This is a genomic window from Laspinema sp. D2d, assembly GCF_025370755.1.
Lineage (GTDB): Bacteria > Cyanobacteriota > Cyanobacteriia > Cyanobacteriales > Laspinemataceae > Laspinema.
In genome coordinates this window covers 1-57,671 of the sequence record NZ_JAMXFC010000003.1, presented here as the reverse complement: position 1 = coordinate 57,671, position 57,671 = coordinate 1, and the positions used below count along the sequence as shown (strand labels likewise).

Here is a 57,671-nt window from a genome sequence, read left to right as displayed (position 1 = left end):
CTTTGGCACTAATTCCCTGGGTCAAGATATCCTCGCCCGAATGTTATCCGGAGGGAGAATCTCCATCGCAGTAGGTATCGCTGCCATGTTAATAGCGATTACTGTCGGGGTATTCATCGGTGCAGTTGCCGGATATTATGGGGGTATCATTGATGCTTTACTCATGCGTCTGACGGACTTATTTTTAGCGCTGCCGCAGTTACCGTTACTACTGTTAGTCGTTTACTTGTTTCGTGACCCCATTCGGGCAGTTGCTGGACCAGAATTGGGGATTTTTATCCTGGTTGTTCTAGTGATTGGTTCCCTCACTTGGATGTCTGTAGCGAGACTGGTTCGGGCCGGATTTTTAACCGTTAAACAATTAGAATTTGTCAGTGCAGCGCGTGCCTTGGGTGCATCGCCTCGGCGGATTATTTGGATTCATATTTTACCGAATATTATTGGTCCGGTAATTGTTGCCGCCACCCTGGCGATCGGCAATGCTATTATTACCGAATCCACCCTCAGTTTCTTTGGATTAGGATTTCCCCCCGATGTTCCCACCTGGGGACGAATGCTTTATGATGCCCGAGATTACTTACAAACCTCACCCCATCAAGCCATTTTTCCAGGACTAGCAATTTTTATCACCGTCAGCAGCATTAATTATATCGGCGACGGATTACGCGACGCCCTTGATCCTCAAAGTAATTCTATTTAGTCCTCATTTTCATCGAACACTGGGGGCCATAAATCAGAAATTTGTAATTCCCATCCCGGAAGCAATTCAGGAAGGGTTAGGGTTTCACTGTCGGTAAAAACGATGGGGGTTTGATTGGGGCGATAGAGGGTAACGGTTAATTCATCGGGGTCGATTAAAATCCCCACTTTTACCCCTTGTTCGAGAAACATTTGAATTTTTTCTCGGAGTTTAGTAATACGATCGCTTTGAGATTTGATTTCTACCACTAAATCCGGCACAACTTCGCTAAAATACCGGACAGTCCGAGGCATTCGCGATCGCGAGACATAAGAGACATCCGGGGCCGTTAAATCAGCATTCGGCAGAATGAACCCCCCGCTAGAGTCAAAGACTAACCCCAGGCGACGAGGCGTTACCCAGTTACCCAATAATCGACTCAACTGTGCACCAATATAGCTGGAGACAATATCTGATGGACCCATGACAATCAGGTTTCCCTCGCGTAATTCTATCTGGTAATCATTGGAATCATTGTCAAGTTTAGATTGCAGTTTTTTTAAGTGGTCGATAGTCAAAGACATAAGTTTTTATAGGTAGAGTTGATTTAAAATGATTATACTTCAATTCTTGATGCTTTTGCACAGAGTTTAAAAACTAGTGCAGATGTGCAAAAGAAGATAATCAGCTATAATGAGATGAAGAGGTAGAGGGACCCCTATCAGGACCCTCGCCTCACGCTTCTATCTGGACGTAATCAATCATGCCTACTCCAAAAGCTAAAGTCTGTACCGTATCGGACAGGCAGCATCAGTTACTAGAACAAATATCACGCAAGGCAACTAATCCCCATCGGTTAGTAGAAAGAGCCAAGTTAGTCTTGTTGGCTGCTGATGGAATCAATAATACCGAAATCTCCAATCGGTTGGAAATGAACCGGAATCAAGTGCGGATGTGGCGCTCCCGATGGGCTGATGCCTCAGCTACTCTAGCGTCCGCCGAAACCTCCGCAACTAACGATAAAAAATTAATTCAACTGATTGTAGATATTTTAAGTGATCAACCTCGTTCCGGTAAGCCCGCCACATTTACGGTAGATAATATTGTCCAAATTGTGGCAGTGGCCTGTGAACATCCCTCACAAAGTCAGCGGCCAATCAATGAATGGACTCACCAAGAATTGGCATCCGAAGTCGTTAAAAGAGGAATAGTCAAAGAAATTTCCCGCTATAGTGTGGGTCGTTTTTTAAAAGGAGGCTGATCTTCAACCGCACCGCTCTCAATACTGGCTAAATACAGCCCCTAAAGATAGAGGAGTATTTCAAGAACAGGTAAGGAATATTTGTAAACTACACCAGGAAGCATCGGAATTGGCCGAAAACGGTGTGCATTTGATTAGTACCGATGAAATGACGGGAATTCAAGCATTAGAAAGAGCTTACCCGACTAAATCGATGATTCCTGGAGAAGTAAAACGGATAGAGTTCGAGTACATCCGACATGGAACTCTAAGTTTAATAGCCAATTGGGATATCTTTAAGGGACAAGTTATAGAACCCTCTATTGGTCGGACTCGTACTGAAATAGATTTTGCCAACCATATCACTAAGACAATTGATACGGATCCCGAAGCCGGGTGGATTTTTATGGTTGACCAACTCAATACTCATATGAGTGAATCTCTGGTTAAGTTAGTAGCCTCTCGTTGTCAGATAGATATCGACTTAGGTGTTAAAGGGAAAAAAGGAATTCTGAAATCGATGAAAACTCGCAGAGCTTTTTTAAGCGACCCAACCCATCGCATTCGTTTTGTGTATTTGCCCAAACACACCTCCTGGTTAAACCAGATTGAATGTTGGTTCAGTATCTTGACCCGTCGCCTTTTAAAACGAGGTGAATTCACTTCTATCTATGACTTATCTGAACAAATCCTTAAGTTTATCGATTACTTCAACCGAACGAGCGCCAAACCATTTTTATGGAAATTTCAAGGGTTCAAGGAGCTTAATTAGACTGGCTACTTATTTTTACGCATCTGCACTAGGTTTTTACACAACCCGAGTCTTAGTGCGAGTCAAAATCTGGAAGATATAAATCCGGGTACAGGGTGGATTTCACCACCCTGTGAGTTGAAGTGAGACAGTTTACGGTGTAGTCCGGGCGGGTTGATTGATCGTGGTGGGTTCGTAGAGATATTCAAACCAATTTCCATCCGGGTCCTTGCCATAAAATGAGGCAGTGCCATCGCGGTGATCATGGATTTCACGGACATCGGCCCCTTCTGCTTTGAGGCGATCGTAGGCGGACTGAATTTCAGCCCGATCGCTGAAGACGAAGCCAAAATGGGGTCCCGCGTGTTTGTAGCTAGGACTCAGCAGGGCCAATCCATCCTCTCCCGCTTTTAAATAAGCCCAATCGGGGTCCTTCCAAACCACAGTCATCCCTAAGTTGTGGTAAAATTGCACTGCGCGATCGAGGTCAGTAACCCTAATGGCAATATGTCCAATCCGTTTCAGCTTCATCATTCTTTAAGTTTTATAAACTTTCTCTCTATATTCTTATTCTAAAGTTCTTCAAGGCCTAAAGTGGCGATCGCCAGGATAAAACCGTAATCTCCCCTATCCTCCCCATCTCCCCCATCCTCCCCATCTCCCCCATCTCCCCCATCCTGAATTTAAAAACTCAATACCAACTCTCGGTCAGTTTGCCTGTAAATTTGATAGTCTAGCATAAATAGTTTTGGGAACGGATAGAAGCAGTGGACATTCAAATTGGGCGTGGCAAAACAGCTCGCAGGGCATACGGAATTGATGAAATTGCCTTAGTCCCGGGTACGAGAACGCTAGATCCTTCTTTAGCGGATACGCGATGGACCCTTGGCGGGATTGAGAGAGAAATTCCGATCATCGCCAGTGCGATGGATGGAGTCGTCGATGTCCGCATGGCAGTTTTGCTTTCTCAATTGGGAGCGATGGGTGTCCTCAATTTGGAAGGCATCCAAACCCGGTATGAAGATCCCGAACCGATTCTCGATCGCATTGCATCCGTCGGCAAAGAAGAGTTTGTCGGATTGATGCAGGAACTCTATGCTAAACCGATTCAGCCAGAGTTAATCGAGAAACGTATTCATCAAATTAAGAGCCAAGGCGGGATCGCCGCAGTCAGTGCCACTCCGGCAGGGGCCGCTCAGTATGGCGCAACGGTTGCTAAAGCTGGAGCAGATTTATTTTTCGTACAGGGAACCGTAGTTTCTACGGATCACTTATCTCCCGAGTCCATCACCCCTCTGGACTTGGCGAAGTTTTGTCAAGAAATGCCCATTCCGGTGATTTTGGGAAATTGTGTCACCTACGAGGTGAGTCTGAAGTTAATGAAAGCCGGTGCTGCCGCGATTATGGTGGGGATTGGACCCGGTGCCGCTTGTACCTCTCGCGGGGTTTTGGGCATTGGGGTTCCCCAGGCAACGGCAGTGGCGGATTGTGCTGCCGCCCGGGATAATTTTTACCGAGAAACGGGCAAATACGTTTCTATCATCGCCGATGGCGGATTGGTGACGGGGGGAGATATCTGTAAATGTATTGCCTGTGGTGCGGATGGGGTGATGATTGGCTCTCCCTTCGCTCGGGCTAACGAGGCTCCTGGACGGGGCTATCACTGGGGGATGGCGACTCCTTCTCCAGTGCTGCCTCGGGGGACGCGGATTCGGGTCGGCAGTACCGGGAGTTTAGAACAAATTCTCCGGGGTCCAGCGGGTCTGGATGATGGGACTCATAACCTCCTTGGGGCGCTGAAAACCAGTATGGGGACGTTAGGCGCTAAGGACATGAAGGAAATGCAACAGGTGGAAGTGGCGATCGCTCCTTCTTTGCTGACCGAAGGAAAAGTCTATCAAAAAGCACAACAACTCGGAATGGGTAAGTAAATTTACTTCCCTTTGTGGTGATGTAAATCTTTGCACAATTTTTACACCACCACTGCATTCTGTAGTTTACAATAGAATATAGCGGAGACGCATGTTTCCGTTCACTCCTCACACCACACTCCGCCCGGACTTCTGTTCGGGCGGTTTTTTATTAGGGATGACTTGTTTAAATGCGAAAATAGACTAAACTAAAATCTGCATCCAGACCAATCGTCCTAAACTAAATCGACTCACTTATGAGATTTAGCCCCGTGCTACCCTCTTGCCAGGAAGTCTGACCACAGGCGATCGGTTCTGGGATGGTAAAATTACTCGTTGAGAAACCCTATAGAAAAGGAATCAAGGGCAATGTCAGCAGCCGCACAAGTTACAGACTCTACTTTTAAGCAAGAAGTGCTTGATAGCGAGGTTCCAGTTCTCGTCGATTTTTGGGCACCCTGGTGCGGACCTTGCCGGATGGTAGCCCCTGTTGTCGATGAAATCGCCCAGCAGTACGACGGTCAGGTTAAAGTCGTTAAAGTCAATACCGACGAAAACCCGAACGTAGCAAGCCAATACGGAATCAGAAGTATTCCTACTTTAATGATTTTCAAAGGCGGCCAACGGGTGGATATGGTAGTTGGGGCCGTGCCGAAGACGACTTTGGCTAATACCCTAGAAAAATATATAGCAAAGTAATCGACTCACCATCGAGACTCCCTTAGTAACCGGATTATCTGGAGATTTCATAACGAAATGTTGGAAATTGAGAATTAAGAATTTAGAATGCTAAACATTAAACTCTTTAATTGTTCGCGCCTAATTCTTAATTTTCTTTAGACTTCACTCAAACTGAATTCATCCAGATTAACTTTGCGATCGCTGGACTCTGTGGGGTCCAAACTCTCTCCCGCCCTAGGTTGAACTCGGGCGGGTTTATCGTTTCTGCCCTCGGTCACTGGGTTTAGGGTATTCCAACCAATAAAATCTTCTCGGAGAGATCCCCCCAACCCCCCAAAAGAGAACGCCAATCGGCTTGAATAATTCGGCATTACTTCTAATGCCCCACTTTATTTATGGAAATCCCTTAGATGGACAGAACCTTGCCTAGTCCGGGGGTATAGTAGCGATTAAAAACCCACTTTTTCAACACAAATCCTGAGAATTCGGAACAAAGCCAGGGCCAAAACCCGGTTTTCAGGTCCTGGGGACCTAATTCGGGTGCGGGAAAAATCTCTACCCTCATGGGTTTTTCTGTCACTGGGGATCGCTTTTAGCTAGAATCAAGGTGCAGCCTTTCTGATATTTATGGCTTCCCTTTACTCTTCTGACTCTCTCGATCGCCTCCAGGCCCAGATTAATGAACTCATTGATGAGTTGCCCAATCTCAAGTTTAGAAAATGGATTGAGCGATCGCTCTCCACTCTCGTTCGCCTGACGGGTGAAGACATTGAACGCCTAGACTGGAAGATTCTCAGTGCGGCTTTACTCGATATGGAAGCCGCCTTTCAAGCCTTTCATCCCCATCGCCATACCCGCAAAATTACGATTTTTGGGTCAGCGCGCATCCAACCGGAGACCCCAGAATACCAGATTGCTGAAGCCTTTGGCCGTGCAGTCGTTGAGCAAGGATTTATGGTGATGACGGGTGCCGGGGGTGGCATTATGGAAGCGGGCAATAAAGGAGCCACGAAAGCCAACTCCTTTGGGTTAAACATTCAACTGCCTTTTGAGCAGGAAGCAAACCCTTATATTGACCCGGCAAATTTAGTCGAATTCAAATACTTCTTTACCCGCAAGTTATTTTTCCTCAAGGAAAGTGATGCGATCGCCCTATTTCCTGGGGGATTCGGGACTCAAGATGAAGCCTTTGAATGCGTCACCTTGGGACAAACGGGGCGCTTTGGTCCCTGTCCCGTAGTCCTGATTGACTGTCCCGGTGGTGACTACTGGAAAGACTGGGATGCCTATATTCGTAAGCACCTCCTGCATCGGGGTTTAATCAGTCCCCATGATTGCAGTATTTACACGATTACCGATAATGTTGAAGTCGCCTGTGAAGTCGTTCGCAATTTCTATCGGGTTTATCATTCCAGTCGCTATGTGGGCGATCGCTTCGTGATTCGCCTCAAAACCGAACTTTCTGATGAGGCGATCGCCCAACTTAATGAAGAGTTTAGCGATATCCTCGTCCGAGGCATCATTGAAAAAAGCCACGGATTACCGGAAGAAACCGGAGACGAAACCTTTGAACTTCCCCGCTTGATTTTCTTCTTTAACCGCCGCGATGCCGGACGAATGTACCAACTCATTGAGCGAATTAACACCCTTGGCGACTCCGATTCTGTAGAATCAGCTCATCCTGAGCGCAAATAAGGCCCAAAGATGAGAAAATAATCCCCAGAGTCGTTTATAAAACTTTACAAGAACATGACTGAAATTCAGTTTTCCCGAGGCATCAAGGAAGAGGTGATCCCCGATGTGCGCCTGACTCGCTCTAAAGATGGCAAACAGGGGACCGCGACCTTTTACTTTAAAAATCCGGCCATTCTGGACAAGGACAGCACCGATGAGATTACCGGGATGTACTTGCTCGATGAAGAAGGAGAAATCACTTGCCGGGATGTCAAGGGTAAATTCGTGAACGGACAAGCGGACGGCATCGAAGCTACTCATGTGATGAAATCCCAAGCGGATTGGGATCGGTTTATGCGGTTTATGGAACGCTATGCCAAGGAGAATGGTTTAGGGTTTAGCAAGGCGTAACCCTTGCACAAGGGGTTCAACTCAGGCGCGATCGCGTTCAAATTCTATGACAAACATCCCTCATCCCGACTCTCAAACCCTGGCTGTCCATTGCGCTATTGTTACCATTAGTGACACGCGCACCCCAGAAACGGACCGCAGCGGCCAATTGATTCAAGAGTTATTACTCCAGAACGCTCATGCGGTGATGGATTATACGATTCTTCCCGATGAACCGGCGCAGATTCAGGCTCATCTGATTGCCTTGGGTCAGCGTCCGGAGTTGGAGGCGGTGATTTTTAATGGGGGAACCGGGATCGCGCCTAGGGATACGACTTATGATGCGATCGCACGTTTGCTAGAGAAGACTTTACCCGGTTTTGGGGAAATCTTTCGCGCCTTAAGCTATCAAGAAATTGGGTCGCGGGCGATCGCCTCACGGGCGATCGCTGGCCTTTATCAATCTAAGTTAATTTTCTCCATCCCCGGTTCCACCGCAGCGGTCAAATTGGCCCTACAACAGCTCATTTTACCTGAATTAATTCACCTCACTCAACAGGTAAAATCTGGGGGACATTGAGTCGCTCACGTTCTATCTCTCTCCAAATGCCTAATCGGCCAAACATCCCCTGATTAAGAAGGTCCTTTACCCCGGCCAAAAATCCCCAGTTTGTATGGGCATGAACCGTGAATTCAATGATTTTAGAGCATAAAGAATAAAAATTGTCAACCCCTTAAAGGTATTTTTTACAGTTCCATCTCCCCCGGGCAAACACCCCAGCCGATAGAGTGGAACCGGAATAAATGTAGGTCATTATAACCATAACGGGACAGACTGAGGACTTTTGCCGTTCTCAATCAACCCAGGACTGGCTCTGAAAGTGAGCAAGGGCTAACCGGGCGATCGCCACCCGGTCATCCATTCCAGACCGTTTGTCGGCCTGATTGTGGGCTAATCTGCCTAAATGCAGTTAACCTAGCCCCTTTCTGACCGGAGTTGATCCCCGCCCTCCCTAGTCTACAGCGGACTCATGGAAAGCCTTGCAGGCTGAACTTCCCGTATTTTATATCATTACCGCCATCTTTTATACAGAAGTTGAGAGCTTATTCTCCGTAGTTTTACGGAAAACCCGTATAATTACTGATAAGAAAATCATCTAAATCTGGGCAAGCTCAAACTTAATAATATTTAACAGGAGAAAAAAATGGTAGCCATCAACGGCACAGATGCCAACAACGGAATAGAAACCTTACCCACTCAGTCCGCAATTTTACCAGGACCCGAGGGCAATGATACCATTCTGGGCAGTCCAGTGGATGATGTGATTCAGGGTGATCTAGGGTCAAACTACATCCAAGGGAATGAGGGTAACGATTTCCTGTATGCTGGACCCGATGATGATACCCTGTTTGGCGGCGCTGGTAATGATGTGTTGGTGGGCCAAGCTGGAAATAACCTCCTGTATGGTAATGAAGGAAATGACTTCTTTTATGGGATTGCCGGGAATAATATCCTCTTCGGAAATCAGGGTAACGACTGGGTAGTCGGGGGAGAGAACGAGGATATCCTCTATGGCGGACAAGAGGATGATACGGTTTTTGGAGGCGATGGCAATGACCTCCTCTATGGCGACAAAGGGAATGACGTCCTGTTTGGCAACGCAGGGAACGATACCCTCTATGCCGGGGAAGGAAGTAACCTATTATACGGGAATCAGGGCAATGATTTATTAGTAGGCAATGGGGAAGAGGATATCCTCTATGGCGGACAAGAGGATGATACGGTTTTTGGAGGCGAGGGAAATGACCTCCTTTATGGCGACAAAGGGAATGACGTCCTGTTTGGTAACCCAGGAAACGATACCCTCTATGGTGGAGAGGGTAATGATCAGCTCTTTGCGGATGAAGGGAACAACTGGTTAAATGGCAATGCCGGGAATGATATTTTATATGGAGGAGAGGAAGATGATACCTTGTATGCGGATCAAGGAAATAACTTTCTCTCCGGGAGTGGGGGAAATGATCTCCTCGTTGCGGGTTTCGGAATTGATACATTAATCGGAGGAGAAGGCGGCGATCGCTTCGTCCTGGAACGGGGGAGGGGAAGTTTTACCCGGACTGAAGCCAATTTAATCGTTGATTTTACCTTGGGCGAAGATGAAATCGAACTGATCAATGAACTGCGGTTTGAGAATTTGAATTTTATACAAGAAGGGGACTCAAATTCTGTCCAAACCGTCATCCAAGATAAACGGACGGGGGAATATTTAGCGATTTTGCAGGGGGTGAGAAAAGCAGACATAGAACTGACTCGCAGCGCTTTTATTGAACCACCTCCGCCTCCAGATAGTGAGCCTGTACTGTTTTTTCCCCCGAGTAATCCCATTCCCCCTGCACCTCGTGAACTCTTTGTGGCGAATGCCAGCACTCCTGTCGGTGCGATCGCCCTGATTTCGACTGAGGAAAATTCCAGTAATACGGAGTATTCCCTGTTAGATGTTATTGATAGTGAGGGAGAGTCCGTTGCGGGTCTCTTTGAACTTGATCCAGAAACTGGAGAGATTTTACTCAAGGACCCCGAAAAGTTGAGCGATAGCAATTATTTCGAGATTGAAATTGCGATCGCGGACCCCGAAACGGATACAGAAACCTTGGAGGTTTACCAGGTTTATACCTCAATTCAAACGGCGATCGCTGAAGCAAATGAGGGAGATACCCTGGTTGTGAGTAGCGGAACCTACGCCGAACTCTTGGAAATCGATAAAGGCTTAACCCTTAAAGGGTTTCATGCTGGTGTAGCCGGAAACGACAGCACTCGCGGGACTGATGAGACAATGATTTCCACTGAAACAGGGGGAACCAGTATTAGAATTCTCGCCAGTGATGTTACCCTAGATGGCATTGAAACCAATGGCGATATTCTGGCTGTCCAACCGGAGGATGGGACGGCGCTTGAAAATCTGGTCATTCAGAATGTGCGAATTTTTGATGCCCTTGATGGGATAAATTTAGAGGATGCAGCCACAGCAACAGTAGAGAATAATTTGATTCAAGACAGTGGCGGGATTGTCTTGGGACTGTTTGAGTCAAATATGAGTGCGACGGTTCGCAATAATACCCTGGAGTCGGTGAATTTTGGCATCTTGGGGTCTTTGGCTGAGTCTACAGTGGAAGACAATCAAGTGAGATTAGGGGAGAATGGCAATTTATCCAATTTACCCAGCGGCTCAGATCCGGATGGGATTGGGATTAAACTGGGTTCTAATTCAGAGAATGTCACCTTGGCAAATAATGCGATCGAGAATGCAGCCGTTGGGATAGTCGTTGAACCGGAGGTGACGAATGCGTTTCTGGAGAACAACAGCTTTAGTAATACCCCCGAGGAACTACGGGTGATGGCCTCGAATAATCCAGCCATAGCCGTGGTGGATAATCCCGCTCAGATTAATATTATTACAGGTTCTAGCGGTCCTGAGAAATTGGAAGGCACCGATGGAAATGACCTGTTGTTTCCCGGAGATGGAGTGGATACCTTGACAGGTGGAAAGGGTCAAGATGTCGTGGTCTATGCTACCGTGAATTCCCCGGGAACGGCTAGCGATCGCATAACAGATTTTAGCTTTGGACCCGATGGAGATGCGATCGCCTTTACCGAGAAGCTGACAGGTGTATCCGGGGGAACCCCAGTTACCCTCTCTAAGGCATCGGAGATAGAAGGGACTGAGACGGTGATTGTAGATATTCAGGCCAATATTTTAGCCCTCACGAGCAGTAATGCGCGGATTGGCTATGCAACCGATACGGGAAAACTGTATATCGATGATGATGGAGATTTTACCTCCGGCGCGATCGCCCGCCTCGACTTGGGAATCGGCACTTTAACCGCAGATAATCTCATGTTTTTAGATTGATGGATTGAAGCACAAACAGAAAGAGGGACGCATCCGATTGGCATCCCTCTTATCCCGATTACAACATTAAAAACCGGGTTTCTGAACCAGATCTGGGGTGATTCCCCAGGAATTTTGGTCAGACACCCGGTTTCTTGTTCGCGTTGCGCGTCTTGTTTGGGTAGAGAATTCCAGAAAAAGACAGGTTACTGAATCGCTAACGGTTTGGGTTGGACTTGTGCCAGCAACGAAGCAACCGCCCGAGCATAGCAGGGGTCATCGGAGGTTCCCCGGAGTTGGGGATTAGCGGCTAGACGGCGTTTATCCTCATTGCTCATGTCGATCGCGATATCCGGCGTGATGCCAAGCTGAGAGATATCAGTACCATTGGGAGTGTAGTAATGGGCGATCGTCACCGTTAATCCCGATCCATCAGATAGGGAATGGACCGACTGTACCAAGGCTTTGCCAAAGGTGGAAGTGCCAATAATCGTGGCGCGGCGGTTATCTTTGAGGGCACCGGATAAGATTTCGCTGGCACTAGCGGAGTTTTTATCCACTAAAACCGCCAAAGGTTGCTGGGCGATCGCCGAACGATTGGCGCGAAAATCTTGACTGCCGCCATTGCGATCGACCGTGCGGACAATTTCCCCACTATCTAACCACATCCGAGCGATATCAATACTCGCGTACAATAAACCACCGGGATTGCCTCGCAAATCCAGGACAAACGCATCAACCCCGCGATTACTTAGTTCCTCGATCGCATGACGCATTTGTTCCGCCGCATGGGAACTAAACTCAGATAACTGGATATAGCCCACATCAGTTCCGCCTTCAGCGCGGATATGATATTGAACCGCTTGCAGTTCAATCCGCGCGCGTTTTAAGATGACATCAAATTCCCCTTGAGTTGAGCGATAGACCCGCAAGCTCACTTCTGTCCCTTCTTTTCCCCGAATCAATTGAGCCGCCTCTTCGACTTTCATCCCTTGGGTGGAGCGATCGTCAATCTGCAAAATTTGGTCCCCCGATTGCAGTCCCGCTTTCTTCGCCGGGGAATTTTCGATCGGTTCAACCACCGTGATTTTTTGGGTGTCCGCATTGAGCTCTAAACGCATCCCCACCCCAGACATTTCCCCCGAGGTTTGAGTAGTCAACTCTTCAAACTGTTCTGGGTCTAAAAATCGCGTGTAGGGGTCGTTTAATTTAGCTAAAGCAACCCGTACTGCGGCGTAAGCTTGTTCCGGCGAGGAATATTCCTGACTTAACAACTCCGTGCGCGTTGCTTCCCAATTCACCTGATTAAATGAGCCATCCACATAGTCCCGATTCACGATTTGCCAGACTTCATCCACAATCGCTTTAGGACTATTTTGAAGCTGTGCGCGCACCGCCCGAGAGCCAAGAGGAGTTAATAAGGTCAGAGCAGCCGTGGTGGCAAAAGCCCCACCAAATAGGGCAATTTGCAGCAAGGAGTGACGTTTTGAGTATTGATTCATGTAAGTTGGGGGATTAGGGGTTTAACAAATAGAGTCAATCTGTTAGAGAATTTAATCCAGAGAACCAACGGGTGTAAATTGATTCTTTAGACTCTCAAATTTTTCCAGTTGCGGGACTGATAGTCGAGCCTGTTGAGTCGTCGTTAATTTTCCAAATCAGGGTATATTTTTCCAAGGAAGAGCATTAGTTGGTTCCAAACCTTAACCCAGAAGGGGTCTAGTGTGGGTCACTTCAGACCGAGCTCGAATTCCTCAACCGTGATCCTGAGCAAGACAAGGGCTACTACTCTCTCATAGCAGCGGCAAAAATTTCCCGGGCTTGCAACATCTGCTTCCGTCTGTCTTGGAGAAGTTTCTGGCCTGTTAACCCGTACCTTGAGAAAATGGGGTGCCAATGGAGTAACCGTCCTTAGTCCCCTGAATAGCAGTGACTTCACGAAAACGGAAACGGTTTCCGGATGAGTAAAGCAGTGAGCGTCCCTGAAATCGCCGAATGGATGTTGACACACGGATGATTTAATTGAGGTTGTCTCTAGTGTAGCTAAAATATTTCCCAAGCGCAGTATGTTCCGATGCAATATTTTTTAAGTTAATCTGTAGATATTGAAATTCTGTAACTCCAGGATCCGGGTTAAACGCTTTGGGGCAAATACCCCTAGCAGACAAAGCGAACTTCGGTTGAGAATCAGGAGGACAATCCGGGAGATGGAGGCAGTCCGAAGGAGACCCAGGGACTGGGACCACTGGCCGGGGTGACCTCTCAAGTCACCAGAATTAAGATCAGCAGGAGGGTGTAGTGGAATCTAAAGTACAAACCGTTACCTCGCGAGGGTGGGGAGAATGGGCGACTGTGGCGATCGCCATTGTCGCCCTCGCTGGAGCCATCATCATGCAGCAGATGGGTCTAGGAAACCCTCGCCTAGCCCAAACTGACCCCAGACAAGCCGAACAACAAGAAGCCCTCCAAGTCCAAATGCTGAGGCGATCGCCTACTCTGGGTTTCGATAATATGATCGCCAACTATGCCTTCCTCAAATGGGTGCAGTATTTTGGGGATGAGGAGATTCGAGACCAAATTGGCTACGCCTTAAATCAAGAATACTTCGACGTCATTACCCGCCTTGACCCCCGCTTTGCCGAAATGTATCCGTTTATCTCCACTGCCGTTTCCTTCGCCCAAGGAGAACCGGAACTGGGGATCGAATATATGGACCGGGGTCTAGCAGTTTTGTCCCCAGAAATCAATCCGAAAGCCTTTCTGGTGTGGCGCTTCAAAGGACTGGATCAACTCCTGTTACTTGGAGATATTCCCGGCAGCATTGAATCCCATGAAAGGGCAGCACAATGGGCACGCGGGACAGAGTACGACGATTATGCAGACCTCTATCAAAGTGCAGCCGACTTCCTCAGAACTGAACCTGATAGTACCGGGGTGCGCCTGTGGGCCTGGAATGAAGTCTATCAAAATAGTATCAATGAATCGGTTAAACAACGAGCCGAACAAGAAATCCTTAAATTGGGGGCCTCGAAGCAAATTAACGAGGAGGGTCAAGTTATTTTTGTGCTACCCGAGACTCCGTAGGCGATCGCCATGAAGCAAAAATCCCGTTCCCAACCCCATCCCCCTCCGTTACAGAATCGACGCCGCAGGAAAATCAAGAAAATTGTCACGGGAGTTATTTTTATTTGTTTCCTCATCCTCGGCATCCTCGGCGGATTGGCAACGGTTCAGATTACCCGGTTACAATCGGCTACATCCGGCCCCATTGATGCGATTTTAGTCCTGGGTGGTAGCATCAAACGAGAAATGTACGTTACCCAATTCGCCAAACAAAATCCGGACCTTCCCATTGTGATTTCCCAAGGTTCTGCCTCCCCTTGTGTGCAGTTAATTTTTGAGCGCGATCGCGCTCCGAATCAGAATGTTTGGTTAGAACGATGCGCTTATTCTACCTTTACCAACTTTACTTTTAGTGGTGAACTTTTGAAGCAGTGGAATGTCAAGAAAGTCAAAGTCATCACCTCCGAAACCCATCTGCCTCGCGCCAAGTGGTTGGCACAAATTCTCTTAGGTGCAAAAGGAATTGCAGTCGAAATAGAAACCGTACAAGAAGAAGGTATCCCCGGTAATCAAGAGTTTTGGCTAAAAACCGCATTAGATGTCACCCGCAGTTTAATTTGGGTCATCATTGAACCCTTCTATTCCACCGACTGTCAGAAAGTGGAACGCCTAAGTGAAATTGATATCACCCAATGGCAACCCGAGGATTATCAATGTGAACATCAAGGTCAGTTAGATTGATAGAGGGGATGGGGGGGATAGGGGAGATAGGGGAGATGGGGGGGATGGGGGGGATGGGGGAGATAGGGGGGATGGGGGAGATAGGGGGGATGGGGAGGATAGGGGGGATAGCTTTGGTATAAGGGTTCTGTCGTGATACGCACCATGAGCGGCTCTGCCACCTGTAAGAACACTCGTGACGAAAGCTAAATCTAAGTCACAAGAACTCTCCCCCATCCTCCCCATCCTCCCCATCTCCCCCATCCTCCCCATCTCCCTTACTAAGTGCGATCGCTTGGAGGGTAGACAGGGGAACTTGATAAAAATAGTTGCGCCGAAACTGTTCCTCCTCAACGGCGGCAGAAAAGCGATCGCTAACGCCTAGAGGATGGATTAAGGGTCCGGGGATAACCTGCAAACTCTCTCCCATTATCTTGACTTGAAAACCTGCGGCGATTAAGGTTTGGAGGCCAATTTCTAAGGTGCGATCGCTAATGGAGAGTTTAGAACATAGTTGTTCCCGGGTTGCTCGTTGTCCGGTTCGGCTCAGATATTTAGCTACCCCTACCAACTGGTGCCAAACTTGCAGGGAAGAAATAGGTTGTGGCGGGGGATAGGCGATCGCCAGGGTCTTTTGAGTCTGGATTGCCAAGTCTAACCATTGGTGTAACTCCTCCCAACTACTGGGACAGGTTTCTAGCACAATGGAGGTCGTGCGATCGAAATTCATCCCCTCAGAATTGCCTAACTCGGTTTTCCCCTCTTCCTCCATTTGGCTGAAGTCGCGACGAAAATCCAGAATCGGTAATCCCCCTTCCGGTGATGTGAACACAGTTCCCGCTTTTCGGGGTCGGACTGCAATTAATCGCACTTCATAGCGCTCTTTATAACTATTATAGTCCAGTTCGACCACGGCATCACAAGGAACATTCGGTAATTCCTCTTTATAATGTCCCCACCACAGGCCGGGAAACCCTGTTTCGCTGGAGTCATCCCAAATCTGAAACTCAGTTTTAATATATTCTATTTTACGACCCTTTTTATCCTGGACTTTAGCATTCCAAATATTTTTAAATTGACAATTTTCAATCAACAGCAACGGAACAGAATTCCCCATTCCGCAGGGTTCTAATATTTTTAACTCTCGGAATAGATTTTGACCTAGTTCTGCTACTGTACAGCGTAAATCAGCTTGGATAACGGGCATTCCCAAGCCTCCCACTGCCCCCATTTTTTCCTTCAGGAGTCGGTTAATCGCTTCCGTAAAAAGAGGAACATTTTGGACGGGTAAACTTAAGCCAGCCGCAAAGGGATGACCGCCGAAACGGTGCAATAAATGCTCTTGTTCTTTGACTAATTCATACAAGTCAATATTTTTAACAGAACGTGCTGACCCTCGGGCAAGGGGAAAGGAGGGATTCGAGGTTGAATCGCTGAAAAGCGGGATTTTATCGGGGTTTTCAGCCTCCGAATTGCTGGAATCGGTACTGAGTAAAATGGTAGGACGGGCGTATTCTTGGGCGACTTTACCCGCCACCAAACCCAGGACTCCCGCAGGCCATTGGGGGTCTTGTAAGACAATCACGCCGGTGGTAGACAGGTCCAGACGAGCCAGTTTTTGTTGCACCTGTTTATCTACATCTTTTTGGATAGCTTGACGTCGAGAATTAGCGAGTTCCGTGTCCTGGGCGAGTTTTTGGGCGCGACGCCGATCGCGAGTGGTGAGTAACTCCACACAGAAAGAAGCATCCCCATGAATCCGACTGACGGCATTAATGCGTGGACCAATCCCAAAGGAGACATCCGTGGGGCGATCGCCACTGCGTTTACACAAATCTAACAACTCTCCGACTCCGGGTCGGCGTCGTTCTGCCGGGGATTTCTGCCACTCCTGATGCAGGCGTTTGAGTCCCATTTGGGCTAGATATCGGCAATCTCCACTCAGTTGTACCAAGTCAGCAATTAAGCCAATCGCGACTAAATCTAATAATGCCTCTAACGGTTCTTGCGGAACGTCTGGCAATGTGCTATACAGGGCTTCTACCACTTTGTAAGCCACGGCAACCCCCGAAAGATGGGCCAGGGGATGGGTTGCCGGGAGAGAACGGGGATTGATAATTGCCGCTACTCCGGGGCGATTCGGAGGTAAAGTATGGTGATCGGTGACAATGATATCAATGCCTAACTGATGAGCATACTCGATTTCATCCAAATTGGTACTGCCGGTATCACAGGTGACGATTAAGGTTGTTCCTGCAGCGGCTAAATCGTCAATTCCCGACCGATTCAGACCGTGAGATTGGGTTAGGCGGTTGGGAATGCAGTAGGTGAGTTGGGTGGTGGGGGTGAAAAATTGGCCCAGTCCATCCCATAAAACACTGGTGGCGGTGATTCCATCGGCATCAAAGTCTCCCCAGATGGCGACCTTTTCCCCCTGTTTCCGGGCCCGTTGCAGGCGATCGACACAAGCGGACATTTCCTCACCAAAGTCAAATGAACTGGCGGGTTGATAGTCTTGGGGATTTAAAAACCGGGTCAGTTCCTCTGGGTCCTGAATTCCCCGTTGCCACAGCAATGCTGCCGCATATTGACCCGATAAACCCGATGCGTTGGAGTTGAGATACTGTCGAACTTGTTCCAGGAACCACTCCGGAGGGAGTACAGGTTGTTGCAGATGCCAGGTGACGGGTTGCTCGTTCATATCCTCCCCTTTGACTTCTTTTAATTTATTATCTCATGGGTCTCTTTCATTTGGGTTAGCGATCGCAGGTTATCTTAAAATCTATCCTCAAAACTATTGAGGAATTGCCAATTTTCCCCATTTTTCTGGAACCAAAATAGAATGATATGGCACTGAGTACCAACACATAAATCCTCCAAAATAAGTCGAATTTTTGATTTATTAAGTATTAGTTAATTAATCCACAATTTAATCGATAAAATGCAGCAAACCCTCAATTCTAAATACGCAACTCAAGGGCTAATCGGTCTAGCTGGGGTATTACCCATAATTCCTGTCGCCCTCCTCGTAAACCGCCTAGACTCCCCAACTAACCCCAAACTCAACATCACGATTGTAATCCTTTTCCACTCCGCCCCTCAAAAACCCTGATCGCCTCACTCTGTCAACACTCAGGAGGCGATCGGGGTTTAATTTTTGCCAACCCCTGCATAATCCCGCTACCTCTTCCCTAGTAAAGGAAATAGAAACCTTGAAAACCGGGCTTAACCCCCCTGTATCTTGGGTTTCACGCCCTTTATATCCCCTAAACCCCATGAACCAATTTTCCTGCCTCCTGGGAATTCCCTCTGAACCCGTCCATCTGACCCCTGAAAACAAGACCCCCTCTCTTGACCTCTCTTCATTAAAACTTTACAAAACCTACCCAATTTGTGAAGTTTTGATGAACTTAGCGAAAACCGTAACGGGCAAATCCATCACGGTATTCGTTTTATGCTTCCATAGAAGAATAATAAAAAGTCTATGGCAATTTGTATCAAAATATCTTATTTTTTTATTTCAAAATATCTTTTTTAAATATGAAAGTCTGCTTTTAATTATATTTTTTATTGAATTGAAGTTTTATTAAAAATTAGATAATTTCAATAAAACATCTCACCGCAAGTCATCTAAGCCTGACTCCCAAGTGCCTTTTTATTACCCAACCACCAGCAGGGCTATCACAACAGGTAACACCCCTGATCGCCTTGCTACAAGAGTCAATTCCAAAACCGCAGGAGTGAACAAATGTCTAATGATGTGCTTCTACTGACCCCAAACTTTCCCCATACTGACTCCCTGGTAACTCTGGAACCCCAAGATAATTATCAGTTTCAATGGGAACAAGCGGGGAGTTTAAAACTCTCCGTAACTGGCCTAAGTGCTCCTGTAGATCTCCTTTTAACTAATTCACAAGGCCAAATTTTGCAGTCGTCGGTGATTGATGAAACCAGTGAGGGAATTGTTCTGAATGATTTGTTACCAGGACCCCTTTTCCTGGAAATTATCCGACGCGATCGCGATACAAATTACACCCTAAACTTTGACCAGATTACCGGATTACCCAACCTCGTTGACAACGGGATGAGTCAGGATACCCCACTCAATATCGAGATTGTCTCCGGGGATAAAAAAGACCCAGAATTGGGAATTTTTAGTTTAGAAGGCATGAATCAATTTGTGCCAAATACTCCCGCCTACTTTCAAGAAGCAGCAAGGCGAATTTTGAGTCAGTCCAACTGGGGGCAAATTTTAATTTCCAATGCCAATCAACCCACATCAATTGGTGAATCATTTGACTGGGAAATTCAAGTACCAGAGGGGGTAGAAGAAGTCCAATATCGAACCAGTCAACCGATTACTATTTATGGTGAAAAGTTTGGTTTGATGATAGTTCCCAAGGCAACGATTCAGGAAGTCTGGGAAAATCCCTCCTTACAAGGTAACAATCGTCCGTCCTTTTCCTTCGGGGACAAAACTGATGGCGGGTTTCATTTTCGAGAAGAAACTTTAGGGGATGGAACCTTATTTACTATTGAAGGAGAAGGGGGAGTTAAGGATAACGATCGCAACGAAACAGATATTTTTGTTTATATCGAAAAACCATCAGAAGACGCGATCGTACCCGAACCGATTACCCCAGAACCAGAAGTTCCCAAACCTGTTGCCACGGAACCAGAAGTTCCCGAACCGATTACCCCAGAACCAGAAGTTCCCGAACCTGATAATAATCTGGAACCGCTTCCCTCACAAGAGGTAGAAGTTCCGCAAATTGCCACACCTGGGGAGAATAATATCCCCCCGAAAGACTTGCGAGTTACCCTAGAAAACAATGGATTGAGAAACCTATTGACGATCGCCGGAACTGTAAGCGATCGCAATGGATTTAGTGACATTCAGCGGATAGAATTGTCGGTACAGATTGCGGGAGAAACGTGGCGTGCGATCGCCTCCATCACCGACTTTACTCCTAATTCTACCGATGATACAATCGCTAACTTTACCTACGACTGGACTGAAGAATTAGGCGCAGGAGACTACAAAATAAAAGCAGTCGCCTACGATCGTGCCGGTAAAACCAGTAACGTAGTCATCGAACAATTGACCCTAGTTGATACAACAGCAGAAACCCCCAACCCCTCCCCACCGGGACCGCCAATCGACCGAATTCCGCCACAAAACCCTCATAGTATCTTCCCCACCCCGCCAATCTCCCCCATCCTCCCTACCCTCCCCAACGCACAACCTGGGGATTTGCGCTTTAGTCTGTTTCCCCTTTATACCACGGGAGAACTCCTCAGTTTTGAAGGAGGAAAAGTTTACGATGCCGATGGGATTGAAGACTTAAATTCTATTGAATTTTCCATCCGTAAAATAGGGGAAGATTGGATTGATGCTGGAAAAGTAACTGAATTTACTCAAGATGCACAAGGGTATGGACGGTTTGAATTTAGCTATGATTTGAGCAACTTAACTCCGGGGAGTTATGAACTGCGATCAGTTGTCTACGATCGCCAAGGTGCAACTAGCAATATTGCCACAGAAAAGTTTGTAATGATTACTGACCCTGGGGGAGATAGACTTTCCGATGAACTGAAAATAGATATTGCTGGCGCAGCAAATTTAGAACGCTATACACCGGAAGAATTAGCCAACATTCAAAAATGGGTCGTTTGGGTCACTCCGGGACAATCTGCTGACGACTTAGCTGCCTCAGTCAATGCCGTGAATTTAGGAGAAACCGGCCATATTCCTAATACTTATCTCTGGGAATTTGGTGACAAACCCCAACCGCAAACCACTCCCGAAGCTATTGCTAATCTTCTTACGGAAATCGATGGCGTAGAATTTGCCTATCCCGAAGTGCCAGTCCCTCTGAAGTTGATGAATTTAGCAGGAATTAATGAATTTAAATATCCCCAATGGCACTTAGAGGATGCTGTAAATCCCAATAGTCCCTCCAGTGTAAAATCAGCCTGGGATATCATTAGTTCTTTAACTAATCTACCCGTTCTTGGTCGCAACTCAGTGATTGGGTTTGTGGATGATGGAGTGGATTACAACCATGCAGATTTATTACCACGCTACAATCCTAATTTGAGCTTTGATTTTAGCGATTTAGATAATGATCCTTTCCCGCGATCGCAGCAGAAGTTTGAAGCAGTAGTCTCCGAACCCACAATTCAAGGCAATCGCGCTTGGTTAGCGATTCCGGTAAATTTAACCGGACTGGTTAACAATGTGGATTTCAACCTTGAATTTAAAGGAACCCAAGGGTTGAAGTTAGCAGCAGACGCGACCTTTACTCTGCATAGTCCTACGAGTAACGCACAAGACCCCTTTGATTGGCAATCTTTTGCTGGGTATTGGTGGCGATATCCCGGTTGGGAAGAATCTCGGTCCAACAAAAACAAAATTTTACCGATTAAACAAGGAAATAAATCGGTTAATATTGCGTTGGAAGACCATTTTAATGGAATTTATGCTGGTGGATATTGGCCGTTAGAAATTTCTGTAAATGCTTATAAGCATCCGGACACAACTAAATTCCTCCAAGATTTGACCAATCAAATTAAGTCTTGGTCTTTGGATGTGACCGCAATTAATCCACATGGAACTTTAGTCACGGGAACTGGAGTATCCGATGGAATGAGATTATCTGGAGTTGCGCCAGAAGCAGACTTTGCGGCGATCCGCCTCATTGGCAATATCGACCCGGTGAATTATAGCTATGATTCCGAAGGGTATTTGATTGCCGATGCGTTGTATGATGCCAAAAATTCCGATGAGGCATTGAATCGCAACGAGGGAATTGACGTGTTTAATAACAGTTGGGGTCCGCAGTATATGCGCCAACTTCCCTTGGCGATCGATGCCTTACAATCAGGGTCTAAATTCGGTCGAAATGGATTGGGAAATAGTTATGTATTCTCCGTGGGAAATGATGGTGCAAATATTGGTCATGTTAACTACAATAATTTAGCCAACTCACGCCATGTCATTTCAGTTGGCGCAATTTCCCGCGATGGTATTTTGTCGGATTATAGCACGCAAGCGCCATTTATTGTCGCTTATTCTGATAGTGGAAAACCCGATAACAATGGAATTAGCACCACCGCAACAACCCTAAAAGATGGCATGGTGACCGACTTTGGCGGAACTTCAGCAGCGGCACCTTTTGTTTCCGGTGCGATCGCCTTAATGCTAGAAGTCAACCCCAATCTAACCTCCCGCGATATCCAACATATTCTCGCCCAAACCGCTTATAAAACCGACCCAACCCATCCGGATTGGCAACAAAATGGCGGCGGACATCACATCAATCAGTATTATGGATTTGGTGCCGTTGACCCCGTTGCCGCAGTCATGGCAGCAAAAGATTGGAACCCGGTGGGGGAACAGGTGAAAGTCACCGGAGAGAAAGAACTTAAAAACGTGCTGAGTCAGATTCGAGACGAGCAAAAACTCACCGATGCGATCGCAATTGACCAAGATATCACTGTCGAACACGCCGAAGTATTAGTCAACATCAATCATCCCGATTGGAAAGACTTAAGCGTAATTCTCAAATCTCCCGATGGGACAGAATCGCGCTTAATGAACTCCATTGGTGATGACCCCTACGGCATTGGTAAAACCTACGAAGTGCATCCCGGATCAAACGAGTGGACTTTTACCTCCATTCGCCATTGGGGTGAATCTTCTCAAGGAGAATGGACTTTAGAAGTGTATGATAAAAAAGGCAATCAAATCGAAGGGGAATGGTTGTCTTGGCAGCTTAATCTTTACGGAACCGAACCCGTTGTCACCCTAGAAGCAACCCAACCCAATGCCTCGGAAGATGGAACAACCGGTCAATTTACCGTCACGCGGACCGGGAATAATAAAAATCCCTTAACCGTAAATTATACCATTGAGGGGACAGCAACCAATGAAGAAGATTATCAACCGCTAACGGGAACGGTTACTTTTGCTGCGGGATTAAATACCGCTGTGATTGATATTCTTCCCATTTACGATACCCTGTTTGATGAAGAAGATGAGACAGTCATCTTAACCCTGATTGATAATTCCGGGTATGCAATAGGACCCAATAATAGTGACATCGTAGAGATTGCCAATTATACCATTCCCGTGGACCATTGGAACGCGCAATTTATCAATCGTACCCCTGAAAATGTCAGCGATCGCAGTACCTACGATTTCAGCAACCCTGCCGCTATTCTTGACTTAGGGTACCAATCGGATAATGATACCATTCGCCTCTTCAAAGATTGGGGTTTAGGGAGTCCCGATAGTGCTGTCCAAAGTGATGATTTTGCAATGGAAACCTGGACTCGGACCACCTTTGAAGCGGGTCAACTGTATAAAATTACTACCCAATCCGATGATGGCGTCTGGTTCCGGGTGAAAAATGTCGCAACCGGAGAATGGATTGATGATAGTGTAGTTTTAGGGGATGATGGTGCGGAGTGGCGCATTCGGGATATCAACGATCCTCCTCGAACCATTTTCTTCAAAGTACCAGAAACCGGGGAATATGATTTCTATATTGACTATTTTGATGCCACTCGGGAGAGTACCATTGATGTCACCGTAGAACCGGCACAATTTTTCCAAGATCCCGTCAATTCCTCCCCCGAATGGCAGTCAGAATTCTATTGGTGGGACCGTAAGCTTGGCAATCAACCCCCAGGAAATTACTTTGCCACAGGTGGAGATCCAACCAATGCGATCGGGGTCGTTAATTTAGGGTCCGATACTCGTTCAGATGGCAAAAAAGGGATTCTCTTTGATTGGCAAAATGGCGCGGCATTAAGCGATGTCCGTTTACCGGATAATAACTTTGCCATTCGGGGTTATACCGAGGAAAACCTAGAAGCGGGACGTCAGTATCGGATGAATGTCCGGGGGGATGATGGATTCCAGTTATCCGCAAAAAATAAGGCAACCAATGAATGGGTTTATATCACCCCTCAAAATCAATGGCAACAACAATATGGCGGTATGCAACAAGTTGATTTCACCGTTCCCGAAGATGGAGTCTATGAAGTCTATTTTGACTTTTATGAAGAACGGGGGGATGTCAATTTTGATTTATCCTGGGAACCCGTTAACTTTATCGGAATGACCCTGTCTACCATTGGCGCAAATATTCGTTCAGGACCAGGCGTCAGTTTTGACAAAGTGAATGAGTATCCCTATGAAACGACCCTAACCTTTGATAAATGGACCGAAGGTGACTTTGTGGATTATTCCGCTGAGTTAGGAAAATCCAGTTCCTTATGGTATCGTATTGCTGGCACCAATGATTGGGTTTCTGCTGCAATTATTGATGGTGAACCGAGTATTTTGTCGCAAGAGTCTTCAGGCGCAAGTGGTACGGTATTGGTCACCGCAGAAGCAATCTAATCGACTTCAGTCGTTACTACAAACAAAAGAAAACGACTGAAGTCGTTACTACGAACAAAAGAGGACGAGTCCAATCATCTCCCCTGTTCGTAGTGACGACTTCAGTCGTCTCCGGGTGCAGACTCTCGGAACTCTAAGATTCCAGTTTCTATCCCTAAAATTGCTCCTAATTAAAAAAATTAATGCAAAATCATGGTAAAATTATATGCCTTTTCCAGGATTTTATCTTCATATTTGATTGAAAAAGACGCGCTAGGATTGTGGGGTCAATTATATAGAGACGATCGCAATTTTGTCATCCCTTTGTCCTATAATCAGTTTCAGTCTCTTTAAGTTCATGGTGCATGAAACCCACTATTTTTCCCAAATGCTGGATTTTGAGCAGTCTGGTGGGGGGTTACCTAGCGATCGCCCCTTCTGCAATGGCTCAAATTGTCCCTGATGCTACCCTTCCCCAACCCACCACTGTTTTTACCGACGGAAATACCCTAATCATTGAAGGAGGAACGGTCCGAGGTAACAATTTATTTCATAGTTTTGATCAGTTTTCGGTCCTGACGGGAGAAACGGCATTTTTTAAGCATAATTTAACGTTAGAAAATATATTTTCGCGCATCACGGGGGGTACTCCTTCTAATATTGACGGGATTCTTCAGACCAATGGTCCGGCTAATTTATTTTTAATCAATTCTAATGGAATTATTTTTGGACCGAACGCGCAGCTTCAAATTGGGGGTTCATTTTTAGCCACAACTGCTAATGGGATTGAATTTGCTGATGGTAGTATTTTTAGTACCGATATTGCGGCAACTCCACCACTTTTAACCATTAGCATTCCCACCCAATTGCAATTTGCCAATAATACAGGGCGAATTGTTAATCAATCTCAGGCAACTCTGGAACAATTCCCCCTTAATAGTATCGGGGTTCCATTAGGGTTAGCGGTTTTCCCGGGACAAAGTTTAGGATTAGTGGGGGGAGAAGTTCTTTTAAACAATGGAAATCTCGCTGCATTTGAAGGGAATATTGAAATCGGGGGGGTGGTGAATGGTTCGGTGAATTTAATTCCGAGTCCCAGTGGATTCACGTTGGATTATCAGGAGATTACCCAACCCGGTTCCATTCAAATTGTGAATAATTCTGTGGTAGATGCCAGCAGCTTACCACCGGATTTTCCCAACTCTCGCGGGGGTGGAGGTGGGATTCAAGTCCGAGGCGATCGCCTGCTGGTGGAGAATTCTGGTATCACGAGTAGTACCTACGGTTCTGCATCGGGACAAGATATCAAAATTCAAGCGAATCAAATCGAAATGAGGGGATTTCTCCTCTTTCCAACGCCCCCTGATTCTCCACCTAACGCCTTTGCTGCGGGTATTTTTAATCAAACTGAAGGGGCGGGAAATGCGGGGGATTTGACCCTAGAAACCAATCGCTTGACCCTCACCGATGGGGCACAAATTTTGACCAGTACCTATAGTGGAGGACGGGGGGGGAATTTAGAAATTACCGCTAATGAAATTGAAATCAGCGGATTTTCTCCTCTAGGTCCGAGTAGCTTATTTAGCGGAGTTGAATTCAGGCGAATTAACCCGATTCCTGCCACCGGAACTGCCGGGAATATCACGATTAATAGCGATCGCTTAATCCTGAGAGATGGGGCGACAATTTCAGCGGCGACTTCAGCTTTTGGCAATTCCGGAACGGTGACGATTAACAATACCGGATTATTAGAAATGACCGGCGGTGCAACGAACCCACGCGGTCAATTTTCACCCACTCGTATTGCCACTTTTGTTGCCCCGATCGCCACCGGACAAGCGGGAAATGTTAATGTTTCTACGGGACGGTTACTTGTGGGCGATCGCGCGGAAATTACCGCCATCACTCAAGGGGAAGTTCCAGGGGGTAATGTCATCATTAATGCTGAAAATTTAACCCTTCAAGAAGGTGGGCAAATATCCGTCAGTACCCAAGCATTTGGATCGGGAGGAACATTGACAGTTAATGTTTCCGAAAACTTAGAAATTATTGGTACTGATTCCACGGGATTTGCCAGTGGGCTGTTTAGTCAATCCCAACCTTTTGCAGAGGTTAATCCTAACTCTCCCGACCCTATTTTAAACTTTAATACGGGCGGCAATGCTGGGGATATCATTGTCTCTGCTAATCGCGTAATTCTGCGAGAAGGCGGGGCAATTTCTGCGGATACATTTACCGATGGACAAGGCGGGTCAGTTACCCTGGAAACGTCACAGTTAGACATTTCGGGTAAGTCAAATTTTCCTCCGCTTCAATCTTTACCGACCCAAGATGCTGATGGGTTATTACCTAGTCGCATCACGGTTACAACTACGGGACCAGGTAATGCCGGGACTTTGAATATTGCTGCGGAACAAGTTAATATCTCTGATGGAGCAAAAGTGTCCGTAGATGCCCGTTTTGGTGGGGGTTCCGCTGGAAATTTGCAGGTAACCAGTTCAGAATTTAATCTGAATTCCGGGAGGTTTTCTGCGGAAACTGCCTCCGGGGAAGGGGGAAATATTCAACTGCAAGCAGAGACAATTTTGATGCGGGAGGGCAGTCAAATTTCCACGACGGCTGGAACTGCTAACTTACCGGGAAGTGGGGGAAATATTGATATCAATACGGAGATTATTGCTGCCTTAGAAAATAGCAATATTTCAGCGAATGCCTTTGATGGCAGTGGTGGGGCGATCGCCATTGATGCGGAAGCACTTTTTGGATTAACCGCCCGAACTCGATCTGAATTAGAAACCCTCTTAAATACCGATTTAACTCAATTTGACCCCAGTTTAGACCTTCCCAATACAAGCGATATTACCGCCATTTCTCGCACAGACCCGGCCTTAAGTGGACAAATTGACCTAAATACTCCCGACATCGACCCTAGTCGTGGGGTAGTGGCATTAGATAATAACATTGTAGATGTATCCGGACTCATTGATCGCGACCCCTGTCGGATTGTCGAAAATAGCCAGTTTTTGCAAACCGGCAAAGGTGGCATTCCCCCCAGTCCCACGGATACTCTCACGCCGAGTAACACCTGGGAAGATTGGCGATTTCTGGAACGGGATACACCCCGAAACTCTTCAGGGGAAACGATTCAGAATGAAAATCAACCCCAAGCAATGCCGAAAATTGCAGCAACAGGAATCCGGATCAGCGATCGCGGTGAAGTCGAACTGATTGGATCAGAACCCGCGATCGCCACCCTCTCACCTCTCTCCGGCGGTTGTCTTTCTGCACAACAATCGAAAACCTTAGCAGAAAATAGCACAACCTCTGAAACCCTGACTATTGAACGCTTAGAAGTCCAAAATAGCACAGCTATTCCCCCGGAACAATTGGCAACCCTCACCGCATCTTACCGCGATCGCACCCTCACTTTTACCGAACTTCAGGAAGCAGCAGCAGCAATTTCCCTTTGGTATCAGCAACAAGGGTATATGGGTTCTGGGGCCTTCATTCCCCCCCAAATCGTGCGCAATGGCGTCGTTGCCATCCAAGTTGTAGAAAACCGCCTGGAAAACATCGAAATTACCGGGAGTAATCGACTCAACCACTCTTATCGGTCCTATATTCGCAGTCGCCTGGGATTACAACCGGGAGATCTAGTTAATCCCGAAAAACTCTTAGAATCTCTCTACCTGCTGCAATTTGACCCCCGACTAGAAACCCTTTCGGCAGAACTTTCTACCGGCATTGCACCGGATACAAGTTTACTCTCCGTCCGAGTGGAAAGTGCGAGATTTTTGACTCCTCAATTCACAATCGATAACGGGCGATCGCCATCTGTCGGTAGTCTCCGTCGCCAGGCACAACTCACCCAATACAACTTGTTAGGACTGGGTGATATTGCCAGCTTCAACTATGCCAATACTGATGGCAGTCAGGCGATCGACCTCAGCTATGCCGTCCCGTTGACTGCTAACAATAATACTCTCAGTTTCCGCTATAGCACAGGGGATAGTGAAATCATCGAACCTCCCTTTAATCGAGTTGATATTGAAGCCAATTCTCGCACCTATGAACTCAGCTATCGGCACCCTTTAATCCAACAAATTACCCCTAAAAATCCTGAAGCATCTATTATTAACGCCACGGACTTAATCCGCACCGAATTTGCCCTCGGATTAACCGCTTCACAACGGGAAAGTGAGACCTCCTTATTAGGCGTCAAATTCCCCCTTTCTCCTGGGGCTAATGAAAACGGTGAAACCCGCGTTTCTGCCTTACGATTTTTTCAAGATGCTTTAAGACAAGACTCCCGCCAAATCTTCGCCGCCCGGTCCGAATTTAGCTTAGGATTAAGTGCATTTGATGCCACCACAAATGACAACGGACCGGACAGCCAATTCTTCTCCTGGCGAGGACAAACCCAGTGGGTACGCCGCATCGGAGAAGCGCAACCCGGACCCCGAATTAATCCTCTATTAATTGTGCGCGGGGACTTGCAATTAGCCACCACCTCTCTGCTTCCCATAGAACAATATAGCGTCGGTGGATTTAATAGCGTACGGGGCTATCGACAAGATGCTTTACTGGTGGATAATGGGGCTTTTGCTTCTGTGGAATTCCAATATCCAGTCCTCCAACTTCCCCAATGGCGGACTAGCTTACAAATTATTCCATTTGCCGATTTAGGAGTGGGTTGGAATTGGGACAGTGACAATCGCCCCAATCCAGATCAGAACACTTTAGTTTCTACTGGATTGGGGGTACAATTGCAAGTCTCCGATGCCTTGCAAGCGCGCTTAGATTGGGGTATTCCGTTAGTTAAAATTGATTCAAAGGATAGAACATGGCAAGAAAACGGGCTGTATTTTTCCGTGCGTTGGAATCCTTTTTAAAGCGAGGATTTAGCCTCTTATTATTAGGATTATTGGGATGCCTCTTAACTCTAAGCTTTTCCCTGTGGAAAATGGCAGTATCCTCCCCTATTCCTCAGCAAGTGGCTGAAATCAACCGGACTTCCGAAGCAGTGTCTAATCCGTCACCTCTTTTAGAACAGGGGCGAGAATGGTATGAGGAACAGCGCTATTCTGAAGCAGTTACTGCCTTTCAAGAAGCAGCAGAACAGTACGCACAATTGAGGGATATTGTCAATCAATCTTTAGCATTGAGTTCCCTCTCTTTAACCCACCAAAAGTTAGGGGAATGGGCAGCGGCACAAACTGCTATTACAGCCAGTTTAGATTTGTTAGAACCGCTTTCTGGGGAGACGATCGCTCAGGCTGTTTCCTTCAATGTTCAAGGTCATTTACAACTAAATTTAGCCCAAGCAGAAGGAGCATTTCAAAGCTGGCAACAAGCGGCGGCAACTTATCAGAAACTGGGAGATAAAATGGGAGAACGGGGTTCCCTAATGAATCAATCTCAAGCCTTAGAACAGATGGGATATTATCGGCGATCGTGCCATACTTTATTGCAAGTTGTTGGGGCCGAAAATATGACTTGTGATCAGTTAGATAGTACCTCTAATTTATCCCAGGTTCGGGCCAGTTTTGAAGGAGAAAATAGCCTAGAAATTCAGGCGGCTGCTTTGCGGAGTTTAGGAAATGTGCTAAGGGCGATCGGGCAATTAGAAGAGTCCGAGCAAATATTAACCCAGAGTTTAGCTTTAGCCGGTCAACTGGATTCTAATTCCCAGAAAAGTTTGAGCCTCTTTTATTTAGGGAATACCGAATCTGCCTTAGCTACTCAAAAACAAGGCTATGGAGAAGTTGACGCAGCAAAAGAGCATCGAAACCAAGCTTTCAATTTTTATCAAAAATCCATTGCAATTGCCCCTTATTCAACCCTGAAACTCTTAGGACAGGTGAATCAACTCAGTCTACTGGCTGAGTCAACTGATGCCGCCACAAATTCCCACGAAATCCGTCGTCTATTCGATACTATTCAATCACAAATCGCAGAAATTAGCTTAAGTAAACCCCGGATTGAGTCGCGAATTAAAGTGGCCTGTAGTTTAATGCAATGTCGTCAATTAGTCCAGGGCGAGAAACCTGAAAATCCCCTCGTTCCCGGACCAGAAATAGAAACTCTCTTACAAACCGCCTTCACCGAAGCGGAAACTTTGAGAGATGGGCATTTACAATCTGCCGCGCTAGGATTATTAGGTCAATACTATGAATATCAGGAATTAGCGCAAGGGCAAAAAAACCGCAACTCTGCCACTTGGGAACAAGCAAAAACATTCACTCAAAACGCATTAGCTTTAGCGACAGAAAGTAATGCAGCGGAGTTACGATATCAGTGGCAGTGGCAAATGGGACGATTGCAGGCAGATATTGGGGAGCTCGAAGGGGCGATCGCAGACTATCGGGCAGCGGTAGAAACCCTGGATTTGGTAAGAAATGATTTGTTAACTGTAAATGCCGATGTGCAGTTTTCATTCCGGGATAATGTCGAACCCATGTATCGAGGATTCGTGGATTTACTGTTACAAACTGCGGACGAAAATCCCAGTCATTTGCAACAGGCAATTCAATTGATTGATGCACTGCAACTCGCGGAACTAGAAAACTTTCTGCAATGCAATCTCACTAATCCCTATTCGGGTGTACCGGATTCATCCCAGCAACTTGAGCGATCGCTGAATGACATCACCCGAGATTCTGCCCTTATTTATCCGATTCTCTTACCCAATCGCATCGAAGTTCTCTTCAAATTACCCAATCAACCCTTATCCCGCCACATCACATCCATTTCTCGCGACGAAGTGCGAAAAAATATTAAAGAGCTTCGGACTCAGATTGTCGGCCCTTCATCATTACAAGGTTTTGTGGAATATTCCGGCAATTTGTATCAATGGTTAATCGCCCCCTTAGAATCCGCGTTAGAAATGAATTCCGAGGTTAAAACCCTAGTATTTGTGCTCGATGGCGAACTCAGAAATATTCCCGTTTCTGTCTTGTATGATACGGCTGAGAATCAATATTTAATCGAAAAAAACTACGCTTTAGCCCTCTTACCTAATTTGCAAATTTTTGACCTGGAAAAAACTGCCGCTCAACGCCAAGTCTTAGCAACAGGCGTTACGGATGGATTAACCGTAGGAGAGAAAAACTTTGCACCTCTGAATGTAGGTAATGAACTCGAAAGTATTCAAAATATCATCTCTACTGAGATTTTATTAAACGCTCAATTTACCCAAAATCGGTTACAACGAGCGTTAACTATTCAACCTTTTTCAATTGTTCACATGGCAACTCATGGAAAATTTAGCTCCAATCCCCAGGAAACTTATATCTTAGTGTATGGTGACCAGAGTGCTACCGGGGAATTAATTGGACCCAATGAGTTGGAAAGATTACTGCGCGATCGCGATCCAGCAACTTCTCTCGAATTACTGGTTTTAAGTGCCTGTGAAACCGCTGATGGAGATAACCGCGCTACCTTGGGATTAGCTGGATTAGCTCTACGCGCCGGAACCAGCAGCACTTTAGCAACACTCTGGCGCGTTCGCGATGACTCTACCATTCAACTTATGGAACGGTTTTATACTGAATTAATGCAGTCCGGAATCACCAAAGCTGAGGCCCTCCATCGTGCTCAAAAAGCCCTGTTAAAAGACAAAAAATATCAGAATCCTCGGTCTTGGGCTCCCTATATTTTAGTCGGAAATTGGCGCTAAATTTGGGGGTTTAAATGCAGAGGTAAAGAAACCGGGTTTCTAAGTCAGATACCTGCTGATTAGCAGAGACTTTGTAGAGAAACCCGGTTTCTAATCTTGACGATTTCTCGAAAAACTGTAAATTATTCTTCTGTATCTCCAAAACTCCCCATAGGTGAAAGAAAAGGTTCTTGAATTAAATGCGATCGGCCTAAAACTTGTAACAGAGTTTCCCAGGCATTTTCAAAAGCTTGATTCTGAGAATCTGCCGCATAAATTTGACTAATATCCCGGACAGCATCATACCAAATTCCTTCTTTGATATAAGTCAAATAAGGCAGAATCGTGGGATTTTGTAACTGAGCTTCTAACTCCTCTGTCATAGGTTGCCGATAAATCCATCCGTCAATTTCCACGTCTGGACCATCGTCACGATTTTCGGAACAATAGGCAATCAAATACCATCGATAGGTTTGATTTACTTCTAAAGCATTATCTGGCTGTTCCGGAAGTTTAAGTTGGAGAATCCCGGGGGTTTCACCGATAGGGATAGAAGTTTTGTAAATGGTTTGACGTTCGGTTTCATCATAAAGAAAAAATTCCAGGGAACTAACAGTCTCGCGAGAATAGGGGGTATAAAATACCCAGGTTGGATATTCTGCCAACGTCACATCACTGCCGCTGCCATGATTAATTGCAGTCAGGGGTTTATCTGTAGGCGGACAAACTGATTCGGGACGAGTCGTACCCGGTTCGGAATTTCCTTCCGGTGTTCCCGTGTCTGGGGGTTTGGGTAGTTGGGAGAGGGGTTGTTGCCACAATTCAGCGCGGCTGGCAGCGGTTCCGCTAACCAGATTGACGAGGGAAAGGGTAAAGGTAACTAACAAGTAAATTGGCAGTTTCATCATGACTAAAATAGGGTAAAAAGTTAGAAAAATTTACTCGAATGACTTGATTTTAGAGAGGGTCAATCCGGTGAAAATCATAGTAGGACCAACCAAAGTGAGGATAGCGGGAACCAAAGGAATCCAACCGCCTTGAGTCAAGACAATCCAGCAAATTCCATATAAAACGAGAATGGTACTACTAATAGCAATCCATTGTGGGACGGGTTGAGGAAACAACCAGATGAGCAATCCCCCCAGGAATGACCATCCTACTATCCACAGCATATTAACCCATTGAGGCCACCACCAAATTAAAGGTCGCTGATTTTTTCCCTCTAGTTGACCCTCAAATGCACTGATTAGCTGACTGACAACATGAGCGTGAATACTTAACTGGTTGACGTCACCATAAGGGGTCAAGAATAATTTTTGTACAATTGGGTCAGTTACTCCGATGAAAACGACCTTGCCTGAAATGTCTTCGGGTTCAAAAGCATTCGTCTGTTGTAGCACATCTTGGATACTAATTTGGCGACCAATCTGATTGATATTTCTAGTTTTGCGATAGCGAATCAAAATTTGACTACCTAAACCATATCCTTTCAAGTTCTGATATCCTCCCGTGCGATTGACAAGTGAAGGAATTAAGAAAGAGCCAAATTTCCAATTTGTATGGGGTGTCTCGATATCAATTGGGGAATAATGATATCTTAAATACCGTTCAAATAATTGCAAGGCTAAAGAATAAGGCGTAACACAATGACTTTCCCAGGGAAGAGGATTACTTCTCGTAGATAACAGATAGCGCCGGAGTTCCTTTGTTTGTGTAAAATCTTGATCTCTATATAAATCTATAAAACCAACCTGCTTTTCTGGATCCTGGATGCCCGATAAAGGTTTTGTGCTTTCACCTAAATTATTACCATTATTACAGACTGAAACCACATTGTCTTGAAAGGAATTAAGCTGGGTAAGAAGTGCCTCATGTCCGCCCGGATAATTGACATTTTCTATCGGAACCTCACGAGTAATATTTAGCCCGATCGCTGCTGGATGATACTGATTTATTTTTTCTATTAATTGTGCTAAGATAGAATCGGGTATAGGATAGCCATACCGCCGAAGATCATCGGTATTGGCTCCGATGAGTAAAAGTCGAGTATCACGATTTTCTGAGGGAAGCTGGCGCATTAAATGGTCAAACGCATACAATTCAAGGGTTTGTAGCTTGCCGTGCCATTGGGCGCTCAGGACGAAGAGAGCGATCGCAAAACTTGCCGCCAATGTGCGCCGCAGTTTTTGCCATCGCAGACTGGGGGATTTCACCCAGGGGACTGGAGATACCTGGGGTGAAATCTCTGGAGGGGGTACAATCGGTTTGCGTTGCGATAACTCCGCCCAAGTCGGTGGTACTTCTGCGGGATTTTGACAGATAATGGGTAAGCTGCTACAACCCGGATATTGGGGAAAGTATTCTAATTGAGCTTGCGATCGCCTCACAGCAGTATATAAAGGTACACCGGAGGCATATTCGCTCAAAAATACTTTTAAAAAACACTGAGCTACTGAATCTGGAACGGGTTCTTTCATGACGATCGCCACCGGCAGTTGCAATCCCGCCAGCTTTTCCGCTAATCCCAATCCATCACAAGAGTTGAAAATTGCCAGCTTTAATCCCTGACGAATCGCTGTCTTTAACGCCTCTTGAAATTGCCGAAGTTCTAAATTTTCGGTCTCATTAATATAAATAATTCCATCTTTGCCTTTGGTTTGGCTATGCCCGGAAAAACAAAAAACATCCCATCCTTGCGGATCCCGGAGTTTCTCAATTAATTTCCTCCCGGTGGGTTTATTTAAGGTTTCTACTTCTGCTTCGGTAAGCTGCTGAAGGGCCATCCGGTCCGGTTCTAAATCCAGATGGTTATCACTTCCAAACACCGCCAAAATTCGCACAAAATTCCCCTGCCTTTCCCCCCGATTAAGGGATTCTAGCTTTTTATACTCAACAGGACTAAACCCAATTCCTATCTGTTCTGTCCCGGACTGCGAGTCAAATTTTTTTAATAAATTCCAGGTTAACCAAGGGAGTTTCCACAGTTGAGAATCCGATTGAATCACCAGGCGAACTTCAGGGGAATGCTTCCCTAAATAAAACGGGATGTCTTGCTGGATTTCTTGCCATCCGCGATCGGTACAAGAATCTAACCAGTGTTCCATATTCTCTTCTAACAGACGGATATATTTTCGGCAAGCCTCAAAATCATCATCCCTAGAAATATTGGGGGGAATATCATCAATTTCCCATTCTTGATCCCAGCTATTTCTACCTCCATTAATTAAATTTCTAAAACTGATCTGCCAATCTTGATAGAGGTTTTCTAACTCTGGGTCAGCCGGTAAATAGCCCACTCGTTCGAGCAAGCATAAACCTTCGGGGTCATTTCTAACTTGTAACCAGACGGTAAATCCTGGATTGATATCACTGGAGACCAGTTTTAAAACGAGTGTAATTCCCATCGAGCAGGACTCCCCTATTAAATAAACTTGACTTGTGCTGATTTAGGCGATAAAATCCTCCGTAATACTCGATTCTTTTAGGGATACCCTGACGCGAAAGTGAGTACCGGGAGGCGGACTAAACCTCAATTGAATTAAGTTGTCTTGACCTTCTCCAGTGCGATCGCCTCTGGATTCAGCTTCTCGGATGGTTTCTTCTGATGCCGAGAGAACGCTCAATTTTAAATGGGGGGGCAACTTCCCCGATGAAGTCGGTTGGACTTGGAGATGTATCCCTAATTTGTCATCACTCTTGGGCATAATTGCCACAATTAAAGCCACAGAATGACCTTGGAGAGACATTCCCCAATCTAGGTATCGGGCTTTTCTGATGCCTGCTTGAGGATGTCCGGGACTAATTTTACCTAAACTCAGTGCAGCTTGCCAACGGGTTTCCTCATCCCGGGCGGTATGCAACAATTGAGTTAAAGCAGCGATCGCCTCAGAATTACCAAATCCAAGTTCCCCTAAAACTCCTGCCGCATGACGACGAGTTTGCTCTAATTCGTCCGGTTGCAACAACCGAATCACCGGCGCGATCGCCTGGATTGTCTCACGTTTTCCACGCACTGCGACGGGTGTCGGAGGTACAAACAATGCCTCAAACTGTTGCCATACCCCGGAAATCGCCGCCAATCCTTCCTCCATTACGGGATGTAACCATTGTCTTAACTCCTGTAAAGGTTGATGGGAGACAACATCTGGGTTTTTTCCCATCCGGCGATCGCACAGGTGCTGCCGCCATTCCTGATTATCTAACAAAGCAGCCCAGGTTTCAAACGAAATTTCCCCTTGCAGTCTGGGAGAATAAATTGATGGATTCCCCAAAATTTCCACCCACTTTTTTGCTTCGACTTCCGATAGGGGTGGTAAAGATAAAATCGGTTCTTGCACCTGGAGTCCCCGTGTTATTTCCATCACCGTTAAGTCTGGGATTAAATCGGTCATTTCCAATCCATAAGTTCGGGTATTTTTATCATAGTTTCCTTCAGTTTTTACCTGTTTATGAGTGCCAAATCCTGGGATTTGTATCCAACAATCATCCTCATCCCCATCTAAACTGACAATAATGGGCAGATAATAATCCCCTAGCCAGTTTGGATGATCTACCCACTCCTGTGGAACATCCAGAAAGTCCGACTCAATTTCATCCATTGGGATGAGGATAAATCGAGTTGAATTTAACTCAATTGCAGTGCCGTTGACCAATTCTAAACTCTGAACGAGTTGTTTTGCGGGGGGCCAAATCTCTGGGGCGGGTAATCCTTCCTCTTGTGCCCATGCTTCAAACCAGGGTAAGAGAGTTTTGACGGTGAGCCAATTGAGATAGGCTTGATATCGTGTGATTGTGTTCGAGTGGCGATCGGCTATTTCCCATGCCTGTTTTTGGTCATCCGGAGCAATTTTAAAACACATTCCTTCTGAATTTGTTGGAACTGATGACTGATTTCCTTCCTGATTTTTAAAGTTCATTTTCTAGTTCTCCTTAATCCGATCTCTCTAAGTTTTTTAACCAGTCTTCTATCAACTGAGTGATTTTCTGACGTTCAATTCGGGTCCCCAGAGGCAGTTTAATGACCTCCGAAAGCTCCTGTAGCAAGTAAGTTTCTAATTGACAAATTCCTTCCCAAAATAAGTCATGTACCCTTTGTTCATCTCGCCCTACTCCCTCAGTCATCGTTTCTAGCGAAACCCGATAGGTGTAGTAAAATTCCAAATTTTTCTGGATATCGGGAGAAAGCAAATTAAAGCCTTGGTTTAAGGTGTGGTTTAAGGCGGTTTTGTAAAAGTCATAAAGCCACTTGTCTACATACTGCTTTATCCAATTCTTTAGGGTAGTGAATAAATATTTATGCAACTGACTTTCAATATGACTCAGATTAAATTGGACTTGATCTAGCGGGAGTGCGAGGCGATCGCCAATTTGTTCCACCGTCACTTTCTGTCCATATCGTAAGGACAATAGTTCTCGGTCCTCAAATTTTAACGTCTTGATTGCTTCTACTAACGCTTGCGCAATCAAATCCCTTCGATTAGGGGATAAAAAATTTTTCTGTAACCACCCTTGTACAGACTCCATTGACCTCGCTTCCGGTTGACTTAATTGAGTTAAAGCACTCAAAAGACGGGCTTTATAGGTTTTGAGTTTGCGATTTACGCTAGATTGATGAAGCCTCAGCAACTCACCAATTTGATTTTGAGTCAGTCCGATTCCATATTTCAATAGTAGAATCCGATCTGGATCAATCAATACCGGGCGATCGCCTAGTTGAATTTCCAGAATACTGCTGCATCCTCTGAGTTCGGTTTCAAATAACTTATGGATCCGATGGATCTGACTCTGGGGAGAATCTGGGCAATCTTCTTCAAAACCTTCCTCCAGGATAGCCTCTTCTGATTCTGGATTGGGGTCAGGTATTTCGAGTCCCTGTTGTTGCTGAAGTTCCTCAATTGAACTCCGATTATGTTCTCGTTCTCTTTTATCTTTTAATGCCTTCAGACAACAGTGCATCCAAGATTCAATCTGTTCTCCATTGCTAGGCGGATTCGCTGCCACTTCCGGCAAAGCTGAACGCAAGAGTCTTTGGGCATTATAAAAGTTAGCCGTTTCCGCAAAATCTTCCCCTTGGGGTGTAGGCCAAATTTCCCCCTTTCTTCTGTCTCCTCCATTAATTCGATTCGCTATATAAACTTTTTTAAAGTATTTTCGGGCTAATAAAAGTTGGGGAATTTGGTCGGTTCCCAGGTAAACCGATTCTAAAGCCTGGGCTATTTCATAGTCCGGGGCTTTACACAATAACCGCCAGTAAGAGTAACGACCCACATCAGTTTCAGATTTAATGGTGCGCATTAAAACCGATTGTAAATAAGTAGAAAATTGTGCCGGTCCATTGGGTTGATATTTTCTTAAAACTTCGGCCAATTTATCTTGTTTTTGTAGCCAAAGTCGGGCGATGGTAAAGGCATCTTCCCATAAGATTTGAGAATGAGTGTCCACGATCGCCCGCGCTGCTTTATGACAAATCGGTTCATAATAACTGGCTAAATGCTGGAATGCCAGTTGCTGACGATCAGGCGGTTCCCACCGTTGCGGAGGCGGGGGATCTAGGGCAAGGGCAATCCAGAACTGTTCTAATCCCATCCCATCTTCACGGCGATCGCACAACTTAGCAAAGTTTGGGTCTTGGGTTATATATAATTGAAAATTACGTCTTAAACGCGGTTCAGTTTTCCATTCCAGCACCCAGCGCCCCCCTTCATGATTTGATCTGAGATAGGACGAAAATTGGTTGACGTTAGGGGAACGCCGGGGTGGGGTAGGAATCGGGTTGGGGTTCGATGGACTTAACATTCTCGTTCTCGGTTCGCGAATCGTTAGCTCACGGAAAGCCGTCGTTTTTGGGTTCTAAAGATTTACTAGGATAGTCCATCGCCAATTATGCAAAAATGCCTTGGATCAGGACCGGAACCCTGCATATTTTTGAGCCATTCATCCTAATAAAGCACTTAGAGGGCGATCGCCCCTCATGAGTATCCTGGGCTGATAGCGAAGGCCCTACCGCGATCGGTATCTTTGATGGGAGGATGGCATCGAATGAAGTTCTATGGGTTCCAATGGCTGTTCGGTCAACGGTTTTTTCCCCGAAGAGACCGCAAGAATACTCAAAGCGCTCCGATTAACTCGGAAGCGGTGATCGCTGAGTCTGTTAAACGGGCGATCGTCGATGAAACCATCGTTCCCTATTTTGGAGGAAGAGTGCGGTTTCAACATTCCTGGTGGCCCGCCTTATGTCCCCATCAGATTACCCTAAGTCCCGGTGAAGTTGTGTATGTGGTGGGACGCCATAACATTACCCTACTGGTGGAACCGACTACGCCGCATCTAACCCCTGGGGATTCTCCAGAGGCTGTTTCACCGGAGTGATCCGGTATCGGAATAAACAAGAATGCAAAATCCCGCCGATACTCCCCTCAATTCGCCTTCAACCGGGGAATTGAGGGGAGTAATCGTGCTGGAAGGCGGATAAGCCCCTGGGATGTGCTCCATTGAGACTCAAAGCCGCCAAAAATTAATCCCTCAGTATGCAATCTCAGGCTATAACTAAGAAAATATGTCCGAAAAAGTTGGTGCTTTCGGAGTGGTCAACGCTATGCTCATCGATCAATCCAGTCAACATTGAACTCAACCCACAGCGGCGATCGCCCTGCCGGAGCACCCCTCACTGTCCAACGCCCCACCTGTCCTCCGAGGTGGGCAATCTTCTCCCTCTTTTGGCGCAACCCCAGCCCCAGCCAACCACTCCTAGCCAACAGCGCTTAACCCGCTTAAATTTGGGGAATACTCTCAGTAAGCATATTAAATCAACCAGCCATGACAAACTTCGCATCACAGCGGCGTGCTCTAGTTGTACAGAATGCGTTTTCTCCCTTCGGCAATAAGCTCATCCAAGCAGGTTATGCCGATCGCGAACAAGTTCAACGCGCCCACATCGAAAGTCGGAAATCAGGGAAGCCTCTCACCGAGGTGCTCGAAGCCATTACCGGAAAGCAACTGCCCCCCGAGTTGCTCAGACAGTATAAAAAACAACAGCTTTTTGAACTGAAAATTGTCTATGGCGTGGAAGCCTTGGATCCGGAAATCACCGAACTGTCACCGGAACAACTCGGTCCACTCCTAGAGACCTTGCTTCCCCTGGAAAGTTGCCGTCGCCATCGCATCTTACCCATCTCTCGCAATGAGGGCGACTCCCCTTCAGTGTCCGTAGCAATGGTCGATCCGGACAACTTAGCCGCCCTCGACGACTTGACCCGGATTCTGCGGCCCCAGGGACTGAGCCTCCGCCGATTGGTGATCACACCAGAAGACTATAACAACTTACTCAATCAATATTCTGACGAAAAAGCCAAAGAACAACAGGCTAAAGCAGAAAAAGCTAATCAACTCGATTTAAACCTCAATGCTGACGTCTTCAATGAGGTAGATGGGGAATCCCTTGATGACGCCCCAGAAGAAAATGAAGACATGAACCTGGATGCGGCGTTGCGTGGGGCCAACGACGCACCGATTATTAACACCGTTAATAAAATCTTGGCGAAAGCCCTCTCCGATGGCGTCTCCGATATTCACGTCGAACCCCAAGAAGAGTTTCTGCGAGTGCGGATGCGGAAAGACGGCGTACTCCACGAGTTTGCCCGGTTACCCAGTAAAATTACAAATGCCTTGACCTCTCGGTTCAAAATTATTTCCGACATGGATATTGCCGAACGTCGGAATGCCCAGGATGGACGGATTCGGCGGATCTTCCAGGGACGCACCGTGGACTTCCGGGTGAACTGTCTGCCGTCGCGGTATGGCGAAAAACTCTGCTTACGGATTTTGGACAACTCCTCCACCCAGTTGGGATTGGATAAGTTAATTTCCAATCCAGACAGTTTGGCCCTAGTCCGGGAAATGGCGAGTCGTCCTTTTGGGTTAATTTTGGTGACGGGACCCACGGGTTCAGGGAAATCCACCTCGTTGTATTCGGTGTTAGCCGAACGGAACGACCCCAGCGTAAATATTTCGACCGCAGAAGACCCCATTGAATATGCCTTGCCGGGGATTACTCAATGTCAGGTGATTCGGGCCAAAGGACTAGACTTTACCAACCTGTTGCGGGCGTTCATGCGGCAAGACCCGGACATCATTCTGGTGGGTGAAACGCGGGATAAAGAAACAGCGAAAACGGCTATTGAAGCGGCCTTGACGGGTCACTTAGTGTTAACCACCCTCCATACCAACGACGCTGCCGGGGCGATCGCCCGTTTAGATGAAATGGGGGTTGAACCCTTCATGGTCGCCGGTTCTCTAATTGGTGTATTAGCCCAACGGCTGATGCGGCGGGTCTGTAGCGAATGTCGCATCGCTTACACCCCCACCCCAGAAGAACTCGGTCGCTTTGGTCTCTCCGTGTCAGGGGAAACCAATATCACCTTCTATAAAGCCAACTCCATTCCCCCAGCGGACCGCAAAGCCGCCCAAGACGCCGGGACCTTATGTCAGAAATGTGGGGGCGGTGGATATAAAGGCCGGGTTGGGGTGTATGAAGTCCTCAAAAACACTGAAAATCTGCAAATGTTAATCTCTCAAGGTGCCCCCACCGAAAGGATTAAGGAAGCTGCGGTGGAAGAAGGGATGGTAACTTTGCTCGCTTATAGCCTCAACCTGGTTCGAGAAGGTCATACAACCTTTGAAGAGGTTGAACGGGTGACGTTTACCGACTCCGGCTTAGAAGCTGAACTCAAAGCCAAACGTAAAACGGGTTTGACTTGCAAAGCTTGCGGTGCCGGATTGCAGCAGGAGTGGCTTGATTGTCTGTACTGCTTAACGCCACGCTTTCAAGAGTAACCAGAATAAGGCGATCGCTCTAACTTTGCAGGGCAATTTACTTTCAATACAATCTAAACAGACATTATCGGAGAGAACGCAACTATGGCAGGTCTGGTCATTGAAGATATTATGGAGTCCCTGGTTGAACAAGGCGGCTCAGACATTCACATTCAAGCCGGTGCACCCATTTACTTCCGCGTCAGCGGGAAACTGACTCCTCAGCCCCAATTTGGGGAAAATCTCGCCCCGGAAGAATGTCAGCAAGTCATCTTCCAAATGCTCAATAACCAACAACGCAAAACGTTAGAGCAGAACTGGGATTTAGACTGCGCTTACGGGGTCAAAGGTTTGGCCCGTTTCCGCGTCAACGTTTATCGGGAACGCGGCTGCTGGGCCTCTTGTTTACGGGCCTTGGGTTCCACCATTCCGAATGCGGATAAGTTAGGGGTTCCCCAGGTGATCCGGGAAATGACCGAGCGTCCTCGGGGCCTCTTGTTAGTTACGGGTCAAACAGGTTCAGGAAAAACCACCACGATGGCAGCATTGCTGGATCTGGTTAACCGTACCCGCGCCGAACATATCCTCACCGTGGAAGACCCAATTGAGTATGTGTTTCCCAATATCAAGAGCTTATTCCACCAACGGCAAAAAGGAGAAGACACTAAGAGCTTCTCCAATGCGCTTAAAGGGGCGCTACGTCAAGACCCGGATATTATTCTTGTTGGAGAAATGCGGGACTTTGAGACAATTTCTCTAGCCGTATCTGCCGCAGAAACGGGTCACTTGGTCATGGGAACCCTGCACACCAACTCAGCCGCCGGTACCGTAGACCGGATGTTGGATGTGTTTCCCCCGGAAGTTAAACAGCAAATCCGAGCACAGATGGGGATTTCATTAATTGGCATTTGTAGTCAAAACTTGGTTCCTAAGATTGGCGGCGGTCGGATGTGCGCCCAGGAAGTGCTCGTCAATAATGCAGCTATTGGCAACTTAATCAAAGAAGGAAAGACGGCGCAGATTTACTCCATGATCCAAACCGGGGGTCGCTTGGGAATGCAGACGATGGAAATGGCCCTGGCTAAACACTATAAAGATGGCAAGGTTTCTTGGGAAGCGGCCATGAGTAAAGCGGTGAAAGCCGATGAACTGGAACGGTTGATCGGACCCTCACCGGCCCTCACCAATACAGCACCAGGTCACTAATTGGGTTTGCAGGAAATGGGGGGAGTGCGTTAATCCCTCCCCCTCAATCCTTCCACTCTGCTGATAAACCCCCGATCAAGAGCGTCCGTTGTTAGGATGGAATCAGCCATTGCTAAAGCAATTTACTGAGGCTTCAAATCCTTCCATCTCTGCACTCTCTCAATTTATCCCGCATAGGAGGTTAACTATGGCAACAAACGTTATTACAACGGAAGAAAAAAAGAAAGGCTTTGATTTTGCCACACTTGAAGAGAATTTCAGTGTGGCAATGGCTAAAATGACGGTGAAAGACAAAGCGGTTTTTTCCCGTCAGTTAGCGGTGATGTTTAACTCCGGTGTGGCGTTAATGAAAGCGATCGCCATGTTGGGTGAAACCTCAGATAATGCCAAATTAAAAAAGGCCCTGCGTCAGATTAAAGGGGAACTCGAAACGGGCGTCCCACTTTCGGAGGCGATGTCTAAATTCCCGGATATCTTTGATGACCTTTACTGTGCAATGGTAGAGTCCGGAGAAATCGGGGGGGTGCTTGACATGGTGCTCAACCGACTCGCCATTGCCTTAGAAAAATCCGCCAAAATCCAAAACCACATTAAATCCGCCTCCGCCTATCCGAAAGCCGTGGGAAGTATTGCCGTCATCGTGTTTTTCGCTATGACCACCTTTCTACTGCCGACCTTTGCAGGCATTTTCAAGGAATTGGGGGCAGAATTACCCATGTTTACTCAAATTATGCTTGGAATCAGTGAGTTTACTCGGACGCCGGTTAAAATCGGTTCCTTAATTGTCTGCCTATTTCTTCTGGTTACTGCCTACAAAGCATTTTACAAAACCCCTCAGGGTCGCTTAATTTGCGATCGGATGTATTTGAATCTGCCCGTGATTGGGCCGTTAATTAAACTCACGGCAGTTGCTCGTTTCTGTGGCACGTTTTCCATGTTAACTGGCGCGGGTGTTCCTATGCTCAGTTCTTTTGATATTGTGGCCCGTACCGCAGGAAATCAGGTAATTGCTAATGCCATTAGCAATGGTAAGTCCGAGGTCGAACAAGGGGGTAGCTTAACGGAAGCCTTCGAGAGAGAAAATATCTTTCCGGCAATGGCAATTTCGATGATGCGCATTGGAGAAGAAACCGGAGAATTGGACAAGATGCTGTCCAAAGTGGCCGATTTTTATGAAGATGAAGTTGAACAAGCGGTTAAAGGTCTCACCAGTACCCTGGAACCGATTATGATGGTGGGGATTGCTGGAATGGTCGGTTCGATTTTGATGTCTATGTATCTGCCCATGTTTGCTGTGTTTGAGAAACTCGGATAAACCGAGGGGAATGAGCTGGATTGATGAACCGATTCCTGACCTGAAATGCCAAGAACCGGCGGGGTTTATGAAAGCTTTCCCCGCTGTCAATCTGATTTCGGTTTCTTGATAGGTCTCATTGACAGGGATGCTGATTCAGTTTAGGTCAATCCAGAAGTTGAAAAGTATTGAAAAATCATGTCTCTTAAACAATACCATTACGAACAGTTACTCGCTGACTATAGCAATCGGGCTAGTGCGATCGCCCTGCTGCGGCAGTATCGAACCTATTTGGAAATGATTCCAAGTATGCGCCGTCCCCAGGAAAGTGTCATCCCGATTCCCTTACCGAATATCCGCATTCGCGAAACTATCTCTTCCCATTCTCCCAGTGGATTGAATGCTAACTCCGGTGAGGTGATTTCTTTACCATGCGATGTCGCAATTTTGATGTGTGACCCGGATTGGAAGGTAAAAATGGGGGGGGAAATCTTTGTGTTTATTCATCGCCCAGAAGAAGATTTTTCTGATTTACTCCGCCGATGGCGACAAACTCAAATGTGGTTGTCTCACGCCTACGAATGGTTAATGCCCCTGCGTTACCAATACATGATTGGGGAAGGGTCGGATACAATTTATCCCCTATTTGTAGTATTTGATGATACCCCCGATCGCATTAAACGCGGTCTCAAAGGGGCTTCTCTCCCCTTCGTGGTTCAAAACCTCAGTGGATTGAGTGAAGAGGAGGAACCTATTGAGGAGGAAGCGGAAGATATTTTTATTTTCCAGGAAGAAGAACGCATTGAAGAATAGTTGCTGCTCTGCACGGATATAATAATAGGAGATTACCAAGGGTTACGCCAGGGTCCAAGGTTATTCAGGTGCAGTTCCGATCGCCCTTTATGGTAATTATTAAGTCTATAAAATTACCCGATATGGGTGAAATTGTCAAGCCTTTTGTCGAAGTTTTAGACCCATTCCCTCATTACCCCTCGAAATCCCGATCGCCGGGAAACAATAGAGGAGTTTACGATCGCTAAATCAGTCTTGTTGTGGCACAATTATATCCTACCTAAATGCCACTTTTAAAACTGGCACAGGGTTCCTAATTCTTCCCCCCTTCGGCAATAAAATCAAGCAGAATAAGCTCAGGAACCCCTTGGATTTTTACACCACTGAAAACCAGAGATGGAGGGTATTTTTTATGAACAAAGTTCCTTTACAACAACACACCACAGCCTGGGTTATCCAAGTTTGGGCTTCCTTTGCGATCGCCTTAGCAGCGACTGGCGTAGGCATCGTTAACTTACCCGTCACCAATTGGGTTAAAGGTTATATGGGAATGGGTGTCCTCTTCACTGTTGGCTCATCGTTTAGCCTCGCTAAAACCCTGCGCGATCGCCATGAAGCAGAAAAACTCACCTCAAAAGTAGAAGAAGCACGAGTCGAACGCATCCTTACCGAACATAACACCTTGAGATAAACCCAAAAAAGCCCCAACAGTCATCAACCATTGAGGCTTTCTTGAAAAATCGGGTAGCTTGCTAACCATTCAACAAAAAGAATAAAGTTTCGCCTCCTTGAAGTTGGTCAAGCGCACCCCTCTAGTCGCTCACTGGCTTCTTTTTTTTGCGCTTAGACACTTCTTTTTTCCGGCGCGTCCCCACAACGGACACCGCCTGTTCCACCGGATATCCCACCCGGGGAATCACCTGATACAGTCGCTCTTTTTCCAGTTGCTTCAGTTCGGTGTAATCCACCCAGTGAATGCAATCCACTGGACAGGTGTCGATCGCCTCTTGAATCACATCCTCCGGGTCTCCGTCTTGCCGAATCACCCGAGAACGTCCATAATCCTCCTCAATATAGAAGGTATTTCGCGCCACATGAGCGCAATGTTTGCAGCCAATGCAAGTCGGTTCGTCCACATAGACGCCATTTTGTCGCAATGCGCCGCCTAACTCTGGCTCCAAACCTGAACGTTCCGGGGCATCCCGTAACGCGCCACCTAACTCCGGTTCGAGACCCGAACGGTCCAGAGTTTCGGGGGTTGAGAACTCAGAAAAATCCTCCATTAGCTGGCCCAACGTTGCAAGACAACCCGGATCGAACCATCTTCATTTTTCTGCTGTTCAGCAATTTGAAACCCTTGTTTCGCCGTTTCATTCACCACGGTGTGATACGCATAGCGCTGGGTGACTTCATTCAGAAAACGATTCACCGTCCAGGGTTGCTGCCAATATTGCAAATCTGCTACCAGGGAATATTCTTGGCCGTTCCAGGCAAACCCGATGTCATACCCATTCTCTTGGGCGATCGCCACTTCGGCATTGTGGGTTAGCCCTTTATAACCCCGAACCTCCGTCGGCCCGGATTTCCAGTCAATTCCCAACTCCGTTAACGCCGATTGCAACGAAGTCAGATTGCGAATTTGGGTCTTAATTTGGCTGAAATGTGACATAGTGATGACTCTCTTTTGCTGACAATTGTGAATCTAAAGGGACCAGAAACAATTAAATTGCAGTTTTACAAAAATTTACCACTCACTCCAACTCGCTTGGGCGGTTGCAGTCTGGGACAGTTCTACCACTTGGGCAAAATGTTCCGAAGTCTTCTCCTGGACAAGGACCTGTCCCAGTTGGGCTTCGATCGCCGCTGTGACTTCTGCACAGGATGCACCGACAATGCCAGTGACTTTTTCCTGCACTCGACCATCGGGGTAGATGACAAATTCGAGTGTTTCCATGCGTTTGGTTTGCGTTTTAGGTGGTTTTAATTCATCCGCAGGCAATCCCTAGCACGGCTAGTCATGCCTTTGGGTCAATTCGGGGTTCCTAGACTGCCCAGCTTGGCAAGTCCTGTTAACTTATTGTGACCAATCGAATTATATTGAGTCATACCTTAACAAAATTTATTACCGATTAGAGTAAATCACTCAATATTTGCTAAGTTTCCCCTAAGTTGAGGGAGTAGTCAAGTGATCCCCGCTCCCAAATCTGGAGGCGCTGCCCCTTGGGTCCCACCCCTTTCCAACCCCTCCCCATCTCCGCCATTGCTCTACAGTCAGGCTGCTTTACCTCCTGCTAATCTAGGACCAACCCTCTGGAAACATTGACACAATTGATGCTCCCCCCTAAAAATTTTGATACGTCTGGCCCCAGTTTTTAAATTCATAATTCTTTACAAATCCTGGCGCATCTCACCTCAGAAACCGTGATGCTGCTCAACTTCCGTTAGATAATGAGAATCTGTTTAATTCAAGGAATCCCCCATGAGTAACCCGCAAACCGCCCACTCCCCAAGCCAAACCCCCCTCCGCATCGGTGTTCTCGGGTTTGGCGGCTTAGGACAAGCTGCCGCCCGAATCCTGGCCCCGAAACGCGAAACTTTGTGGGTGGCTGCTGCCGATAAACAAGGATACGCCTACAATTCCCAAGGTTTAAATCCTGATGCCTGCATCACCACCTATCATCAACAGGGTTCCCTCGGCTACCTCGAACCCGGTGGCATCCTCAGCCAAGACAGCATTGCCGAATTAATTTCTCAAGCTGAGGTGGATGGGTATTTCCTCGCCTTACCCAACCTCCCGAATACCTTCATGGCATCGGTGGCGAGACAATTTATTGAGTCGGGATGGCGTGGCGTCTTAGTGGATGCGCTCAAACGCACCAGCGCCGTTGAACAGTTACTCGAACTCCAGGATGATTTACAAAAAGCCGGGATTACCTACATGACAGGCTGTGGTGCTACCCCCGGCTTATTAACCGCTGCTGCGGCTTTAGCCGCCCAAAGTTACGCCGAAATCCATAGCGTGAAAATTACCTTTGGCGTCGGGATTGCTAACTGGGAAGCCTATCGCGCCACAATTCGCGAAGATATTGCCCATATTCCGGGTTATACCGTAGCTCAGGCGATGGCGATGAGCGATGCAGAGGTCGAAGCGTTGCTCGATCGCACCGATGGCAAATTGGCCTTGGAAAACATGGAACACGCTGATGATATCATGCTGGAATTGGCGGGAATTTGTTCCCGCGATCGCGTCACCGTGGGCGGTATTGTGGATACGCGCAATCCCAAAAAGCCGCTAAGTACCAATGTCCAAATTACGGGTCGCACTTTCGAGGGGAAAATTTCGACTCATACCTTTACTCTCGGGGATGAAACCAGTATGGCGGCGAATGTTTGCGGCCCTGCGTTTGGGTATTTGAAAGCCGGAGTGCGCTTGCATCAACGGGGAATTTACGGGTTGTTAACAGCAGCGGAAGTGATGCCGTTGTTTGTGCAGTAAGTCTGAGGGGGCGATCGCCGGTTGAGTATTGAAGTGCGATCGCCCCCGAGTCTGCTTAAGTCAGGCGATCAGGGAGGGAACCGCTTCTGTCAACTCTTGGAATACTGCACCGCGATCGAGCAAATCCTGTTTCACCTCCTCCGAAAGCCCCATCACCTTAGAAAAAATCGCCCCTTCTGCGATCGCGCCATTCAAATTCGCACCCCGCAACCGCACCCGCACCAACTTGGCATGATTCAACTTCGCATCCACCAACATCGCCCGAAACAAGTTCGCACCTGTGAAGTCCGTATAATGCAACGTCGCATAACTCAAGTCCACACCTCCCAAATCTGCATCTGTGAGGTCCGCACCACTGAAATCCGCCCCACTGAGATTCGCGCCAGTCAAATTTGCGCCGGTCAAATTTGCCCCACTCAGATTCGCACAATAGAGATTAGCCCCGATCAGGGTAGACCGGAAGAAATCACACCCAATCAGTTTAGCCCGAAATAGATTAGCACCAAACAAGCTCGTGCGAAAGAAACTGACACCACTCAACTCCGCATTACTCAGATCCGCCCGAAACAGGTCCGTATCGCGAAAATCTCGTTCTCCAGCAGCATATCGTTCTAGTAGTTCGTTAGCATCCATATTTTTAAGGGGGTTATTTTACGGCTTACTCTTCTATTTTCTCAGAATAAGGCGGTTATTTGGGAAAGTTTAATGTTTGGCTAACAGTTGGGGTGGTGATAGCTTATGGGTTGGGAGGGGGTTGGAGGGCGATCGCATCACAGTCCAGTAATCCATTAGTCAGAATGCTGGTACTCTGGCCCATCAAAAACTATCGCTTCATCATGTACATTCAAATAAGTCAATAATTTTTTGACATTTTCACAACTGCTGTTGGCTGACAAGTTGGTTTCCAAATAGAACCCTTCTACAAATTCCTCTGGATTCCTCTCACCCTTAATTCTGGATTAATGAAACGACTGATTTCTCTGACGATTAGCTTGCTTATTCTGGCGGTTATCTACTGGAAAATTGATTTTCCCCGGTTGGTCCAGGTGTTCCAAAATTGCGATCGCCTCTGGATGGTGGTGAGTTTGGGAATGGTGGTCCCCCTGGTTGCGATTACCAGTTGGCGTTTACAGCAGCTTGCACCAGCGAGTTCGGGTCTGGATTTTCCCGAGGCAAATCGGCTGATTCTGGCTTCTAGTGTGTTAAATATGGTATTACCCTCGAAAATGGGGGATATTGCTAAGGCTTATTTTATGCGCGATCGCGGGCATTTAAATGGGTCTTTGGCTCTATCTTTGGTGGTGTTTGAAAAAGCCTGTGACTTGCTCTCCCTGCTCTTATGGTGCGTTTTTGGCTTGCTCTTATATCCCGCGAAAGATGCTTTGTTTTGGGCGATGACAACGGGGGTTACCGGGGGATTAATCGTCGGGTTATTGTTGTTGAGTTCGCCTCGGTTTGCGCGGGGCTGTTTTGGACTAGCTTCCCGTTTTGCACCGAAAAAGGTTAAAATCAAGCTGGATAAATTGCGCTTTTCCTGGGGGGAAATGCACGATTACTTTTGGGGCGATCGCCGTCGGTTAGTGACGGTTACGCTTACTTCTATTTTCCTCTGGTTTTGCCACCTCTTACAAATTTGGTTTTTTATTCTCGCCCTCAATACCTGGACGCCATTTTTAACTAATCTAGCCCTCTCTCCTTTAGCTATTCTCGCCGGTTTAATGCCCTTAACCTTTGCCGGAGTCGGAACCCGAGATGCTGCCTTAATTCTGTTCTATCAGCCCTATTTTGGAGAAGCAACGGGTGCAGCATTGGGATTACTCTGTACCGCTCGTTATTTGCTCCCGGCAATTGCGGGATTACCGTTTTTAGAGCGATATTTATCCACCCTACGCACCCAAAATCGTTAGGAATCCTCTACAATTGATTTTCCCGAAAATCACTGCTGTTTAAGTATGAATTATTTACGCAAATTCCTAACTGCCCCTATTTCCAATCGATTCAGTCCCGTTGTTATCTTTTGGTTCAGTTTGAGCTTGACTTTTGCGGTGATTTATGGGGCAATGGTACTGCAAAAAGCTTTTAATGGTGAATATATAGTTCAGGATGATGCGAGGCAACACGTCTTTTGGATGCAGCGATTTGTAAACCCGGATTTATTTCCGGGGGATTACATTGCCGATTATTTTCAATCCGTGGCCCCAGCAGGATATACGGCGGTTTATCGCGGGATGGCGCTGCTAGGAATTGAACCCTTATTGTTAAGTAAGTTGCTGCCGATCGCCCTAGCTATTATCACTACAATTTACTGCTTTGGATTAACCTTGCAGTTGTTTCCGGTCCCATTGGCTGCTTTTATTAGTAGTGTCTTGCTAAATCAAAGTCTCTGGATGAAATTTGATGTGGTTTCCGCAACTCCTCGGGCTTTTTTATATCCGCTGTTTGTAGGATTTCTCTATTATTTATCGCGGAATCATTTAGTGGGCAGTTGTGTGGCGATCGCCCTCTTAGGACTCTGTTATCCCCAGTATGTATTCATCGCTTCTGCCATCTTAGCCCTGCGTCTAATTTCTTGGCAATCCGGGCGGATTTCTCTCTCTCATAATTGGCGGGATTATCTGTTTTCCGGAATCGGTTTAGCTGTAGCCTTTACGGTGATGTTGCCTTATGCGTTGAAAACTAATGAATATGGTCCGGTTTTAACGACTGCTGACGCCGTGACTTCCCCGGAATTATGGCCGGGAGGACGGAACCCATTTTACCATGAAAATCCCTTTTATTTTTGGTTAATTGGAGAGCGATCGGGAATTCTTCCCCCTTTATTACCCCCGTTGATTTGGGGGGGAATTTTCTTACCTTGGGTTTGTCGGTATCCTTCCCGGTTTCCGTTGATTTCTCAACTCTCTCAGGCATCACAGTTATTAAAAAATCTGATATTGGCAGCAGTTCTAATGTTTTTTGCGGCCCATTCTATATTATTTAAACTGCATCTACCCAGTCGGTATATTGACCATAGTTTTAGAATAGTTTTAGCCGTTACAACGGGGATTTTGATTGCCATTCTCATAGATTGGGCATTGGAGGTTTTAACGCCGTTTTCAGGGCAGGGAAAACAGGTTATTGCAGCAGGCATGATGGTATTTTTCACCGCTGCCTTAATTTTTTATCCTAACTATACGCCGAGTTTTCCTCGCACGAATTATCGTCCGGGACCTTTGCCCGATTTATATCAATTTTTCCAACAGCAACCCCAGGATAGTTTAATTGCATCTTTAAGCGGGGAAGCAAATAATTTACCGACCTTTTCCCATCGGTCTATTTTAGTCGGGCGAGAATATGCAATCCCCTATCATCAGGGATATTATCGCGAATTTAGTCAACGGATGCGGGATGTAATTCGCGCTCAATATAGTGGGGATAAAACAGTGGTGCAAAGGGTGATTGAACAGTATGACATCGACTTTTGGTTAATTGAGCAATCGGCGTTTGAACCGGGGTATTTTACCCGGAATCGGTGGTTGCAACAGTATCAACCGGAGGCGGAGGCGGCGATCGCCTCCTTGGAAACGGGAAATCTGCCCTTTGTTGCCGAGGCGATCGCCCGTTGTACGGTGTTTAACACGGGAGATTTGTGGGTGGTCCAATCTCAGTGTATGATCAAAGATTAAGAGTAAATTCTCTGCTCCATTCACAGGGGTTAATTCCCTTCCCTTTCGCCAAATTCACTCTCTTGTCTATGGCAATGCCCAATTTGCATCGATTTTTGACAGGTCCCTTGGAAAAATCTCCAAAATCTACCGTGATTTTTTGGCTGACTTTAACATTAGTCTTTGCTACATTTTATGGAAGTTTAGTATTACAGCACGCGTTTAGTATCGACTATGTAGTACAAGATGATGCACGGCAGCACGTTTTTTGGATGCAGCGTTTTATCGATCCGGAATTATTTCCCAATGATTGGATTGCGGATTATTTTCAATCCGTTGCACCAGCGGGATATACTGCCTTCTATTGGATAATTGCCAAGTTGGGCGTTTCACCGATGCTGCTGCATAAACTCCTACCTCCTATTTTAGGATTAATCACAACGGTTTTCTGTTTTGGCATCACAATGGAACTGTTGCCGGTGCCCGTTGCAGGATTTATCAGTGGGTTATTGGTCAATCATTATATCTGGATGCGGGATGATGTGGTTTCAGCAACTCCCGTGGCGTTTGTTTATCCCTTATTTACTGGATTTGTCTATTATTTGTTGCGGAACAACCTTGTTGGAACAGGGGTATTCGTTGCCCTTTTGGGGTTATTTTATCCGCAATGCTTGTTGGTTGCGATTGTAGTTTTAATTTTACAAGTTTTGCGTCTGACTGATTGGCGTCCTCATCGGAAGCAACCAGGAAAGCTGTATCAATTTTATGGCAGTTTATTCGGAATTGCAGCAATCGTTATTATCGCGTATATGTTGAAGTCCGATGATTATGGTCCGGTGATTACTGCTGCTGAAGCTAAAACTTTGCCAGAGTTTTTAAAGCGGGGTAAAAGTGAGTTTTTCAGCGAGGATTGGGGCCATTACTGGTTTACGGGTCAACGGAGTGGGATGATGCCTCGATTTGGCATAATTTCCCCGCTGATTTTAGGAGGAATTTTACCCCTTCTACTCCGTTTTCGTGGGGCTTTTCCTTTGGCGGGGCAGATCAAACAGGCAGGGATTTTGCTGGAGATCATGCTGGCATCGTTAGGAATGTTTTTCCTATCTCATTTGATGTTATTTGAATTACATTTACCCAGTCGCTACACGGAACATACCTTTCGGATTGTCAGTGCGATCGCGGCGGGAATCACCGTCACCCTGGTGATGGATGCACTTCTAATTTTGGGGGAAAATATAAATCAAAAAACTATCACTCGGGTTGGGTGTTATGTGATTTTAGCTGCCCTTATTTTAGAACCTTTAGGGTTAAAAAGATTTCCTCGCACTGATTATCAATATGGGTATTTTCCGGCCTTATATGAATTTTTTGCCCAACAGCCCAAAGATATTCAAATTGCCTCAGTTACCGATGAAGTAAATAATATTCCTTCGTTTAGTCAGCGGTCAATTTTGATTGGGAATGAAGGGTATGTCGTCCCTTATCATGAAGGGTATTATGCGGAAATCCAGGAACGGAGTCTCGATTTAATTCATGCCCATTACAGCCCCGAATTAACCGAAGTTAAGCAGTTTATCACCGACTATGATATTGATTTTTGGTTGATTGAGGAGGGTTCGTTTACCGCCTCCTATGTGAAAACCGATCGCTGGATGATGCAATATCAACCGGCAGCGAATCAGGCGATCGCCCAAATGGAGAAGGGAATGACCCCGGTTTTAGCCCAGGTTGGCGATCGCTGCACCGTATTCCACTTCAATAAACTTGCCGTCTTAGATTCTGCCTGTATTCTCACTTTCAATTCATCGGATCTATGATCTCATCCCGATTTTTTCGCATTATCTCTAACTCCTCGCGACAAGGGCAGATTTTCTGGCTGATTGGAACCCTCGCTGTGGCGGTAATTTATGCGATTTTCGCCTTGAAAATTGCTTTATCTCACCCTTATATCATCCAAGATGACGCAAGGCAGCACGTCTTTTGGATGCAGCGGTTTTTAGATGCCGATTTGTTCCCTGATGATGTGATGGCAGACTATTTTGAATCCGTGGCCCCGGCTGGATATACAACCTTATATCTGATTGGGGCAAAACTGGGAATCAACCCGTTTTTATTCAATAAAATCCTGCCCTTAATTCTGGTTTTTGTCGCTACTTTCTATTGCTTTCAAGTGGTGATAGAGCTTTTTCCAGTCCCCTTTGCCGGGTTTATCTGCGGATTGCTGTTGAATCAAAACTTTTGGTTACAAGATGATATTCCCTCCGCCACCCCTGTTGCTTTTGCCTATCCCTTATTTTTAGCCTTTTTGTATTACTTCTTGCGAGAAAATCTTATTTTAACGGGAGTAACTATTGCCCTCTTAGGACTATTTTATCCCCAGTGTGTTTTCCTAGCGTCGGGTCTTTTATTGTTCCACTGTTTATCCTGGAATCAGGGCCGGATATCTCTATCTCCTCACCGGAAAAACTATTTATTGTCCGGAATTGGTTTAAGTGTAGCCTTTGCGGTGATGTTACCTTATGCGTTAAAATCTTCTGAATATGGTCCCGTTTTAACCGCTGCCCAAGCCCAAATTTTATGGCCCAGCTTTTTTATTGATAATCCTTGGGAATATTGGTTGTGTTGGCGGCGAACCGGGATTTTTCCAAGTGAATGGTGCGAACTTTCGTTTAGTTTGCCTCAAATTTGGTTAGGGCTTTTATTGCCGGTTTTATTGAGATTTTTTACTCGGTTTTCCCTAGCTGAAAAAATTAGCCCTCGCCTGATTATTTTGCCGGAATTATTGTTTGTTTCATTTGCTATGTTTTTGGCGGCTCATGCCCTGTTATTTCAACTGCATCTTCCCAGTCGATATACGGAACATAGTCTGAGACTGGTGATGCCGATCGCCGGGGCGATTTCGTTGACCTTAATTTTAGAATGGCTGGTTCAAAAACTACAGACGACTCGGGCCAAAACCTACAAATTTATGTGGGGAATAACCGCTACTACCTTGTTGACCATTTTGCTAATCTATCCAATTCTGTTAAGAAAATTTCCCGACGTCGATTACAAAATTGGCAAATTTTCACCCCTCTATGAATTTTTATCCACTCAACCGAAAGATACATTAATTGCTGGCATTGCTGAAGAAACCGATAATCTACCAGCTTTCACCAATCGGTCTATTTTGGTCAGTCCCAGCTATGTGATTGGATATCATCAGACTTATTATCAAGAACTCAATCAACGGGCAATAGAAATTTTGACCGCTCAATATAGTGAAAAATTGGATGCAGTCCAGCAAGTGATTCAAAAGTATGGAATTGATTTATGGATTGTAGAACGGTCCGCCTTTACCCCAGAGTATTTAGAAAAAAGTGCCTGGTTACGCCGCTTTCAATTGACTGAAACTCAACCGCTTTTTAAGGCTGCCCAACAAGCGGAGGCAGCACTACGACAGGGAACAGTTCCGGCATTAGTGGGAGCGATCGCCCCTTGTACTCAGTTTGAGGCGGGCGATTTTGTCGTACTCCAGGCGGAGTGTCTGACAAAGCGCCCCCGGTAGCGATCCCCCAAATTTGAGGCGATCGCTCCCTTATTTTTTACCTTTCCCCGAGGGGAACTGATCGATCTGCGCGGAACCATAAAAGACGATTTCCTGGTTTTGCAGTCGGATCCGATCTACCCGCAATTGGCTTCCCTCTAAAGCAAATTTATCTAAGTCCAGCAAGTCATTGACATGATTAATCAACTGCTTACCTAGATCAACCGCCTTCTCGTCTCCCCCATAACTCACTTCGATAAATTGGATTTTTCTGCGTTCTTCCACCTCAACACTGGCGGTCATATCCAGGGCGATCGTTGTGTCAGAGTTGCCGAGACTCACTTGGGACAGAATTTGAATTCTTTTATCCGGCGTGAGGTTGACCTGAGTTTGGTGAAAATTCAGGGACTCACCTTGATACTGTAATCTTTGAAGTTTTTCGACTACAAACGGTGTATTAAAGGAAGTGTTTAAGTCAGCTTCGGTTAAAACCACTCTCATGCTGGCGCTGGTGGGTCGTCGTAACTGGACTTGACCGGCAAAAATCGCGCCAATATCAATGGCAACGGCTTGCAGGTACAATTCCATGTTCTCGATCCGCAGGCCATTATACATCAGCATTCCTTTGCCAATGAAGTCAAAGCCATCGACGCTGCCCTGCAACAGCTTGGTTACGGGTTCTGCTCGGACATTGGCTTCAACTTTTTCAGATTTCTTGAACAACGCAGCGATCGCGGCACCCGCTACTTTACTAACGAGAGCATCACCACTTTGATTTTGAAACGGTTTACTGCCAAACAATGAGGATACCATTTTTTTGCAGGTTTGTTTACTGCTCCATTATAACGGTTCATTACAAAATGTAAACTTTTGTGATGGTTATGGAGGCTATAAGAGAAACCAGGGGAGAGAGCCCGGAAGAGGGAGAAAAAGAGGGGACTGCCCGAGGTTGATTTTCAGGTTATCAATCCCTTAAACCTATACCCCGTAATTCTTTCAAGGGTTCAAGTTTGGGGAGAACCCTGCCCTTCCCTTCGGAAAAATAGGGTGGGGTCTCTACCCAGATGGGAGGGGATTGAACTCAAAAAATCTACCTTTTTACGGAGAAATACCAGCGAAAATCCATTCCCTAGTTCATCCTTGGGGCCTTCTCCGGTCTCCTAAAGGCGTCCCTTCCACACAAGCGCCTTCCAGTCTTGCCCCTAGCCATTGCGTTTGCTCCATCGTGGCACAGAATAAGTTAGAGCCGGTTAAATTGGCCCCGCAGAAAATGGCCCCATTGAGATTGGCTTCTTCTAAGTCAGCGGAGGATAAGTCAGCACCAGAAAGGTTGGCGGAGGTCAGTTCGGCCCCTTGCAGAAAAGCCCGATTCAGGAGGGTCCCGCGCAAATCCGCTCCGCGCAAGTCTATTCCGCTTAAATCCAATTGGCTACAAACGGATCCAGCTAAAAAAGCTCCCGCCAAGCTGGCATCACGCAGATTGGCATCAACTAAAATGGCCCCAGTGAGGTCGGCATTGCGACAATCAGCCCCAGATAAAATGGCCCCCGTGAGGTCGGCACCGCGTAAGTTGGCGCGCAATTGCGCCCCGCGTAGGTCGGCCCCTGAGAGATTGGCTCCCCTTAAATTGGCTCCTTGCAAGTCCGCCAGGGCCAGATGAGCGCCGCTTAAGTCGGCACCGGAAAGGTCGGCATTTCGCAAATCTTTAATTTTTCCTTGTCGAATCGCTTGTAAATCCATGAGTGTTGGGGGAGATGGGGGAGATGGGGGAGATGGGGGAGAGATGGGGGAGATGGGGGAGATGGGGGAGATGGGGGAGATGGGGGAGATGGGGGAGATGGGGGAGATGGGGGAGAT

Annotated in this window: 40 protein-coding genes (1 of these 40 running past the window's edge); 25 read left to right on the top strand and 15 right to left on the bottom strand. The window is 46.5% G+C overall.

From position 1 onward, the window contains the following. Positions 1-700, top strand: partial view of an ABC transporter permease gene (locus tag NG796_RS02955; protein ID WP_261204430.1) — the 3' portion only. Its footprint begins 224 nt before the window's first position; only the last 700 of its 924 coding nucleotides appear in the window; its start codon lies off the left edge, out of view; it ends in the stop codon at positions 698-700. On the opposite strand, the gene NG796_RS02950 is transcribed toward NG796_RS02955, so the two are convergent. Then, positions 697-1,263, bottom strand: coding sequence for a Uma2 family endonuclease (locus NG796_RS02950; protein WP_261204429.1), 567 nt, complete (start codon positions 1,261-1,263; stop codon positions 697-699). The two genes, NG796_RS02955 and NG796_RS02950, sit on opposite strands and share 4 nt — an antisense overlap. Before the next feature lie 179 nt (positions 1,264-1,442). On the opposite strand from NG796_RS02950, the gene NG796_RS02945 reads away from it, so the two are divergent. Both NG796_RS02945 and NG796_RS02940 read left to right on the top strand, forming a co-directional pair. Then, positions 1,443-1,940, top strand: a complete 498-nt coding sequence (locus NG796_RS02945) for a helix-turn-helix domain-containing protein (protein WP_261204428.1) — start codon at positions 1,443-1,445, stop codon at positions 1,938-1,940. A 109-nt stretch (positions 1,941-2,049) separates the two neighbouring features. Further along, positions 2,050-2,691, top strand: coding sequence for a transposase (locus tag NG796_RS02940; protein WP_261204427.1), 642 nt, complete (start codon positions 2,050-2,052; stop codon positions 2,689-2,691). A gap of 132 nt (positions 2,692-2,823) precedes the next feature. Here NG796_RS02940 and NG796_RS02935 read toward each other — a convergent pair whose 3' ends face one another. Then, positions 2,824-3,201, bottom strand: a complete 378-nt coding sequence (locus NG796_RS02935; RefSeq protein ID WP_015147095.1) for a VOC family protein — start codon at positions 3,199-3,201, stop codon at positions 2,824-2,826. A gap of 236 nt (positions 3,202-3,437) precedes the next feature. Here NG796_RS02935 and NG796_RS02930 point away from each other — a divergent pair, with 236 nt between their 5' ends. Both NG796_RS02930 and trxA read left to right on the top strand, forming a co-directional pair. Further along, a complete protein-coding gene (locus NG796_RS02930) occupies positions 3,438-4,601 on the top strand; it encodes a GuaB3 family IMP dehydrogenase-related protein (RefSeq protein ID WP_254564538.1) in 1,164 nt (387 codons plus the stop codon). A 315-nt stretch (positions 4,602-4,916) separates the two neighbouring features. Next, positions 4,917-5,279: a thioredoxin gene (gene trxA, locus NG796_RS02925; RefSeq protein WP_263011614.1), complete on the top strand. Its 363-nt coding sequence runs from the start codon at positions 4,917-4,919 to the stop codon at positions 5,277-5,279. A 137-nt stretch (positions 5,280-5,416) separates the two neighbouring features. Here the strand turns inward: trxA and NG796_RS02920 are convergent, their stop codons facing one another. Next, positions 5,417-5,632 (bottom strand): hypothetical protein, encoded by a 216-nt coding sequence (locus tag NG796_RS02920; protein WP_261204426.1) that lies wholly within the window; start codon positions 5,630-5,632, stop codon positions 5,417-5,419. Positions 5,633-5,888: 256 nt separating this feature from the next. Here NG796_RS02920 and NG796_RS02915 point away from each other — a divergent pair, with 256 nt between their 5' ends. From NG796_RS02915 to NG796_RS02900, 4 genes are all read left to right on the top strand, one after another. Then, positions 5,889-6,956, top strand: a complete 1,068-nt coding sequence (locus NG796_RS02915) for an LOG family protein (protein WP_261204425.1) — start codon at positions 5,889-5,891, stop codon at positions 6,954-6,956. 54 nt (positions 6,957-7,010) lie between these two features. Then, positions 7,011-7,346 carry a photosystem II reaction center protein Psb28 gene (gene psb28, locus NG796_RS02910; RefSeq protein ID WP_261204424.1) on the top strand — a complete coding sequence of 112 codons (336 nt, stop codon included), beginning with the start codon at positions 7,011-7,013 and terminating at the stop codon, positions 7,344-7,346. Positions 7,347-7,392: 46 nt separating this feature from the next. Beyond that, positions 7,393-7,905: a molybdenum cofactor biosynthesis protein B gene (locus NG796_RS02905; RefSeq protein WP_261204423.1), complete on the top strand. Its 513-nt coding sequence runs from the start codon at positions 7,393-7,395 to the stop codon at positions 7,903-7,905. A gap of 625 nt (positions 7,906-8,530) precedes the next feature. Then, positions 8,531-11,236 carry a right-handed parallel beta-helix repeat-containing protein gene (locus NG796_RS02900; protein ID WP_261204422.1) on the top strand — a complete coding sequence of 902 codons (2,706 nt, stop codon included), beginning with the start codon at positions 8,531-8,533 and terminating at the stop codon, positions 11,234-11,236. A gap of 185 nt (positions 11,237-11,421) precedes the next feature. Here NG796_RS02900 and ctpB read toward each other — a convergent pair whose 3' ends face one another. Then, positions 11,422-12,717 carry a carboxyl-terminal processing protease CtpB gene (gene ctpB, locus NG796_RS02895; protein WP_261204421.1) on the bottom strand — a complete coding sequence of 432 codons (1,296 nt, stop codon included), beginning with the start codon at positions 12,715-12,717 and terminating at the stop codon, positions 11,422-11,424. A gap of 796 nt (positions 12,718-13,513) precedes the next feature. Between ctpB and NG796_RS02890 the strand changes: the two genes are divergently transcribed. Continuing rightward, on the top strand, positions 13,514-14,299 hold the full coding sequence (locus NG796_RS02890) for a hypothetical protein (RefSeq protein WP_261204420.1): 786 nt from the start codon (positions 13,514-13,516) through the stop codon (positions 14,297-14,299). 9 nt (positions 14,300-14,308) lie between these two features. Continuing rightward, a complete protein-coding gene (locus tag NG796_RS02885; protein WP_261204419.1) occupies positions 14,309-15,019 on the top strand; it encodes a YdcF family protein in 711 nt (236 codons plus the stop codon). Positions 15,020-15,215: 196 nt separating this feature from the next. Here NG796_RS02885 and recJ read toward each other — a convergent pair whose 3' ends face one another. Next, a complete protein-coding gene (gene recJ, locus NG796_RS02880) occupies positions 15,216-17,699 on the bottom strand; it encodes a single-stranded-DNA-specific exonuclease RecJ (protein WP_261204418.1) in 2,484 nt (827 codons plus the stop codon). Between the two features lie 1,047 nt (positions 17,700-18,746). Between recJ and NG796_RS02875 the strand changes: the two genes are divergently transcribed. From NG796_RS02875 to NG796_RS02865, 3 genes are all read left to right on the top strand, one after another. Continuing rightward, on the top strand, positions 18,747-24,410 hold the full coding sequence (locus tag NG796_RS02875) for a S8 family serine peptidase (protein ID WP_261204417.1): 5,664 nt from the start codon (positions 18,747-18,749) through the stop codon (positions 24,408-24,410). A 344-nt stretch (positions 24,411-24,754) separates the two neighbouring features. After that, positions 24,755-29,281 carry a filamentous hemagglutinin N-terminal domain-containing protein gene (locus NG796_RS02870; RefSeq protein WP_261204416.1) on the top strand — a complete coding sequence of 1,509 codons (4,527 nt, stop codon included), beginning with the start codon at positions 24,755-24,757 and terminating at the stop codon, positions 29,279-29,281. Beyond that, the gene (locus NG796_RS02865; RefSeq protein ID WP_261204415.1) at positions 29,233-32,067 is read left to right on the top strand and encodes a CHAT domain-containing protein; all 2,835 of its coding nucleotides are present in this window, start codon (positions 29,233-29,235) and stop codon (positions 32,065-32,067) included. The genes NG796_RS02870 and NG796_RS02865 overlap by 49 nt, the downstream gene beginning before the upstream one ends. Positions 32,068-32,189: 122 nt before the next feature. Here NG796_RS02865 and NG796_RS02860 read toward each other — a convergent pair whose 3' ends face one another. Genes NG796_RS02860 through NG796_RS02845 form a run of 4 tightly spaced genes read right to left on the bottom strand, consistent with a single transcriptional unit; the run spans position 32,190 to position 38,733 of the window. Next, on the bottom strand, positions 32,190-32,954 hold the full coding sequence (locus tag NG796_RS02860) for a DUF928 domain-containing protein (protein ID WP_261204414.1): 765 nt from the start codon (positions 32,952-32,954) through the stop codon (positions 32,190-32,192). 30 nt (positions 32,955-32,984) lie between these two features. Next, positions 32,985-35,450 (bottom strand): CHASE2 domain-containing protein, encoded by a 2,466-nt coding sequence (locus tag NG796_RS02855; RefSeq protein WP_261204413.1) that lies wholly within the window; start codon positions 35,448-35,450, stop codon positions 32,985-32,987. A gap of 42 nt (positions 35,451-35,492) precedes the next feature. Further along, positions 35,493-36,962 (bottom strand): DUF1822 family protein, encoded by a 1,470-nt coding sequence (locus tag NG796_RS02850; RefSeq protein WP_261204412.1) that lies wholly within the window; start codon positions 36,960-36,962, stop codon positions 35,493-35,495. Positions 36,963-36,975: 13 nt separating this feature from the next. Next, the gene (locus NG796_RS02845; RefSeq protein ID WP_261204411.1) at positions 36,976-38,733 is read right to left on the bottom strand and encodes a sigma factor-like helix-turn-helix DNA-binding protein; all 1,758 of its coding nucleotides are present in this window, start codon (positions 38,731-38,733) and stop codon (positions 36,976-36,978) included. Between the two features lie 351 nt (positions 38,734-39,084). Between NG796_RS02845 and NG796_RS02840 the strand changes: the two genes are divergently transcribed. The 6 genes from NG796_RS02840 (at position 39,085) to NG796_RS02815 (ending at position 45,839) form a co-directional block, all read left to right on the top strand. Further along, positions 39,085-39,414, top strand: coding sequence for an NfeD family protein (locus NG796_RS02840; RefSeq protein WP_261204410.1), 330 nt, complete (start codon positions 39,085-39,087; stop codon positions 39,412-39,414). A 447-nt stretch (positions 39,415-39,861) separates the two neighbouring features. Then, on the top strand, positions 39,862-41,877 hold the full coding sequence (locus tag NG796_RS02835; RefSeq protein ID WP_261204409.1) for a GspE/PulE family protein: 2,016 nt from the start codon (positions 39,862-39,864) through the stop codon (positions 41,875-41,877). An 84-nt stretch (positions 41,878-41,961) separates the two neighbouring features. Further along, positions 41,962-43,062 (top strand): type IV pilus twitching motility protein PilT, encoded by a 1,101-nt coding sequence (locus NG796_RS02830; protein WP_261204408.1) that lies wholly within the window; start codon positions 41,962-41,964, stop codon positions 43,060-43,062. Between the two features lie 187 nt (positions 43,063-43,249). After that, positions 43,250-44,377, top strand: a complete 1,128-nt coding sequence (locus NG796_RS02825) for a type II secretion system F family protein (RefSeq protein WP_261204407.1) — start codon at positions 43,250-43,252, stop codon at positions 44,375-44,377. 177 nt (positions 44,378-44,554) lie between these two features. Then, on the top strand, positions 44,555-45,169 hold the full coding sequence (locus NG796_RS02820; protein ID WP_261204406.1) for a hypothetical protein: 615 nt from the start codon (positions 44,555-44,557) through the stop codon (positions 45,167-45,169). Between the two features lie 391 nt (positions 45,170-45,560). Further along, the gene (locus NG796_RS02815) at positions 45,561-45,839 is read left to right on the top strand and encodes a YiaA/YiaB family inner membrane protein (protein ID WP_261204405.1); all 279 of its coding nucleotides are present in this window, start codon (positions 45,561-45,563) and stop codon (positions 45,837-45,839) included. Between the two features lie 121 nt (positions 45,840-45,960). Here NG796_RS02815 and NG796_RS02810 read toward each other — a convergent pair whose 3' ends face one another. The 3 genes from NG796_RS02810 to NG796_RS02800 form a co-directional block, all read right to left on the bottom strand. After that, positions 45,961-46,431: a ferredoxin gene (locus NG796_RS02810; RefSeq protein WP_261204404.1), complete on the bottom strand. Its 471-nt coding sequence runs from the start codon at positions 46,429-46,431 to the stop codon at positions 45,961-45,963. Beyond that, complete coding sequence (locus tag NG796_RS02805) at positions 46,431-46,817, bottom strand: DUF1257 domain-containing protein (RefSeq protein ID WP_261204403.1); 387 nt, start codon at positions 46,815-46,817, stop codon at positions 46,431-46,433. Before NG796_RS02805 ends, NG796_RS02810 begins: the two co-directional genes overlap by 1 nt. Positions 46,818-46,892: 75 nt before the next feature. Continuing rightward, complete coding sequence (locus NG796_RS02800) at positions 46,893-47,102, bottom strand: DUF2997 domain-containing protein (protein WP_044196389.1); 210 nt, start codon at positions 47,100-47,102, stop codon at positions 46,893-46,895. 525 nt (positions 47,103-47,627) lie between these two features. Between NG796_RS02800 and bioU the strand changes: the two genes are divergently transcribed. Further along, complete coding sequence (gene bioU, locus NG796_RS02795; RefSeq protein WP_261204402.1) at positions 47,628-48,644, top strand: (S)-8-amino-7-oxononanoate synthase BioU; 1,017 nt, start codon at positions 47,628-47,630, stop codon at positions 48,642-48,644. A gap of 60 nt (positions 48,645-48,704) precedes the next feature. Here the strand turns inward: bioU and NG796_RS02790 are convergent, their stop codons facing one another. Continuing rightward, positions 48,705-49,277 (bottom strand): pentapeptide repeat-containing protein, encoded by a 573-nt coding sequence (locus NG796_RS02790; protein ID WP_261204401.1) that lies wholly within the window; start codon positions 49,275-49,277, stop codon positions 48,705-48,707. A gap of 329 nt (positions 49,278-49,606) precedes the next feature. Here NG796_RS02790 and NG796_RS02785 point away from each other — a divergent pair, with 329 nt between their 5' ends. From NG796_RS02785 to NG796_RS02770, 4 genes are all read left to right on the top strand, one after another. Continuing rightward, positions 49,607-50,551 (top strand): lysylphosphatidylglycerol synthase transmembrane domain-containing protein, encoded by a 945-nt coding sequence (locus tag NG796_RS02785; RefSeq protein ID WP_261204400.1) that lies wholly within the window; start codon positions 49,607-49,609, stop codon positions 50,549-50,551. A gap of 45 nt (positions 50,552-50,596) precedes the next feature. Beyond that, complete coding sequence (locus NG796_RS02780) at positions 50,597-52,309, top strand: hypothetical protein (protein WP_261204399.1); 1,713 nt, start codon at positions 50,597-50,599, stop codon at positions 52,307-52,309. A gap of 68 nt (positions 52,310-52,377) precedes the next feature. Beyond that, a complete protein-coding gene (locus tag NG796_RS02775) occupies positions 52,378-54,105 on the top strand; it encodes a hypothetical protein (protein ID WP_261204398.1) in 1,728 nt (575 codons plus the stop codon). Then, positions 54,102-55,835, top strand: coding sequence for a hypothetical protein (locus NG796_RS02770; RefSeq protein WP_261204397.1), 1,734 nt, complete (start codon positions 54,102-54,104; stop codon positions 55,833-55,835). The genes NG796_RS02775 and NG796_RS02770 overlap by 4 nt, the downstream gene beginning before the upstream one ends. Before the next feature lie 30 nt (positions 55,836-55,865). On the opposite strand, the gene NG796_RS02765 is transcribed toward NG796_RS02770, so the two are convergent. Together NG796_RS02765 and NG796_RS02760 are read right to left on the bottom strand one after the other, a co-directional pair. Continuing rightward, positions 55,866-56,627 (bottom strand): DUF2993 domain-containing protein, encoded by a 762-nt coding sequence (locus NG796_RS02765; RefSeq protein WP_261204396.1) that lies wholly within the window; start codon positions 56,625-56,627, stop codon positions 55,866-55,868. Positions 56,628-56,948: 321 nt separating this feature from the next. Beyond that, the gene (locus NG796_RS02760; RefSeq protein WP_261204573.1) at positions 56,949-57,554 is read right to left on the bottom strand and encodes a pentapeptide repeat-containing protein; all 606 of its coding nucleotides are present in this window, start codon (positions 57,552-57,554) and stop codon (positions 56,949-56,951) included. Positions 57,555-57,671: the final 117 nt, after the last annotated feature.

Bases quoted from the DNA above. Each gene is read 5' to 3' on its own strand.
- NG796_RS02950 (WP_261204429.1), bottom strand. From the start codon at position 1,263: ATGTCTTTGACTATCGACCACTTAAAAAAACTGCAATCTAAACTTGAC.
- NG796_RS02945 (WP_261204428.1), top strand. From the start codon at position 1,443: ATGCCTACTCCAAAAGCTAAAGTCTGTACCGTATCGGACAGGCAGCAT.
- NG796_RS02935 (WP_015147095.1), bottom strand. From the start codon at position 3,201: ATGAAGCTGAAACGGATTGGACATATTGCCATTAGGGTTACTGACCTC.
- NG796_RS02920 (WP_261204426.1), bottom strand. From the start codon at position 5,632: ATGCCGAATTATTCAAGCCGATTGGCGTTCTCTTTTGGGGGGTTGGGG.
- NG796_RS02915 (WP_261204425.1), top strand. From the start codon at position 5,889: ATGGCTTCCCTTTACTCTTCTGACTCTCTCGATCGCCTCCAGGCCCAG.
- psb28 (WP_261204424.1), top strand. From the start codon at position 7,011: ATGACTGAAATTCAGTTTTCCCGAGGCATCAAGGAAGAGGTGATCCCC.
- NG796_RS02905 (WP_261204423.1), top strand. From the start codon at position 7,393: ATGACAAACATCCCTCATCCCGACTCTCAAACCCTGGCTGTCCATTGC.
- NG796_RS02900 (WP_261204422.1), top strand. From the start codon at position 8,531: ATGGTAGCCATCAACGGCACAGATGCCAACAACGGAATAGAAACCTTA.
- ctpB (WP_261204421.1), bottom strand. From the start codon at position 12,717: ATGAATCAATACTCAAAACGTCACTCCTTGCTGCAAATTGCCCTATTT.
- NG796_RS02885 (WP_261204419.1), top strand. From the start codon at position 14,309: ATGAAGCAAAAATCCCGTTCCCAACCCCATCCCCCTCCGTTACAGAAT.
- recJ (WP_261204418.1), bottom strand. From the start codon at position 17,699: ATGAACGAGCAACCCGTCACCTGGCATCTGCAACAACCTGTACTCCCT.
- NG796_RS02875 (WP_261204417.1), top strand. From the start codon at position 18,747: ATGTCTAATGATGTGCTTCTACTGACCCCAAACTTTCCCCATACTGAC.
- NG796_RS02870 (WP_261204416.1), top strand. From the start codon at position 24,755: ATGAAACCCACTATTTTTCCCAAATGCTGGATTTTGAGCAGTCTGGTG.
- NG796_RS02865 (WP_261204415.1), top strand. From the start codon at position 29,233: ATGGCAAGAAAACGGGCTGTATTTTTCCGTGCGTTGGAATCCTTTTTA.
- NG796_RS02860 (WP_261204414.1), bottom strand. From the start codon at position 32,954: ATGATGAAACTGCCAATTTACTTGTTAGTTACCTTTACCCTTTCCCTC.
- NG796_RS02855 (WP_261204413.1), bottom strand. From the start codon at position 35,450: ATGGGAATTACACTCGTTTTAAAACTGGTCTCCAGTGATATCAATCCA.
- NG796_RS02850 (WP_261204412.1), bottom strand. From the start codon at position 36,962: ATGAACTTTAAAAATCAGGAAGGAAATCAGTCATCAGTTCCAACAAAT.
- NG796_RS02840 (WP_261204410.1), top strand. From the start codon at position 39,085: ATGAAGTTCTATGGGTTCCAATGGCTGTTCGGTCAACGGTTTTTTCCC.
- NG796_RS02835 (WP_261204409.1), top strand. From the start codon at position 39,862: ATGACAAACTTCGCATCACAGCGGCGTGCTCTAGTTGTACAGAATGCG.
- NG796_RS02830 (WP_261204408.1), top strand. From the start codon at position 41,962: ATGGCAGGTCTGGTCATTGAAGATATTATGGAGTCCCTGGTTGAACAA.
- NG796_RS02825 (WP_261204407.1), top strand. From the start codon at position 43,250: ATGGCAACAAACGTTATTACAACGGAAGAAAAAAAGAAAGGCTTTGAT.
- NG796_RS02820 (WP_261204406.1), top strand. From the start codon at position 44,555: ATGTCTCTTAAACAATACCATTACGAACAGTTACTCGCTGACTATAGC.
- NG796_RS02815 (WP_261204405.1), top strand. From the start codon at position 45,561: ATGAACAAAGTTCCTTTACAACAACACACCACAGCCTGGGTTATCCAA.
- NG796_RS02810 (WP_261204404.1), bottom strand. From the start codon at position 46,431: ATGGAGGATTTTTCTGAGTTCTCAACCCCCGAAACTCTGGACCGTTCG.
- NG796_RS02805 (WP_261204403.1), bottom strand. From the start codon at position 46,817: ATGTCACATTTCAGCCAAATTAAGACCCAAATTCGCAATCTGACTTCG.
- NG796_RS02800 (WP_044196389.1), bottom strand. From the start codon at position 47,102: ATGGAAACACTCGAATTTGTCATCTACCCCGATGGTCGAGTGCAGGAA.
- bioU (WP_261204402.1), top strand. From the start codon at position 47,628: ATGAGTAACCCGCAAACCGCCCACTCCCCAAGCCAAACCCCCCTCCGC.
- NG796_RS02790 (WP_261204401.1), bottom strand. From the start codon at position 49,277: ATGGATGCTAACGAACTACTAGAACGATATGCTGCTGGAGAACGAGAT.
- NG796_RS02785 (WP_261204400.1), top strand. From the start codon at position 49,607: ATGAAACGACTGATTTCTCTGACGATTAGCTTGCTTATTCTGGCGGTT.
- NG796_RS02780 (WP_261204399.1), top strand. From the start codon at position 50,597: ATGAATTATTTACGCAAATTCCTAACTGCCCCTATTTCCAATCGATTC.
- NG796_RS02775 (WP_261204398.1), top strand. From the start codon at position 52,378: ATGGCAATGCCCAATTTGCATCGATTTTTGACAGGTCCCTTGGAAAAA.
- NG796_RS02770 (WP_261204397.1), top strand. From the start codon at position 54,102: ATGATCTCATCCCGATTTTTTCGCATTATCTCTAACTCCTCGCGACAA.
- NG796_RS02765 (WP_261204396.1), bottom strand. From the start codon at position 56,627: ATGGTATCCTCATTGTTTGGCAGTAAACCGTTTCAAAATCAAAGTGGT.
- NG796_RS02760 (WP_261204573.1), bottom strand. From the start codon at position 57,554: ATGGATTTACAAGCGATTCGACAAGGAAAAATTAAAGATTTGCGAAAT.